Origin of the sequence: Streptomyces narbonensis (assembly GCF_014649015.1) — a bacterium.
Lineage (GTDB): Bacteria > Actinomycetota > Actinomycetes > Streptomycetales > Streptomycetaceae > Streptomyces > Streptomyces narbonensis.
This window is the reverse complement of record NZ_BMSF01000029.1, coordinates 1-42,750: the sequence shown is the minus strand read 5'-3', so window position 1 is coordinate 42,750 and position 42,750 is coordinate 1. Positions and strand designations below refer to the sequence as shown.

40 protein-coding genes and 1 pseudogene are annotated in these 42,750 nt (G+C 71.2%); 38 read left to right on the top strand and 3 right to left on the bottom strand.

The window, feature by feature from the left end:
* Positions 1–81, bottom strand: an 81-nt coding sequence (locus IE124_RS32820) for a biotin carboxylase N-terminal domain-containing protein (RefSeq protein WP_306432456.1), incomplete at its 3' end; no start/stop codon positions are given.
* A 148-nt stretch (positions 82–229) separates the two neighbouring features.
* Positions 230–1,015 (bottom strand): response regulator transcription factor, encoded by a 786-nt coding sequence (locus IE124_RS32815; protein WP_189513462.1) that lies wholly within the window; start codon positions 1,013–1,015, stop codon positions 230–232.
* A gap of 346 nt (positions 1,016–1,361) precedes the next feature.
* Here IE124_RS32815 and IE124_RS32810 point away from each other — a divergent pair, with 346 nt between their 5' ends.
* Both IE124_RS32810 and IE124_RS32805 read left to right on the top strand, forming a co-directional pair.
* The gene (locus tag IE124_RS32810) at positions 1,362–2,042 is read left to right on the top strand and encodes a ScbR family autoregulator-binding transcription factor (RefSeq protein ID WP_189513460.1); all 681 of its coding nucleotides are present in this window, start codon (positions 1,362–1,364) and stop codon (positions 2,040–2,042) included.
* Positions 2,043–2,339: 297 nt separating this feature from the next.
* Positions 2,340–3,512, top strand: coding sequence for a sensor histidine kinase (locus tag IE124_RS32805; protein WP_189513458.1), 1,173 nt, complete (start codon positions 2,340–2,342; stop codon positions 3,510–3,512).
* 9 nt (positions 3,513–3,521) lie between these two features.
* Here the strand turns inward: IE124_RS32805 and IE124_RS32800 are convergent, their stop codons facing one another.
* Complete coding sequence (locus IE124_RS32800; protein WP_189513472.1) at positions 3,522–4,397, bottom strand: helix-turn-helix domain-containing protein; 876 nt, start codon at positions 4,395–4,397, stop codon at positions 3,522–3,524.
* 435 nt (positions 4,398–4,832) lie between these two features.
* On the opposite strand from IE124_RS32800, the gene IE124_RS32795 reads away from it, so the two are divergent.
* The 36 genes and pseudogenes from IE124_RS32795 to IE124_RS35155 form a co-directional block, all read left to right on the top strand.
* The gene (locus IE124_RS32795; RefSeq protein WP_189513456.1) at positions 4,833–6,311 is read left to right on the top strand and encodes an FAD-dependent monooxygenase; all 1,479 of its coding nucleotides are present in this window, start codon (positions 4,833–4,835) and stop codon (positions 6,309–6,311) included.
* 50 nt (positions 6,312–6,361) lie between these two features.
* Positions 6,362–7,021, top strand: a complete 660-nt coding sequence (locus tag IE124_RS32790) for a TetR/AcrR family transcriptional regulator (RefSeq protein ID WP_189513454.1) — start codon at positions 6,362–6,364, stop codon at positions 7,019–7,021.
* 37 nt (positions 7,022–7,058) lie between these two features.
* Positions 7,059–7,388 (top strand): TcmI family type II polyketide cyclase, encoded by a 330-nt coding sequence (locus IE124_RS32785; RefSeq protein ID WP_150265323.1) that lies wholly within the window; start codon positions 7,059–7,061, stop codon positions 7,386–7,388.
* On the top strand, positions 7,345–8,694 hold the full coding sequence (locus IE124_RS32780) for a beta-ketoacyl-[acyl-carrier-protein] synthase family protein (RefSeq protein WP_189513452.1): 1,350 nt from the start codon (positions 7,345–7,347) through the stop codon (positions 8,692–8,694). The genes IE124_RS32785 and IE124_RS32780 overlap by 44 nt, the downstream gene beginning before the upstream one ends.
* Positions 8,691–9,908: a ketosynthase chain-length factor gene (locus IE124_RS32775; RefSeq protein WP_189513450.1), complete on the top strand. Its 1,218-nt coding sequence runs from the start codon at positions 8,691–8,693 to the stop codon at positions 9,906–9,908. Before IE124_RS32780 ends, IE124_RS32775 begins: the two co-directional genes overlap by 4 nt.
* Positions 9,909–10,229: 321 nt before the next feature.
* Positions 10,230–10,502 carry an acyl carrier protein gene (locus IE124_RS32770; protein WP_189513448.1) on the top strand — a complete coding sequence of 91 codons (273 nt, stop codon included), beginning with the start codon at positions 10,230–10,232 and terminating at the stop codon, positions 10,500–10,502.
* 105 nt (positions 10,503–10,607) lie between these two features.
* Positions 10,608–11,393 carry a 3-oxoacyl-ACP reductase FabG gene (gene fabG, locus IE124_RS32765; protein WP_189513446.1) on the top strand — a complete coding sequence of 262 codons (786 nt, stop codon included), beginning with the start codon at positions 10,608–10,610 and terminating at the stop codon, positions 11,391–11,393.
* A 77-nt stretch (positions 11,394–11,470) separates the two neighbouring features.
* The gene (locus tag IE124_RS32760; protein WP_189513443.1) at positions 11,471–12,418 is read left to right on the top strand and encodes an aromatase/cyclase; all 948 of its coding nucleotides are present in this window, start codon (positions 11,471–11,473) and stop codon (positions 12,416–12,418) included.
* A gap of 2 nt (positions 12,419–12,420) precedes the next feature.
* Positions 12,421–14,784 (top strand): SDR family oxidoreductase, encoded by a 2,364-nt coding sequence (locus tag IE124_RS32755; RefSeq protein ID WP_189513470.1) that lies wholly within the window; start codon positions 12,421–12,423, stop codon positions 14,782–14,784.
* Positions 14,785–14,916: 132 nt separating this feature from the next.
* The gene (locus IE124_RS32750; RefSeq protein WP_189513441.1) at positions 14,917–16,383 is read left to right on the top strand and encodes an MFS transporter; all 1,467 of its coding nucleotides are present in this window, start codon (positions 14,917–14,919) and stop codon (positions 16,381–16,383) included.
* A 50-nt stretch (positions 16,384–16,433) separates the two neighbouring features.
* Positions 16,434–16,757 carry an acyl carrier protein gene (locus tag IE124_RS32745; RefSeq protein ID WP_189513439.1) on the top strand — a complete coding sequence of 108 codons (324 nt, stop codon included), beginning with the start codon at positions 16,434–16,436 and terminating at the stop codon, positions 16,755–16,757.
* On the top strand, positions 16,754–17,581 hold the full coding sequence (locus tag IE124_RS35465) for a 4'-phosphopantetheinyl transferase family protein (protein ID WP_189513437.1): 828 nt from the start codon (positions 16,754–16,756) through the stop codon (positions 17,579–17,581). Before IE124_RS32745 ends, IE124_RS35465 begins: the two co-directional genes overlap by 4 nt.
* A 45-nt stretch (positions 17,582–17,626) precedes the next feature.
* Complete coding sequence (gene fabD / locus IE124_RS32735) at positions 17,627–18,586, top strand: ACP S-malonyltransferase (protein ID WP_189513435.1); 960 nt, start codon at positions 17,627–17,629, stop codon at positions 18,584–18,586.
* A 29-nt stretch (positions 18,587–18,615) separates the two neighbouring features.
* Entirely contained in the window at positions 18,616–20,181 is a 1,566-nt protein-coding gene (locus IE124_RS32730; RefSeq protein ID WP_189513433.1) for an acyl-CoA carboxylase subunit beta, read from the top strand.
* A gap of 130 nt (positions 20,182–20,311) precedes the next feature.
* Positions 20,312–21,214: an SCO6745 family protein gene (locus IE124_RS32725; protein WP_381861285.1), complete on the top strand. Its 903-nt coding sequence runs from the start codon at positions 20,312–20,314 to the stop codon at positions 21,212–21,214.
* A gap of 87 nt (positions 21,215–21,301) precedes the next feature.
* On the top strand, positions 21,302–21,961 hold the full coding sequence (locus IE124_RS32720) for an antibiotic biosynthesis monooxygenase (protein WP_189513429.1): 660 nt from the start codon (positions 21,302–21,304) through the stop codon (positions 21,959–21,961).
* Positions 21,962–22,467: 506 nt separating this feature from the next.
* Positions 22,468–22,959: a nuclear transport factor 2 family protein gene (locus IE124_RS32715; protein ID WP_189513427.1), complete on the top strand. Its 492-nt coding sequence runs from the start codon at positions 22,468–22,470 to the stop codon at positions 22,957–22,959.
* A gap of 88 nt (positions 22,960–23,047) precedes the next feature.
* On the top strand, positions 23,048–24,115 hold the full coding sequence (locus IE124_RS32710) for a glucose-1-phosphate thymidylyltransferase (protein WP_189513425.1): 1,068 nt from the start codon (positions 23,048–23,050) through the stop codon (positions 24,113–24,115).
* A complete protein-coding gene (rfbB, locus tag IE124_RS32705; RefSeq protein ID WP_189513423.1) occupies positions 24,112–25,116 on the top strand; it encodes a dTDP-glucose 4,6-dehydratase in 1,005 nt (334 codons plus the stop codon). Before IE124_RS32710 ends, rfbB begins: the two co-directional genes overlap by 4 nt.
* On the top strand, positions 25,113–26,072 hold the full coding sequence (locus IE124_RS32700; protein ID WP_189513421.1) for an NAD-dependent epimerase/dehydratase family protein: 960 nt from the start codon (positions 25,113–25,115) through the stop codon (positions 26,070–26,072). The genes rfbB and IE124_RS32700 overlap by 4 nt, the downstream gene beginning before the upstream one ends.
* Positions 26,069–27,373, top strand: a complete 1,305-nt coding sequence (gene rfbH, locus IE124_RS32695; protein ID WP_189513419.1) for a lipopolysaccharide biosynthesis protein RfbH — start codon at positions 26,069–26,071, stop codon at positions 27,371–27,373. The genes IE124_RS32700 and rfbH overlap by 4 nt, the downstream gene beginning before the upstream one ends.
* Before the next feature lie 309 nt (positions 27,374–27,682).
* On the top strand, positions 27,683–28,954 hold the full coding sequence (locus IE124_RS32690) for a nucleotide disphospho-sugar-binding domain-containing protein (RefSeq protein ID WP_189513417.1): 1,272 nt from the start codon (positions 27,683–27,685) through the stop codon (positions 28,952–28,954).
* A gap of 76 nt (positions 28,955–29,030) precedes the next feature.
* On the top strand, positions 29,031–29,660 hold the full coding sequence (locus tag IE124_RS32685) for a DsbA family oxidoreductase (protein WP_189513415.1): 630 nt from the start codon (positions 29,031–29,033) through the stop codon (positions 29,658–29,660).
* Positions 29,661–29,796: 136 nt separating this feature from the next.
* A complete protein-coding gene (locus IE124_RS32680) occupies positions 29,797–30,384 on the top strand; it encodes a dTDP-4-dehydrorhamnose 3,5-epimerase family protein (protein WP_189513413.1) in 588 nt (195 codons plus the stop codon).
* 41 nt (positions 30,385–30,425) lie between these two features.
* Positions 30,426–31,832, top strand: a complete 1,407-nt coding sequence (locus IE124_RS32675; RefSeq protein WP_189513411.1) for an NDP-hexose 2,3-dehydratase family protein — start codon at positions 30,426–30,428, stop codon at positions 31,830–31,832.
* A complete protein-coding gene (locus IE124_RS32670) occupies positions 31,832–32,791 on the top strand; it encodes a Gfo/Idh/MocA family protein (protein WP_189513409.1) in 960 nt (319 codons plus the stop codon). Before IE124_RS32675 ends, IE124_RS32670 begins: the two co-directional genes overlap by 1 nt.
* Positions 32,792–33,018: 227 nt before the next feature.
* Complete coding sequence (locus tag IE124_RS32665; protein ID WP_229833117.1) at positions 33,019–33,279, top strand: acyl-CoA carboxylase subunit epsilon; 261 nt, start codon at positions 33,019–33,021, stop codon at positions 33,277–33,279.
* 210 nt (positions 33,280–33,489) lie between these two features.
* Positions 33,490–34,461 carry an alpha/beta hydrolase gene (locus IE124_RS32660; protein ID WP_189513407.1) on the top strand — a complete coding sequence of 324 codons (972 nt, stop codon included), beginning with the start codon at positions 33,490–33,492 and terminating at the stop codon, positions 34,459–34,461.
* Positions 34,427–34,600, top strand: coding sequence for a hypothetical protein (locus tag IE124_RS32655; RefSeq protein WP_189513405.1), 174 nt, complete (start codon positions 34,427–34,429; stop codon positions 34,598–34,600). Before IE124_RS32660 ends, IE124_RS32655 begins: the two co-directional genes overlap by 35 nt.
* A gap of 23 nt (positions 34,601–34,623) precedes the next feature.
* The gene (locus tag IE124_RS32650; protein WP_229833116.1) at positions 34,624–35,733 is read left to right on the top strand and encodes a questin oxidase family protein; all 1,110 of its coding nucleotides are present in this window, start codon (positions 34,624–34,626) and stop codon (positions 35,731–35,733) included.
* 311 nt (positions 35,734–36,044) lie between these two features.
* Positions 36,045–36,641 (top strand): NADPH-dependent FMN reductase, encoded by a 597-nt coding sequence (locus IE124_RS32645; RefSeq protein WP_189513403.1) that lies wholly within the window; start codon positions 36,045–36,047, stop codon positions 36,639–36,641.
* 110 nt (positions 36,642–36,751) lie between these two features.
* On the top strand, positions 36,752–37,987 hold the full coding sequence (locus IE124_RS32640) for an MFS transporter (RefSeq protein WP_189513401.1): 1,236 nt from the start codon (positions 36,752–36,754) through the stop codon (positions 37,985–37,987).
* On the top strand, positions 37,984–39,135 hold the full coding sequence (locus IE124_RS32635) for a glycosyltransferase (RefSeq protein WP_189513399.1): 1,152 nt from the start codon (positions 37,984–37,986) through the stop codon (positions 39,133–39,135). The genes IE124_RS32640 and IE124_RS32635 overlap by 4 nt, the downstream gene beginning before the upstream one ends.
* Positions 39,136–39,185: 50 nt before the next feature.
* The gene (locus tag IE124_RS32630) at positions 39,186–40,346 is read left to right on the top strand and encodes a DegT/DnrJ/EryC1/StrS family aminotransferase (RefSeq protein WP_189513397.1); all 1,161 of its coding nucleotides are present in this window, start codon (positions 39,186–39,188) and stop codon (positions 40,344–40,346) included.
* Positions 40,347–40,739: 393 nt separating this feature from the next.
* On the top strand, positions 40,740–42,644 hold the full coding sequence (locus IE124_RS32625) for a 2-oxoacid:acceptor oxidoreductase subunit alpha (protein WP_229833114.1): 1,905 nt from the start codon (positions 40,740–40,742) through the stop codon (positions 42,642–42,644).
* Positions 42,637–42,750, top strand: a pseudogene (locus IE124_RS35155) (2-oxoacid:ferredoxin oxidoreductase subunit beta); the annotation flags it as partial. The gene IE124_RS32625 and the pseudogene IE124_RS35155, both read left to right, overlap by 8 nt.

Sequence of the window (42,750 nt, the reverse complement as noted above, 5' to 3'; positions counted from 1 at the left end):
GCTGCCGATACCGGCGTCCCGGCACGCCCGGGCCACACGGACAGCGATTTCGCCACGGTTGGCTATGAGTACCTTGCGCACGATGGCTCCCTTCTCCGGACGCTCCGGATATCTCGCTCACCCTCACCGGAGCGCGCTTCAGGGATCAACGCCCCTGAGTACAGACCTTGGTCAACTCCCGTGCCGCGCCTGACGGGTGAGCCGGGCCCGGCCGCGATGGACGCTCCGCTCAGGGGTGGCCGAGCCGGAAGCCGACGCCTCGTACGGTGATGACCCAGCTGCTCGCGCCCAGCTTGTTGCGCAGGCTGCTGACGTGCGTGTCGATGGTGCGTCCCGGACGCGACCAGGAGTCGTCCCAGACCTGGGTCATCAACTGCTTGCGCGAGATGACGGTTTCGGGCTGGGAGGCCAGCAGGTGCAGCAGGTCGAACTCCTTGCGGGTGACCTCCACGGACCGGCCGTCGAGCCGGATCTCGCGCGTGCCGGCGTCGATCCTCAGCGGACCGCGCATGATGACCTGTTCGAGCGGCTGCGGCGGCCTGACCCTGCGCATGATCGCTTCCATCCGGGCCATCAGCTCACGGAAGCCGTAGGGCTTGACCATGTAGTCGTCCGCTCCGGCCTGCAGGCCCAGCACCCGGTCGAGTTCGGAGTCGCGCGCGGTGACGGCGATGATCGGGGTTTCGCAAGTGGCCCGGACGCTGCGGCAGACTTCGAGACCGTCGAGGTCGGGCAGATCGAGGTCGAGCAGGATCAGGTCGGCGCTCCGGTGCACCTGCAGCGCCTTGGCGCCGGTCGCGACGCTTTCGGCCTGGTAGCCGTGGCGGCGCAGCCCGAGCACCAAGGAGTCGGCGGCTCGGGCCTCGTTCTCCACCACGAGGATCCGCAGTGCCTCCCGACGGGGACGGGCGGCGGGTTCCGCCGCTGGTCCGTAGGGGTCCTGCCCCGCCAGGGACTCCGGGTCGCGGTGTCCCGATATCCGCGGAGCCAGCAGGTCTGTCGGCTGCCCATCCATTCGTCTCTCCCCCATGTCAGCGCACCGGGCGCATCCTAAGTAGACGTTCGACAAGAGAATACAAACCGCGTTGGCGGTTTGTCAAAGATTCCCAGGCCCCACCCCCCGGTTTCCGGGGGGCATCGGTCGCACTGCTGTCCGAATTGAAACGGTTGGCCACATTTCCTGAGACCCTTGTGCGATCCTTCATGCAAACATGACCCTCGCTTGGTCGACCTGGCGTTCCGTCAAGCGGAATGATCAGTACTCGGCCATTCGGGAGCGACGGTGCCCAACTGGTAGAGATCAAACCGGCATGCTGGTTTGATACATCCGTGAGGTACACGTTCGCGACGGGAGTCATGCAGTGAGCAAACAGGAGCGGGCCGCCCGTACCCGCAACGCGCTGATCCACTCGGCGGCCGATCTCTTCGAGCGGCACGGCTATGTCAAGGCCAGCCTGGACGAGATCAGTTCGGGTGCCGGTGTGAGCCGCGGCGCCCTGCACTTCCACTTCGCGAACAAGGCCGCCGTGGCCGACGCCGTCGAGACGGCCGCCGCCCGCTCGCTGCGCCTGGCGGCGGACGATGCGGGGGCGGCGCACGTGAACGCCTTGCAGGCCCTGGTCGACCTCTCGCACGCGCTGGCGCGCCTGCTGCACAAGGAGGTGGTGGTGCGCGCGGGCTTCCGGCTCAACTGTGAGACGGGGCTGCACACGGAGCTCAGCCTCCGTCGGCAGTGGCAGCGGTGCGTGCAGAGGCTCGTGGCCCAGGCCGCGCGCGAGAAGGTGCTCGCGGCGGGGGTGTCGCAGGAGCGGTTCGTCGCCACCGTGGTGGCCGCGACCACCGGCTTCGAGGTGCTGAGCAGGAGCGACAGGGAGTGGCTGTCCCACTACGCGCTCGCCGGGTTCTGGCAGCTCCTGCTGCCGGCGGTGGCCTCGCCGCGCGTGCTGGGAGGGCTCGATCCGAGCGGTACGGGCTCGGTGTACGACGGCGCCTCGGGTGTTCCCGGGCAGTTCGCGCCCGTCAGGGACACCCGGCCCCACTGACGTACGTGAGGACTTGATGCCTTCAGGGGCTGGGCGGGCGAGATGCCCCCGCAGATGCTGCCCGAGCTAAACCGGTCAACCGGTTTAGCTCGGGCAGTTTGTCTGTGTATAGGCAGGCTGATGGAGGGTGATCCTGGCGCTTCAGGAGTGCGAGTGCTTGACAAACGGGCAGACCGGTTTGTTATTTTTCGTACCTGCCCTACTTCAACCTCAGCCCTCGGAGACCTCCGTCGGCATACTCGAGCGAGGCTGATCATGGAGATACGACCTCTTCCGGCCGGCCGGCCCGGGATCGCCATGCTGGAATCCTTTGTGGGACAGGGGTTCGCGGCCGCCCTGCAGGACGGCCTCAGCCGGTCCGTCTCGCCGTACGCCTCCGCGCCCCGCAGCGGATCCGGCCGACGCTTCGGTCCGCTGGAGCGTCACGACCGCACCCAACAGCACTCCGACAGTGCGGAGTTACCCCAGGGCGTGCTGCTGCCCCACGAGGCCGGCGCGATCCTCCGCCTCTTCGAGCAGCGGCTGCACTCGGCGCTCCAGTCCGACCGCGAGCTCGAACTGGACACCCTCGCGGTACGGGCAGCGCTGACCGCCTGCGCGCACCGGATCCTCGACGACGCCGGGGTGGAGACCGACGGGGCGGCCGCCGAACCCGCACCACACAGTCCCGCCCTGCCGGCCCTGACCCCGGAACTGACCGCCGCGGCGGGCAGCCTGCTGACCGAGTGCGCCCTGCTGCACGTCATGGCCGGCACGCACTCCACCCAGGCCGTCGCCCGCGCGATCTCGCTGATCCAGCCGATCGGCCGGGCCGTCCGCAGGCAGAGCATCGCCCGGCCCGTTACGGCCGACGCGCACCGCGACCTGTGGCACGAACGGCGCAGGCTGGCCCGGGAGATACATGACGGGCTCGGCACCAACCTCTCCGTCGCGCTCCGCCGCCTGGAGCTCCGGGCCGAGCACGACGAGGACCCCGACGGACATCTCGCCGCCGCCGGAACCTGCCTGCGCTCGGCCCTTGGCCATGCGCGCGACCTGGTCACCGGCCTGCGCGAGGAGACCGTGGTGCCACCCCTCCGGGAGGCGGTCGAATCCTTCGCCGCGCAGGCGGCGCCCGACTCGGTCAGCGTCACCTTCTCCGCGACCGGCGCCGAGCGCCAGGTGCCGGACTCCTCCCGGCACCAGATCTTCCTGGCCGTACGTGAATGCCTGCGCAACTGCTTCGAGCACGCGGCGGCCGACCGGGTCACGGTGACCAGCCGCGTCACACGCCGCTGGGCTCACGTCCGCGTGAAGGACGACGGCGTCGGTTTCGACGCCTGCGGCACCGGCCCGGACGCGCGTGACGGCAACGGACTGCGCTGCATGGCGGACCGCATCGCCGAGATCGGCGGGCGCGTCACGATCGACAGCAGGCCCGGAGAGGGCACCAGCGTCGACATCCACCTTCCTCTCCAGGCGCGGCCGTAGGGTCTGCCGTCAGGGCGAGCGGCGCAGGGCGCTGAGCGTCCGCAGCACGTCGGCGTGGTGGTAGTAGGTACGGCCCTGCTTGCTGTGGCGGCGCCATTTCTGCTGGCTCGCGTGGCGGTAGACCGTGCCCGACGGGATGCTCCACAGCCGGGCGACATCGGCCGCGGTGAACCAGGTCACCGGCTGCGCCTCGGGCTCGCCCGTCTCATGCCGGTCGGCCCGGATCCCGCCGGTGTCCTCGCCGGGCGCGGTCAGAGCCGCACGCGCACCGAGCCGACGGCTCAACTGGAGCCACTGGTGACCGAGCCAGTGGTGCTCGGGGGAGGCGTCACAGCTGATCTCGGCCGGCACCGCCGGACGGTCCGGGCGGACCACGGCGGTGAGGCCGCCGGGGCAGCCGTGCTCCACGCAGTCGCCGATGGTCACGCGCCGCTGCGGACCCGGGTCGATCACCCGCCAGGCGCCGCGCGCCAACCGGGCGACCTCCTGGGAGAGCTCGCCGGCCGCCTCATGGGTGACGAGCCAGTCGGCGTGCCGCCGCAGGAACGCGGTGAGCAGCGGGACCGTGCGCCGCGGCCCGGGAACGCGGCGCTGTTCGGCGACCACGGCGGCCCAGGAGGAGAGCACCGCCAGAATGGATGAACGGACCTCCAGCGCGGCGGTGTTGAGCGGCATGCCCGGCAGCGCGCCGCCGGAGGTCTTCTCCCGCACACCGTTCGAGCTGCCGTCGATCCGCCGCGCGCACTCCTCGTACAGGGCGGGCAGCCGGCCGAGCACCTGGACGAGGCGCTCCCGGCAGGTCAGGCACAGCCGGGTGCCGGTGACAGCGAGGCGTCTGGCCTGCCCCGCGGACTCCCGGCGCCGGCATTCCGCGCCCGTGCACACCGTGGTCCCCCTGGCTGTTCGGATCGTTCCGTGGATCACCGTAGCCCCCCACTCGTCATTGTCTGCAGGAATGTCAACGTAATTCCTGTATTCAGTACCGGACAAGCATCAGAGGGCAATCTGTGGAATCTCTGACATGCATTTCAAGGTTCTCTCGCATGGCTTGGGGAAGCTGACGTCGGCCGTCCCCGACGAGTGGAGTTTGCATACCCCTGTAGCTCTTCTGACCAGCTGATTCCCGTCATGTAGCTGCATGACGGAACATCACGGAGACCTGAACAGGCAGGCCTTGTGATTCCTTTCCGAAGCGAAGAAGCTCATTACTAGCTTCCGCAGTTCTGTCTTGAGACGCGAGTGCTTCCGCATTCGTGCGACCGGGGAAGCGTGAATGCGTGAACCCCTGAAGGAAACCCCGAGATGGCCAAGGAGAGGTACATGGACGCAGCAGTGATTGTCGTGGGCGCGGGCCCCGCCGGAATGATGCTGGCGGGCGAACTGCGGCTCGCGGGAGTCGATGTCGTCGTCCTGGAGCGCCTCGCGCAGCGCACCGGGGAATCGCGGGGGCTCGGCTTCACCGCCCGCACCATGGAGGTCTTCGACCAGCGGGGCATCCTGCCGCGCTTCGGCGAGGTCGAGACCAGCAACCAGGGGCACTTCGGCGGTCTGCCGATCGACTTCGGAGTCCTCGAAGGCGCCCTGCAGGCGGCCAAGACGGTCCCGCAGTCCGTCACCGAGACCCACCTCGAGCAGTGGGCCGGCAGCCTCGGCGCCGACATCCGCCGCAGTCACGAGGTGCTCTCGCTGACCGACGACGGCGACGGCGTCACCGTCGAGGTGCGCGGACCCGAGGGCGAACACACCCTGCGCGCCGCCTACCTGGTGGGCTGCGACGGCGGACGCAGCCTGGTGCGCAAGGCCGCCGGCTTCGACTTCCCCGGCACCCCCGCCACGATGGAGATGTACCTCGCCGACATCAAGGGCATCGATCTCGCGCCCCGCATGATCGGCGAGACACTGCCCGGCGGCATGGTCATGGTCGGTCCGCTGCCCGGCGGCATCACCCGCATCATCGTCTGCGAGCGCGGCACCCCGCCGCGGCGCCGCGAGACCCCGCCCTCCTTCGACGAGGTCGCCGACGCCTGGAAGCGGCTCACCGGAGACGACATCTCGCACGCCGAGCCCGTCTGGGTCAGCGCCTTCGGCAACGCCACCCGCCAGGTCACCGAGTACCGGCGCGGCCGCGTCATCCTGGCAGGCGACTCCGCGCACATCCACCTGCCCGCCGGCGGGCAGGGCATGAACACCAGCATCCAGGACGCGGTGAACCTCGGCTGGAAGCTCGCCGCCGTGGTCAACGGCACCGCGTCGCAGGACCTGCTGGACACCTACCACAGCGAGCGCCACGCGGTCGGCAAGCGGCTCCTGATGAACACCCAGGCCCAGGGCCTGCTCTTCCTCAGCGGACCCGAAGTGCAGCCCCTGCGCGACGTACTGGGCGAGCTCATCAAGTACGAGGAGGTCGCCAAGCACCTCGCCGCCATGGTGAGCGGCCTGGAGATCACGTACGACGTCGGCACCGGCAGCCACCCGCTGCTCGGCAAGCGCATGCCCCACCTGGAGCTGCAGACCGCCTCGGGCCGCACGACCTCCAGCACCGAACTGCTCCACTCCGCCCGCGGTGTGCTGCTCGACCTCACGGACAACCCCCGCCTTCGCGCACGGGCCGGGGCCTGGTCCGACCGTCTCGACATCGTCACCGCCACCCCGGGCGCCGGCTCCGCAGCCGCCGAACTCGAAGGCACCACGGCCGTGCTCATACGCCCCGACGGCTACGTCGCCTGGGCCGCCCCCGGCAGCCACCACGACCTGCCGATGGCCGTCGAGCGCTGGTTCGGCAAGCCGTCGGCCGCCTGAACACCGCCGCGCATCCGCTCAGACCAGCACGTCACAGGGAGGAACACCGAATGGCTACGCCGCAGGCAACGATCGCGCGGGTCCAGGCCGGTCCGGCGGAGGAGCGCCAGGCCGTCGTACGGGCGGCGCGCACCGTCTTCGCCCGGGAAGGCTGGACACACACCACCATCGAGGCCGTCGCCGTCGAGGCCGGCCTCGAACAGGCCATGGTCGAGCACTACTTCAAGGACAAGGAGCAGCTGCTGCTCTCCGTCCTGCTGGACAGCGCCGCCTCCGTCGCCGCAGCGCTGACGGTCGTCGCCGAGGAGCACCTCGGCCAGGTCACCGACCTGGAGCGGGACCTCACCACCCTGGGCCGCGCCTGGCTGACCCCGCTGACCACCTACCCCGAGCACTTCGCCATCGTGCGGCACCTCAGCGCCGAGGTGGACCGGCTGCCGGCCGGGGTGCTGGAGATGTGGCAGACCGCCGGACCTCGCCAGGCCCAGCGTGAACTGGCCCGCCGACTGGCGCTCGTCGCCGTCGAGGGACTCCTCGACATCGCCGACGCCGACCACGCCGCCGGCCGCTTCATCCAGCTGGTCGCCGGTCAGGTCGTGCAGCGGTCGTTCCACGGCGCGCTGCCGCTCGCGGACTTCGAAACCGACGCGCTGATCGCCGACGGGGTGGCGGACTTCGTTCGCCTGTTCAGCCCCGCACGCGTCCTCTGAACGGCGAACAGCCGCCCACCCACGGAAGAGAGAAGACATGCACAGCACCCTGATCGTGGCCCGGATGGACGTGGAGTCCAGTGTCGAGGTCGCCAAGCTCTTCGGCGAGTTCGACCGGACCGAGATGCCGCACCGCATGGGCACCCGGCGCCGCCAGCTGTTCTCGTACAAGGGCCTGTACTTCCACCTGCAGGACTTCGACGGCGAGAACGGCGGCGAGCTGATCGAGGACGCCAAGACCGACCCGAGGTTCGTCCAGATCAGCCAGGACCTCAAGCCGTTCATCGAGGCCTACGACCCGGCGACCTGGCGGTCCCCGGCCGATGCCATGGCCACCCGCTTCTACAACTGGACGGCGGCTCAGTGATGCCGGTCCGCGCCAACACGAGGGGAGGCCACCGCTAGTGGGCCGCCGGGTAGTAATCACAGGACTGGGAGTGCTCGCGCCGGGCGGTATCGGCGCCAAGAACTTCTGGAGCCTGCTCAGCGAAGGACGCACAGCGACCCGGGGGATCACCTTCTTCGACCCCTCCTCCTTCCGCTCCAGGGTCGCGGCCGAGGCCGATTTCGACCCCGCGCTGCACGGACTGACCCCGCAGGACATCCGCCGCATGGACCGCGCCGCCCAGTTCGCCGTGGTCACCGCGCGTGAGGCGCTCGCGGACTCCGGTCTCGACCTCGCGGGATTCGACCCGCACCGCACCGGTGTCACCATCGGCAGCGCGGTCGGCGCGACCACCGGGCTCGACGACGAGTACCGCGTGGTCAGCAACGACGGCCGCCTCGACCTGGTCGACCACACCTACGCGCCGCCGCACCTGTACAACCACTTCGTGCCGAGCTCCTTCGCCGCCGAAGTGGCCTGGGCCGTCGGCGCCGAGGGCCCGGCCACCGTGGTCTCCACCGGCTGCACGTCCGGTCTCGACTCGGTCGGCCACGCCGTCGAGCTGATCCGCGAGGGCACCGCCGACGTCATGATCACCGGCGCGACGGACGCCCCGATCTCACCGATCACGATGGCGTGCTTCGACGCGATCAAGGCCACCACGCCGCGCAACGACGACCCAGAGCACGCATCGCGGCCCTTCGACGGCACCCGCAACGGCTTCGTCCTCGGCGAGGGCAGCGCCGTCTTCGTCCTCGAGGAGCTCGAGAGCGCGAAGAAGCGCGGAGCGCACATCTACGCAGAGATCGCCGGCTACGCCTCGCGCTGCAACGCCTTCCACATGACCGGCCTGCGCCCCGACGGCCGGGAGATGTCCGAGGCCATCGACGTGGCCCTCGCCGAGGCGCGGATGAACCCGGACCGGATCGACTACATCAACGCCCACGGCTCCGGCACCAAGCAGAACGACCGGCACGAGACCGCCGCGTTCAAGCTGAGCCTCGGCGAGCACGCGTACCGCACGCCGGTGAGCTCCATCAAGTCGATGGTGGGTCACTCGCTCGGCGCGATCGGCTCGATCGAGATCGCCGCCTCCGTACTGGCGATGGAGAACCACGTGGTGCCGCCCACCGCGAACCTGCACACCCCCGACCCCGAGTGCGACCTCGACTACGTCCCGCTCACCGCGCGTGAGCACCGCACCGACGCGGTGCTGACGGTCGGCAGCGGCTTCGGCGGTTTCCAGAGCGCGATGGTGCTGGCCCGTCCCGAGAGGAGCCAGGCGTGAGCGCCAAGACGATCATCACCGGCATCGGTGTCGCCACCCCCAACGGGCTCGGCGTGGACGACTTCTGGGCCGCGACCCGGGTCGGCAAGAACGCCATCGACCGGATCACCCGCTTCGACGCCTCGTCCTACCCCTCGCAACTGGCGGGCGAGATCAGGGGGTTCGAGGCCAAGGACCACCTGCCCAGCAGGCTGATCCCGCAGACCGACCGGATGACCCGGCTCGCCCTCGTCGCGGCCGACTGCGCCTTCGAGGACGCGGGCGTCAAGCCGGGCGACATCCCCGAGTTCGACATGGGCGTCGTCACCGCGTCCACGTCGGGCGGCTTCGAGTTCGGCCAGAACGAGCTGCAGAAGCTGTGGAGCCAGGGCAGCCAGTACGTCAGCGCGTACCAGTCCTTCGCCTGGTTCTACGCCGTCAACAGCGGCCAGATCTCGATCCGCAACGGGATGCGCGGCCCCAGCGGTGTCGTCGTCAGCGACCACGCCGGCGGCCTCGACGCGATCGCCCAGGCGCGCCGGCAGATCCGCAAGGGCAGCAAGCTGATCTTCTCCGGCGGCTTCGACGCGTCGATCTGCCCCTGGGGCTGGGTCGCGCAGATCGCCGGCGGCCGGCTGTCGACCAGCGACCACCCGGAGCGCGCCTACCTGCCCTTCGACGCGGCGGCGAGCGGCTATGTGCCGGGCGAGGGCGGCGCGCTGCTCATCCTCGAGGACCGGCAGTCGGCCCTCGAGCGCGACGCCGAGAACGTCTACGGCGAGGTCGCCGGCTACGGGTCCACCTTCGACCCGAAGCCCGGCAGCGGCCGTGAGCCCGGGCTGCGCCGCGCCATCGAGGTGGCACTCGCCGATGCGGGCGTCGAGGCCGGCCAGGTCGACGTGGTCTTCGCCGACGCCGCCGGCACCCCGCGGCTCGACCGCGAGGAAGCCGACGCCATCACCGCGGTGTTCGGTCCCGGCGGTGTCCCCGTCACCGCGCCCAAGACGATGATCGGCCGCCTCTACTCCGGCGCGGGCCCGGTCGACGTCGTCTCCGCGGTCCTGGCGATCCGCGAGGGCCTGATCCCGCCGACCACCAACGTGGTGCTGTCGCCCGACTACGACATCGACCTGGTGACCGGCCAGCCGCGCACCGCCTCGGTGCGTACCGCGCTGGTGCTCGCCCGGGGCTACGGCGGCTTCAACTCCGCCGTGGTCGTCCGCGCCGTCGACTAGCTCTCCGTCGACCGGCTCTCCGGCGATCAGAACTCCGTCGACTAGCTCTCCGTCGACTAGCTCTCCGTCGACCGGCTCTCCGTCGACCGGCTCTCCGGCGATCAGAACTCCGTCGACTAGCTCTCCGTCGACCGGCTCTCCGGCGACCAGAACTCCGTCGACCAGCTCTCCGGCGACCAGAACTCCGCCGCCGTCCCTCTCCCTCCGGGGGAGCGGCGGCGGGCGCTCCACCGCACCCCCTCCTTCCCCCACAGGGGCGGCGGGTGCGCCACCCGATCCCGCGCCCGTCCATCTGGCGCGGCAACCGATGAAGGGACCCCCATGTCGAAGCAGGAATTCACCATCGAGGACCTCAAGCGCATCCTCCTGGAGGGCGCCGGCGCCGACGAGGGCGTCGACCTCGACGGCGACATCCTCGACGCCGACTTCGAGGAGCTGGGCTACGAGTCCCTCGCGCTCCTGGAGACCGGCGGCCGCATCGAGCGCGAGTACGGCATCTCCCTCGACGACGAGATATTCACCGAGAACCGCACCCCGCGGTCCCTCGTAGTGGCGATCAACGCCTACCTCGGGGAGCTCGCGTCCGCCGCGTAGCGCACCGCCGGGCCCCCACACCCCCTGGTGGCACCGCCGCGCCGTAGCGCGGCGCGGCGGTGCCCCAAGCCATCGAGTCCCCCCTTTCCCTTGGAGAAGAGAGTCATGTCGCAGCAGGACAAGCGGGTCGCCCTCGTCACCGGCGCCACCAGCGGAATCGGGCTCGCCGTCGCCCGTCTCCTGGCCACCCAGAACCACCGGGTGTTCATCGGCGCACGCAGTGCCGAGAACGTCGCCGAGACCGTCAAGCAGCTCCAGAGCGAGGGCCTCGACGTCGACGGCACCACCCTGGACGTCCGCTCCACGGCCGACGCCCGTGCCTTCGTCCAGGCCGCCGTCGACCGCTTCGGCACCGTCGACGTGCTGGTCAACAACGCCGGACGCAGCGGTGGCGGCGTCACCGCGGACATCGACGACGACCTGTGGAACGACGTCATCGACACCAACCTCAACAGCGTCTTCCGGCTGACCCGCGAGGTGCTCACCACCGGCGGTCTGCGCGACAAGGACCGCGGTCGCATCATCAACATCGCCTCCACCGCCGGCAAGCAGGGCGTCGTGCTCGGCGCCCCCTACTCGGCCTCCAAGCACGGCGTCGTCGGCTTCACCAAGGCCCTCGGCAACGAGCTGGCCCCGACCGGCATCACCGTCAACGCGGTCTGCCCCGGCTACGTCGAGACGCCCATGGCCCAGCGTGTCCGCCAGGGCTACGCGGCCGCGTACGACGCCACCGAGGAAGCCATCCTCGAGAAGTTCCAGTCGAAGATCCCGCTGGGCCGCTACTCCACGCCCGAGGAGGTCGCCGGCCTGGTGGGCTACCTGGCCTCCGACACCGCCGCCTCCATCACCTCGCAGGCGCTCAACGTCTGCGGCGGCCTCGGCAACTTCTGAGCCGACCGTCCGCGCGGGCAGCCCGTCGATCGGGCCGCCCCGATTCGTATCCGATCTTTGAACCGAGGAGCATGAGCATGTCGCAGCCCGGCCTGCGCGAGGTGGAGCACGAGATCACGGTCTCGGCCCCGGCCGCCGCCGTCTACCGCCTGATCGCCGAGGTGCAGAACTGGCCCCGGATCTTCCCGCCGACCATCTACGTCGACCATGTGGAGCAGGGCGAGGGTGAGGAGCGCATCCGGATCTGGGCCACCGCCAACGGCGAGGCCAAGAACTGGACCTCGCGCCGAACCCTGGACGCGGAGCAGCTGCGGATCACCTTCCGCCAGGAGGTCTCCGCGCCCCCGATCGCCTCGATGGGCGGCACCTGGATCATTGAGTCCCTCTCCGCGGACGAGTCCCGCGTCCGGCTCCTGCACGACTACCGGGCCATCGACGACGACGCCGAGAGCCTCGCCTGGATCGACGAGGCCGTCGACCGCAACTCGCGCTCGGAGCTCGCCGCGCTGAAGCAGAACGTCGAGGCGGCGCACGCGGCCGAGGACCTGACGTTCTCCTTCGAGGACACCGTCCAGATCAACGGCTCGGCCAAGGACGTCTTCGACTTCGTCAACGAGGCGGGGGAGTGGCCCGAGCGGCTGCCGCACGTCGCCACCGTCCGCTTCTCGGAGCCCTCCCCGGGCCTGCAGGAGCTCGAGATGGACACCCGCGCCAAGGACGGCTCGGTGCACACCACCAAGTCGTACCGGGTGACCTTCCCGCACGACAAGATCGCCTACAAGCAGGTGACCCTGCCGGCGCTGATGACGCTGCACACCGGCTACTGGACGTTCGCCCCGAACGACCAGGGCGTGGCCGCCTCGTCCCAGCACACGGTGACCATCAACACCGAGAACATCACCAGGATCCTCGGTGCCGACGCGACCGTCGAGGACGCCAAGAAGTACGTCCAGAGCGCCCTGAGCACCAACAGCCGCGCCACCCTGGGCCACGCCAAGGACTACGCCGAGCGCAAGGCGGCATGACCATGGCCGGGGACTGCACCGAAACCCAGGTGATCGTGGTCGGGGCGGGCCCGGTCGGGCTCTTCCTCGCGGGCGAGCTGCGGCTCGCCGGCGCGGACGTGGTGGTCCTCGAGCAGCTCACCGCGCCGACCACCGAGTCGCGCGCGTCCACCCTGCACGCCCGCACCATGGAGATCCTCGACGCCCGCGGCCTGCTCGCCCCGCTCGGTGACGTACCGAACGAGCCGAAGGGCCACTTCGGGGGGATCCCGCTCGACCTCACGCTTCCCAGCCCCTACCCGGGCCAGTGGAAGGTCCCGCAGACCCGCATCGAGGAGCTGCTGGGACAGTGGGCGAAGGACCTCGGCGCGGACATCCGGCGCGGTCACGAGGTGACCGGGCTGACCGTGACCGAGGACCACGCCGAAGCCGAGGTGCGCACGGCCGGGGGAACGACGGAGTTCTTCCGGGCCGCGTTCGTCGTCGGCTGCGACGGGGAGAACAGCGCCGTGCGCCGGCTGGGAGGCTTCGACTTCCCCGGCGCCGACGCGGAACGCGAACTGCTGCGCGCCGACGTGGCGGGCATCGACATCCGCAACCGCCGCTTCGAGCGGCTCGACGGAGGACTCGCCATCGCCGCCCGGCGTCCCGACGGGGTGACCCGGGTGATGGTGCACGAGTTCGGAGCCCGACCACAGGGCACGCAGCCGGGGTTCGCGGACATCGCCGACACCTGGAAGCGCGTCACGGGGGAGGACATCAGCGGCGGCACACCGCTGTGGGTGAACTCCTTCGGTGACGCCTCCCGGCAGGCGGCCACCTACCGCGCCTCCCGGCTCCTCCTGGCGGGCGACGCGGCACACCAGCAGATGCCGATCGGCGGCCAGGCCCTCAACCTCGGGCTGCAGGACGCCGCCAACCTCGGCTGGAAGCTCGCCGCGCAGGTGACCGGGCGCGCCCCGGCCGGCCTGCTCGACAGCTACCACGGCGAACGCCACGCGGTCGGCCAGGAGGTCCTGAGCAACATCAGGACCCAGGCGCTGCTGCTGCTCGGCTCGCAGCAGGTCGACGCCGTCCGGCAGGTCTTCGCCGAGCTGGCCGAGGAGAGCGAGAACGTCCGGGCCCACCTGGCCGGCATGGTCTCCGGCCTCGACATCCGTCACGACATGGGTGCGGGCGACCACCCCCTGCTCGGCGTACGGCTGCCGCACTGGCGGCTCACCACCGACGAGGGGCCGCTCACCAGCACCGAGATCCTGCGCCCCGGGCGCGGCGCCCTGTTCCTGCTGCCCGGCGACCACGCCGGGCGGCAGGAGGTGCGCACCGTCGCCGCCCGCTGGGCCGGTCCGGTGCACACGGTGACCGCCACCTCGCACCCCGAGGCCGTGGCGGGCGCCGACGCCCTGCTGGTCCGCCCCGACGGCTACATCGCCTGGGCCGGCACCGGGGGAGCGGGCCTGGAGCGTGCGATGGACCGCTGGTTCGGCGCGCCGGCGTCCGCGGCGTCGGCCGAGTCCCGGCAGGCCCGGAGGGATCCGGCATCCGCCGGATCCCGGAAGACCCCGGCGACTTCGGTACCGACGAAGTCGTCGGACACAGCAACGGTGAAGAAGTGGAGAACAGATATGGGCAGGCTCACGGGCAAGACCGCGCTCGTCACGGGCTCGAGCCGGGGCATGGGCCGCGCGGCCGCCGTACGCCTCGCGGCGGACGGCGCGCTGGTCGCCGTCCACTACACCTCGCGCAAGGACGCGGCCGACGAGGTCGTCGCCTCGATCGAGAAGGACGGCGGCCGGGCCTTCACGGTCCGTGCCGAGCTCGGCGTCCCCGGTGACGTGCACGAGCTGTTCCTCGGGCTCGAGAGCGGCCTGCGGGAGCGTACCGGCGGCACCGACCTGGACATCCTGGTCAACAACGCCGGTGTGATGGGCGGGGTCAAGCCCGAGGACACCACGCCGGAGAAGTTCGACGAGCTGTTCGCGGTCAACGCCAAGGCGCCGTTCTTCCTCATCCAGCGGGCCCTGAAGAACATGCCCGACGGCGGCCGCATCATCAACATCACCTCCGGCCTGACCCGCTTCGCGAACCCGGACGAGATCGCGTACGCGATGACCAAGGGCGCCGTCGACCAGCTCGCCCTGCACTTCGCGAAGCACCTCGGCTCCCGCAACATCACCGTCAACTCCGTCGCGCCGGGCATCACCCGCAACGACAACCCCATCTTCGGCATCCCCGAAGTGGTGGAGCAGATGGCGAAGATGTCCACCTTCAACCGCGTCGGCGAGCCGGAGGACGTCGCCGACGTGGTGGCCTTCCTCGCCAGTGACGAGGCCCGCTGGATCACCGGCTCCTTCGTCGACGCCACGGGCGGCACGCTGCTCGGTTGAGCAGCCCGTCCCGACAGACCGCCGGCGCGTACTTCCCCCGTCGCGCCGGCCGGGCCGGCCGTGGAACCCCCTCCGCGGCCGGCCCGCCCCCTGACCGAAGACCCTTACTCGACCCCTACGGCGGACGGGACCATGACACGTTCGAGGACACCCCGGGCCCCCGCGCCGGCCGCGGCCGACGGGCGGTGGAGCCCTGCCCTGTGGGGCCTGCTGTTCGTACTCGCCGGAAACATGCTCATCGACGCCCTCGAGGTGTCGGTGGCCCTGGTGGCACTGCCCTCCATCGGCGAGGACCTCGGCCTGGCCACCTCCCAACTCCAGTGGATCGTCTCCGGATTCGCCGTCGGCTTCGGAGCGCTGTTGCTCTTCGGCGGCCGGGTCGTGGCCTTGCTGGGCCGCCGGCCGGTCTATCTGGCCGCGCTGCTCGTCTTCGCCGCGGCATCCCTCGTGAGCGCCCTCGCGGACAGCGCGACGCTGCTCGTGGCCACCCGTTTCGTGAAGGGCTTCTGCGCCGCGCTGACCGCGCCCACCGGGCTCGCGATCATCGCGTCCACCTTCCCCGAGGGCCCGGCGCGCAGCCGCGCGCTCTCGGTCTACACCCTCTTCGGCGCGAGCGGCTTCTCGGTGGGACTGCTCCTGTCCGGGGCGCTCACCGAGGTGAGCTGGCGCTGGACCTTCGCCTTCCCGGCGCCGGTCGCCCTGCTCCTCTTCGTCGCAGGGCTGCGCCTGATCCCCCGGGACAGGCCCGACCCGAAGACCCCGCGGCGGTACGACGCCGCAGGCGCACTCAGCCTCACCGGGGCGATGCTGCTCCTGGTGTACGCGATCGCCTCCGGGCCGGCCGCAGGCTGGAACCACCCCCGCACCATCGGCGCCTTCCTGCTCGCGGCGCTCCTCGCGGTGGCCTTCGTACGCGTGGAACTGCGCACCGAGCAACCGCTGCTGAAGCTGGAGCTGCTCGCCCACGAGCCGCTGGTCCGCTCCGCGCTCGGCGCCGGCGCCCTCAACGGCTCCTATCTGGGGCTGCTCCTGGTGAGCACCCTGCACCTGCAGCAGCAGGCGGGCTTCGGTCCGCTGCGGACCGGGCTCGCCTTCCTGCCGGCCGCCGTACCGCTCGCCCTCACCGCGCTGCACTCCGGGCGGATCGTCACCCGGTTCGGGCCGGCCCGGCTGATCGCGGCGGGAGCCGCGGCCGCACCCCTCGGCTACGCGCTCTACCCGCGCGAGGGCGGCACCGTCCACTACGCCACGGACGTGCTCCCCACCCTGGTGCTCGTCGGCGCCGCGTTCGTCCTCGCCTTCACGGCCTTCCATGTGCAGGCCACCGGGTCGGTTCCGGCTCCGCAGCAGGCGATGGCCGGCGGGCTCTACCAGACCGCCGTCCAGCTGGCGGCGGCGCTCATGACCGTGCTCTGCGCCGCGCTGTACGCGGCGGGCCGGGGGCCGGTCCTCGCGCTGATCACGGCGGTCGGCATCGCCGGCCTGCTCGTCGCGCTCCGCGGCCTCGCGACACGGCGGCTGGGGGACACCGCCGCTCCCCGGGCCCCTTCGGCCGGACCCATGGACGTACCACGCCACCGAGCTCAGGACAGAACATGACAGCGATGCCACAAGCCGGCCGGACACGCCCGTCCGCCGTTGAGGTGAGCGTGCCCGACCGCGCCGCCCTGGCCGCGGCGGACCACAGCGAGCGCAGCAGCATGCTCGACACCTACGTACGCCAGGAGCTCGGCCGGATCCTGGGGATTCCGCCGCAGAGCGTGGACACCACCGGCCGGCCCATGAGCAGCCTGGGCATCGGCTCGATCGCCGGACTCGAACTGCAGCACCGGATGGAGGCCGCCCTCCAGGTCGAACTGAACCTGCAGATGCTGCTGCTGGCCAACAGCGCCGCCGAGCTGGTCGACTGTCTGGCAGGCCAGCTCGGAGGGGCCCGTACCTCGCCCTGGAGCGACTCCGGGGTCATGGCATGACGGCGGCGCACCGAGCGCTGCCCGGCCGGGCCCCGCGTCACCCCCGCCTGGAGGAGCAGGAGTTCACGGTCTCCGAGGGCCGGCTCGACCTGTGGCTGGTGCGCCGCCCCGACGAGACCGACGGGGCGGCGCTCGACACCTCGGAGCTCGACGAGGCGGAGCTGCGCAGGGCCGCCTCGTTCATCCGCCCGGCGGACGGGCTGTTGTACGCCACCGCGCACGTCGCCCTGCGCAGGCTGCTCGGCCGCTACACCGGCACCCCGCCCCAGGACGTCCGTTTCTTCCGTGAGCCCTGCCCGGGGTGCGGGGGAGCGCACGGCCGGCCGGCGGTCGCACCGACGCGGGCCCGGCCGCCCCTGCACTTCTCCCTGTCACACAGCAGCGGAGTCGCGCTGGTGGGCGTGGCGGCCGCCCCGGTCGGGGTGGACGTGGAGAGACTGCCGCGCCCGGAGAGCGTGGAGATCTGCGGCGAGGCCCTGCACCCGGACGAGCAGGGCGAGTTGGCGCAGGCCACGGCGGAGGAGCTGCAGGCTCTCTTCGGCCGGATCTGGACCCGTAAGGAGGCCTTCCTCAAAGGGATCGGCACCGGACTGAGCCGGTCCCCCGCCGAGGACTACCTCGGCGCCGACGAGCGGCGTCACCCGGCCGGATGGACCGTGCTCGACATCCCCTGCACCGCCACGCACTCCGCCGCGGCAGCGGTCCGGGGGGCGGCACCCCGCTCGGTCAACGTCCGCTGGCTGAACGGGGACTGGCTCCGCACCCTCGACACCGTCGGCGGAGCGGAGCCATCCGAGCCGGCCGTACCGGCCCTCGCCTGCTGAGCGCACCGGCGCCCGGCGCCCGACCGATGACAAGGACGTGACTGGATGAACCGCACCGCATTCGTCTTCCCCGGGCAGGGCTCACAGCGCGTGGGCATGGGCAGGCACCTGCTCGCCCAGCGGCCCGATCTGGTGGAGACCTACTACCGCACCGCCGACGACGTGCTCGGCATACCCCTGTCGAGGCTGAGCCGGCACGGTCCCGCCCGCGACCTCGACGACCCGGCGGTCTCGCAGCCGGCCATCCTGCTCACCAGCCTGGTCACCCTGGAGGTGCTGCGCGGGCAGGGTGTCGAGCCCGACGCGGTCGCGGGGCACAGCCTCGGCGAGTACGCGGCGCTGGTCGCCGCGGGCGTCCTGGAGTGGACGGACGCGCTGCGTCTGGTACGGCTGCGCGGCGAGCTCGTCGCGACGGTCGACGACCGGGTGCGGGGCGCCACGGCCGCGGTGCTCGGCCTCGACAGTCCCACGGTGTCCCGCCTGTGCGCCGAGGTCTCCGAGGCCACCGGCCGCACGGTCGAGATCAGCGGTGACAACGGCCCCGGCCAGACCGTGGTCTCGGGCGAGGCCGAGGCCGTGACCCGGCTGACGCGAGCGGCGCACGAGGCCGGCGCCACCCGGGTCGCGGAGCTGCGGGCCGGCGGCCCCTTCCACTCCAGCCTGCTGCGCGGCATCGAGGCGGAGTTCACCGAGGCGCTGATCACCACCGAGTTCCGGGACCCCGAGATCCCGCTGGTCTCCAGCGTCACCGGAACCAGGGTGACCACCGCCGCCGAGGCGATCGTCGCCCTGGCCGGCCAGCTGACCCGCCCGGTGCGCTGGACCGAGGCGGTCGAGGAGCTCGGCGCGGCGGGAGTGGACCGGTTCGTCGAGACCGGGCCGGGCCTGGTGCTCGGCGGCCTGGTCCGGCGCATCGCACCGCACGCCCGCGTCCACGCCACGAACAGCGCGCGTCAACTCGCCCTGACCACCGGTGCTTTCACCGCCACGGACAGCACCGTCTGACCATCGACCCACGGAGAGTGTGGACCCGCATGTCCCCAGTAGACGAGACGATCCACGGCCGCATCACCGAGCTGGCCGACATCAAGGAGACGGCGCGCAGCGGCCCCGACCCGGCCGCCACCGAGCGCCAGCACGCCAAGGGCAAGCTGACCGCCCACGAGCGGATCGGGCTGCTCCTGGACAAGGGCTCCTTCAACGAGGTGGAGCCGCTGCGCCGGCACCGGGCCAGCGGCTTCGGCCTGGAGAACAAGAAGCCGTACAGCGACGGAGTGATCACGGGCTGGGGCAGTGTCCACGGCCGTACGGTCTTCGTGTACGCCCACGACTTCCGGGTCTTCGGCGGCGCACTCGGCGAGGCGCACGCGCAGAAGATCCACAAGATCCAGGACCTGGCCGAATCGGCCGGCGCGCCGCTGGTCTCGCTCAACGACGGTGCGGGAGCCCGTATCCAGGAGGGCGTCACCGCGCTCGCCGGCTACGGCGGCATCTTCCAGCGCAACACCAGGGCCTCGGGTGTCATCCCGCAGATCTCGGTGATGCTCGGCCCGTGCGCCGGCGGCGCGGCCTACAGCCCCGCGCTGACCGACTTCGTCTTCATGGTCCGCGAGACCTCGCAGATGTTCATCACCGGCCCGGACGTCGTCAAGGCGGTCACCGGCGAGGAGATCAGCCAGAACGGCCTCGGCGGCGCCGACGTGCACTCGGCCGTCTCCGGCGTCTCGCACTTCGCGTACGACGACGAGGAGAGCTGCATCGAGGACGTGCGCTACCTGCTCTCGCTGCTGCCCGCCAACAACCGCGAGCTCTCGCCCGTCGAGCGCTCGGGCGACCTGGCCGACCGGCTCAACGAGTCGCTGCTCGACCTGGTCCCGGCCGAGCCGGGGCAGGCGTACGACATCCGCAAGGTCATCGAGGAGGTCGTCGACGACGGCGAGTACTTCGAGGTGCATCCGGCCTGGGCGACCAACATCGTCTGCGCGCTGACCCGGCTCGACGGCCATGTCGTCGGCATCGTCGCCAACCAGCCCGCCTCCATGGCCGGCGTCCTCGACATCGAGGCCTCCGAGAAGGGCGCGCGCTTCGTGCAGTTCTGCGACGCCTTCAACATCCCGCTGGTCACCCTGGTCGACGTGCCCGGCTTCCTGCCCGGCGTGGACCAGGAGCACAACGGCATCATCCGGCGCGGCGCCAAGCTCCTGTACGCGTACTGCAACGCCACCGTGCCGCGGGTCTCGCTGGTGCTGCGCAAGGCCTACGGCGGCGCCTACATCGTCATGGACTCCCGCTCCATCGGCGCCGACCTGGCCCTGGCCTGGCCGACGAACGAGATCGCGGTGATGGGCGCCGAAGGCGCGGCCAACGTCGTCTTCCGCCGGGAGATCAACGCGGCCGAGGATCCCGAGGCCGTACGCCGGCAGCGCATCGCGGAGTACAAGGACGAGCTCATGCACCCCTACTACGCGGCCGAGCGCGGACTGATCGACGACGTCATCGACCCGCGCGAGACCCGCTCGGTGCTGATCCGGTCGCTCGCCATGCTGCGGGCCAAGCACGCGGACCTGCCCTCGCGCAAGCACGGCAACCCGCCGCAGTGACCCGAAAGAACCCTGTCAGCCCGCGTCATTCCTTGGTCAATTCCCTTGCCCGGGCCGCAATTGCCGCAGAAGCTCGATCGTGTCTGCCCCTCGCAGAATTCCCGTCTCTCTTCCAGGTCTTAAGGATGTCATGACTGCAGGACAAAGTGGTGAGCGTTCCTATGAGCAGCGGTGTGCGCAGGCGGTGAATGCGCTGCATTCGATCTCGTATTTCACCCCCGATCTCGGAGTGGAACTCGAGCGCTTCGGCGTCACCGACCCCCTGAGCGTCTACATGGCGTGCCGCTCGGCACCGCTCGGCGCGGTCGACGCCCCGGTCGTGACCGCCGTCTTCCACGGCTTCGCCCCGGCGTTCGTCGCGGAGCGCGTGCCCGCGGTCTGGGAGTCCGTGACGCCGAAGCAGGCGATCCTCGCCCGCCAGAAGGCCATCGGCACGGCGCTCGAGCGGCTGCTCGGCTCCGAGGCCGTCCGGTCGGAGCAGATGGCGGAAGCGGCGAAGCTGGCCACGGCCGCGGCGTGGGGGGCCTCCTTCCCCGGACGCCCGCTGTACGCGGCCAATGCCGCCCTCGAACAGCCCGACGAGCCGCACGTCGCACTGTGGCACGCCGCGACCATGCTCCGGGAGCACCGGGGCGACGGGCACGCCCTCGTGCTCGGCAACCTCGAACTGATCGGGGTCGAGGCGCTCGTCCTCGACTGCGCCAGTGAGCTGGGCATGCCGAAGGAGGTCGTGATGCCCCAGCGGGGCTGGTCCGAGCAGGACTGGTCGGCCGCGCAGGAGCGGCTCGTCGACCGCGGGCTGATCGACGGTGCGGGGACCCTGACCGCCCGCGGGGTCGCGCTGCGGGAGGAGATGGAGCGCGAGACCTGCCGGCTGGACCGGGCGCCGTACACGGCCCTGAGCGACGCCGACGTCGAGAAGCTGGCCCTCTACGTCCGCGAACTGGTCAGCACGGCGGCCGGATCCGGGGCCTTCATGCCGCAGCTGCGGGAGTTCTTCGCCCCGGCCGCCGAGGCCTGGAACCGACTCTGACACACGGGGCCGCGCGCCGTCCCTCCGGGCGGCCGGCCCCGCCGAGTGCGAACCGAAGACCCGACCACACCAGGAGAGACGACGATCATGCCCAGTGCCACCGCCCCGCTCGCCACCGACCCGGACATCACCCGCCCCGACTCCCACGCGGTCTACATCGGCTACTGGTTCGTGGAGGGCGCGGACCAGGGACGCGCGGTGCTCGACGAGATCATGGACGCCTGGGACAGCACGCCCCGGCCCGACGGCATCCTGTCGGTCGCCGGCTACCTCAGCACGGGGAACGACGTCGTCCTGACCTACGCGCAGTGCACGGACGACTCCGTCTACCGGCCCTTCACGCGCGGCCTGAACCTGCCCGCCGGCCCGGCGAGCACGGACCCGATCGAGTACCGCCTGCACCGCGACGTGCTCATCGACCCGACGGAGCCGGCTCCCGGCGCCATGGTCGCCGCCAGCTTCGACGTGGACGGTTCGGAGCGGCAGCGGAGCATCGTGGAGGCGATCGTCGCCAACGTGGAGGGTGCGTCGGCGGAGGAGCAGGCGGGGCTGATCGCCGCGCACTTCCACCTCAGCCTCGACGGCAGCCGCGTGCTCAACTTCGCGGAGTGGACGGACGACGAGGCGCACATCGAATTCCTCGGCGGCGAACTGAGCCGCAGGTCGCTGGAGATCGCCAACGAGATGCCGGGAGTCCGTCCCCTCGGCTTCCGGCGCTACCACCTCTACCGGAGCCTCGCCGTCTGACCGCACCCCGGACCGGCCGGCAGGGCCGGCCGAGCAGGCGTTCGCGGCCCCGACGTCAGGTGTCGGACAGGAGCCGTCAGTTCTACGGCAATTCGATTGCTTCTCCCGGACGGTCCGAAGAGGCTGGTCACCAGAGTCCGACACCCAGGCCGTCCGGCCGGTGAGGACGAGCTGTTCTCCGGCCGTGGACGAGGCCCGAGCCCCTGGAGAACCGGCGCCCGCACCGAGCGCGAGTACGGCCCCGTCACCGACGACCGCAGCGCCGGAAGCCGCGCCCCGCAGGTCCTCGGCACCACCACCCCCTGAACGCGCATCCCCACCCCTCACTCCCCACCCCTCACTCCCCACCCCTCACCCCCCACCCCTCACCCCCCACCCCTCACTCCCCACCCCTCACCCCCCCACCCCTCACGCCTCGATCCCCCCCACGCCTTCCCCCACCGCGGCGGACAGCCCGGCCTTCTCCGTACGCCCATGACGTGTGCAGACACGACAAGGAGACCCGTATGACTTCCCTCCCTTCCGCTCTCGCTCTTGCTCCCGCTCCCGCCGACCTGGAGGAGAGACTGCGCGCCCTGGAGGACCGGAACGAACTGGTCGGCCTGGTCGACCGGTTTGTCCACGGACTCGACGAATCGGACCCCCTGGACGAGGACTGGTACCGCGCGCTCCTCACCGAGGACGTCCGGCTGAACCTCCCCAACGGCAGCCACCGGGGCATCGACGGCCTGCCCGGGTTCATGAGCGCCCCCAAGGCGATGTGGGCGGGCACCCAGCACTACGCCACCAACTGCGTCGTCGACTGCGCGGTCGACGCGAACGGCGACGTCGCCTCGATGCGGGCCAACGTCCACGCGGTGCACGTCCCGCACGACGGATCCGCCCCGCTCTTCACCGGCGGCGCCCACTACGACGTACGGGCCGAGCGGACCCCGCAGGGCTGGCGCATGGCGGAGCTGAACGTGACCGTGCGGTGGACCGAGGGAGGGCGCGGGTGACCCCCGGCCCTCGCGATCTCACTTGTCCGCCCAGCGAAGAGAAATGTCGAGCATGTCCCCGAAACAGGGGCGAGAGGAAGTTTCTGCGATGAAAGCCCTGGTGTTGTCGGGCGGGTCCGGGACCCGTCTGCGGCCTTTCAGCTACTCCATGCCGAAGCAGCTCATACCCATTGCGAACAAGCCGGTTCTCCAGCACGTCCTCGAGAACATCTCCGATCTCGGCGTCACCGAGATCGGCATCATCGTGGGCGACCGGCTGCCGCAGATCAGCGCCGTCCTCGGAGACGGCTCGGAACTGGGCGTGAAGATCACTTACATCCCGCAGGAGAAGCCCCTGGGTCTCGCCCACTGCGTGAGCCTGGCCCGTCCCTTCCTCGGCAACGACGACTTCGTGATGTACCTCGGCGACAACATGCTCACCGGGGGAGTCCAGCGCATCGCCGAGGAGTTCGCCGCCGGCCGACCCGCCGCGCAGATCGTCGTCCAGAAGGTCGCCGACCCCTGCGCCTTCGGAGTCGCCGAACTCGACGCCGAGGGCCGGGTGGAGCGGCTGGTCGAGAAGCCCAAGGAGCCGCGCAGCGACCTCGCGCTGGCCGGCGTCTACTTCTTCACCCCCGCCATCCACGCGGCGGTCGACGCCATCGAGCCCAGCGCACGCGGCGAGCTGGAGATCACCGACGCCATCCAGTGGCTGGTGACCGAGGGGGCCGACGTCCGGGCCAGCGAGTACGACGGCTACTGGAAGGACACCGGCCGCGTCGAGGACGTCCTGGAGTGCAACCGCACCCTGCTGGACGACCTCAAGCCGCACGCGGCCGGCCAGGTCGACGAGAACAGCACCCTGGTCGGACCGGTCGTCGTCGAGGAGGGCGCCCGGGTGGTGCGCTCGCGCATCGTGGGCCCGGCCGTCATCGCCACGGGCACGGTCATCACCGACAGCTACATCGGCCCGTACACCTCCATCGGCAAGGACTGCGTGCTCAGCGACACGCACATCGAGCAGTCCATCGTCCTGGACGGCGCGACCGTCTCCGAGGTGCGCGGCCTGCACCACTCCCTCATCGGACGCTCCGCCGCCGTGGTGCCCGCCGAGAACGACACCGTCCACCACCGGCTGGTCGTCGGCGACCACACCCGAGTCGAGGTAGCGGCATGAAGAAGATCCTCATCACCGGCGGTGCGGGCTTCATCGGCTCGCACTACGTCCGGACCCTCCTGGCCGACGGGTACGAGGACTGGGCGGGCTGCCACGTCACGGTCCTCGACAAGCTGACCTACGCGGGCAACCGCGACAACCTCCCGGCCTCGCACCCCCGCATGACCTTCGTCCAGGGCGACATCTGCGACACCGAGCTGCTGCGCGAGGTGCTGCCCGGCCACGACGCGGTGGTCCACTTCGCCGCCGAGTCACACGTGGACCGCTCCCTCGAATCCGCCGAGGAGTTCGTCCGGACGAACGTGACGGGCACGCAGCGGCTCCTCGACGCGGTCCTGGCCGCCAAGATCCCCCGCGTCGTGCACGTCTCCACCGACGAGGTGTACGGCTCCATCGACGAGGGCTCCTGGACGGAGGAGTGGCCGCTCGAGCCCAACTCCCCCTACTCCGCGTCGAAGGCCTCCTCCGACCTGCTGGCCCGCTCCTACTGGCGCACCCACGGGCTGAACCTCTCGATCACCCGCTGCTCCAACAACTACGGTCCCTACCAGCACCCGGAGAAGCTCATCCCGCTGTTCGTCACCAACCTCATCGAGGGCGAGCAGGTCCCGCTGTACGGCGACGGCGGGAACATCCGCGAGTGGCTGCACGTCGACGACCACTGCCGGGCCATCGACCTGGTGCTCAACCGGGGCCGGGCGGGCGAGATCTACAACGTCGGCGGCGGCAACGAGCAGACCAACCTGGCCATCACCGAGCGGCTCCTGGAGCTGACCGGGAACGACTGGTCCAAGGTCCGCCGCGTCGCCGACCGCAAGGCGCACGACCTGCGCTACTCGCTCGACGAGACGAAGATCGGCGAGGAGCTCGGGTACGCCCCGCGCATCCCCTTCGAGGAGGGCCTCGCCTCCACCGTCGCCTGGTACGGCGACAACCCGAACTGGTGGAAGGGCACCAAGCACGGCACGGACGCGGCCGCCGCGCCCGGGACGGCCGGGTGAACACCGGCGCCCCCACGGTGCTCGTGCTGGGCGGCACGGGATTCCTGGGCCGCCACATCACGGCCGGCTTCGCCGCCAGGGGCGCCCGGGCCGTCCCGTCCGCCCGCCACGGCGCCCACCGGGTCGACCTCACCGCGGCCGACCCGGCCCCGCTGGCCGCGCTGCTGCGCGAGGTCCGCCCCGACGTCGTCGTCAACGCGTCCGGCCGGGCCTGGGCGGCCGGCGCGCAGGCGATGGCCGCGGCCAACTCCGACGCCGTCGCCACCCTGGCCGCAGCCCTCACCGGACTTCCCGTCCCACCCCGCCTGATCCACCTGGGCAGCGTCCACGAGTACGGCCCCGGCACCGTCGGCGCCGGAACCCGCGAGGACCACGAGCCCGCTCCCGTCACCGACTACGGGCGCTCCAAGCTCGGCGGCACCCGGGCGGTGCTCGACGCCGTACGGACCGAGGGGCTGGACGCGATCGTGCTGCGCCTCGCCAACGTCTGCGGACCCGGCACCCATCGCGGCAGCCTGCTCGGTGCGGTGGGGGCCCGGCTGGCCGAGGCCGCCGTCGCGGCCGGGCCGGCGGCGGACCCGGTGGAGCTGCGGCTCGCACCGCTGCGCGCGCACCGCGACTTCGTCGACGTGCGGGACGTGGTGGACGCCGTTCTCGCCGCGGCCGGGGCGCCGCGCCAGGACCACCCGGTCATCAACATCGGCAGCGGGGCGGCCCGGCCGATGCGCCTGATCATCGACCGGCTGGTCGCGCTGAGCGGACTGCCGGTGCGGATCGTCGAGGACGCGGGCGACCCGCTCCGCACGGACGCCGAGTGGCAGCAGCTCGACATCTCCCGGGCCCGCAGGGTCCTGAACTGGTCGCCCGCCCGCGACCTGGACACCTCGCTGAGCGACCTGCTCGGCGCCGCACGCACAGAGCTCACCACGCAGACAGCCATGGAGAGGAAGACATGAGCGTCCACAAGGACATCGCCCTGGACGAGGTCCGCAAGTTCCACCAGGACACCCTGCCCGACGGCAAGTTCGTGCCCGGCACCACGGAGATCTGGCCCGCCGGTGCGGTCCTCGACGAGAGCGACCGCACGGCCCTGGTCGAGGCCGCCCTGGAGATGCGGATCGCCGCCGGACCGAGCTCGCGCAAGTTCGAGTCGCGGTTCGCCCGCAAGATGGGGCGCCGCAAGGCGCACCTGACCAACTCCGGCTCCTCCGCCAACCTCCTCGCCATGACGGCGTTCACCTCGCACCTGCTCGAGGACCGCCGGCTGAGGCCGGGCGACGAGGTGATCACGGTCGCGGCGGGCTTCCCCACCACGGTCAACCCGATCATCCAGAACGGGCTCATCCCGGTCTTCGTCGACGTGGAGCTCGGCACCTACAACACCACCGCCGCCCGGGTCGCCGCGGCGATCGGCCCCCGCACCCGCGCGATCATGATCGCGCATGCTCTGGGCAACCCCTTCGAGGTCGCCGAGATCGCCCAACTCGCCGAAGAGCACGACCTGTTCCTGGTCGAGGACAACTGCGACGCGGTCGGTTCGACCTATGACGGACAGCTGACCGGCACCTTCGGCGACCTCGCGACCGTCAGCTTCTATCCGGCCCACCACCTGACCATGGGGGAGGGCGGCTGCGTACTGACGTCGAACCTGGCCCTCGCCCGGATCGTGGAGTCGCTGCGCGACTGGGGCCGGGACTGCTGGTGCGAGCCGGGCGAGACCAACAAGTGCCTCAAGCGGTTCAAATACCAGATGGGCACGCTGCCCGAGGGCTACGACCACAAGTACATCTTCTCGCACGTCGGTTACAACCTGAAGGCGACCGACATCCAGGCCGCCCTCGGGCTGACCCAGCTCGAGAAGCTGGACACCTTCGTCGACGCCCGCCGCCGCAACTGGCGCCGGCTGCGGGACGGCCTGGAGGGCGTCCCGCACCTGGTCCTGCCCCGTGCCACCGAGCGCAGCGACCCGAGCTGGTTCGGGTTCGCGCTCACCGTGGACCCCGAGGCGCCCTTCAAGCGGGCGGAGCTGGTGGACTTCCTGGAGGACCGGAAGATCGGCACCCGCCGCCTGTTCGCCGGCAACCTGACCCGCCACCCGGCCTACATCGACCAGCCGCACCGCATCGTCGGCGACCTCGCCAACAGCGACATCATCACCGAGCAGACCTTCTGGGTCGGCGTCTACCCGGCACTGACCGAGGAGATGATCGACTACATCGCCTCCTCCGTACGGGAGTTCGTGGCGGCTCGCGGATGACCGCGCAGACCCCTTCCGAGGCGCCGGCAGAAAGACGTGCGCCGGCAGGAAGACGTGCGCCGACCGGAAGACGTGCGCCGGACGGACGACGTGCGCCGACCGGACGACGAGTGCCGGACGGACGACGAGTGCCGGACGGAAGACGTACGCCGGACGGAAGACGAGTCGGGGCCGGGCGGCGAGCGGCGGACGCGGTGTCCCCACCCGCTACCCGTGCCGGCCCGCCCCCGGCCTGACCACGTCGCCGACGCGTCACCGGCGCCCGGACGACCACCGAAGAGCCCCACCACCATTTCCCAGGAGTGCGCGATGCGCGTCATGTTCACGATCCTCCCGGCGACGGCCCACCTCTACCCCGTCGTGCCGCTGGCCTGGGCGCTCAAGAGCGCCGGGCACGATGTCTGCGTGGTCAGCCAGCCGGACCTGGTCGGCCCGATCACGGTGGCCGGACTCACCGCGGTGGGTCTGGGCGAGCCGCTCGACCACACGCCGAAGGCGGAGGGGGAGGACGAGAGCGAGGGCGAGCAGCCGGACCCGTGGGAGACCGTCGTCCCCTCGGAGTCCGAGGCACACCTCTGGGACTTCTTCCACCGCCGGATACTCCCCGCCCTCCCCTTCTACTACCCGGCCGAGCCGGGCCCGGGCGGCGTCACCTTCACGGACGAACTGGTCGCCTTCGCCCGCCGCTGGCAGCCCGACCTGGTGCTCTGGGACCCCGCGTGCATCCCCTCGCCGATCGCCGCGCGGGCCGCCGGTGCGGCGCACGCCCGCCTGCTGTGGGGCCTGGACTACTTCGCCTGGTCGCGGACGCTGTTCGCCCCCGGTGAGGACCCGCTGACCAGTGTGGTCCGCCCCCTCGCCCAGCGACACGGATACGAGGTGGACGAGGAGATGCTCCTCGGCCGGTGGACGGTGGACCCCGTGCCGCCCCGGCTGGCGCTGCCGCTGGGCCTGCCGACCGTGCCGGTGCGCATGGTCCCGTACAACGGCGGTTCGGAGATACCGCAGTGGCTCCTCGAAGAGCCGGAGCGGGCGCGGGTGTGCGTCTCGCTCGGGGTCACCACCCGGGAGCGCTCCAAGGAGGGGCACATCCCCCTCGGCGAACTCCTCGAAGGGCTCGCGGAGCTGGACGCCGAGCTGGTCGTCACGGCCAACGCGCAGCAGCTCGCCTCCCTGGGCACCCTCCCCAAGAACGTCCGGGCAGTCGACTACGTGCCGCTGACCCTGCTGCTGCCGACCTGCGCGGCGATCCTGCACCACGGCGGCGGCGGCACCTTCACGGCCGCCGCGACCCACCGGGTTCCCCAGCTCATCGCCCCCGGCGTGCGCGGAGACTTCCTCGACACCGCGAGGTACGTCGAGGAGCGCGGGGCCGGACTCGTCGTCGACACGCCCAACTTCACCGTGGACGCGGTCCGGGACCAGCTCGCCCGGATCCTCACCGAGCCCGGCTTCCGCGAGGGCGCCGCCGTGCTCCACCAGGACCTCCTCGACCAGCCGGGCCCGGCCGACATCGTGGCCGAACTGGAGCGGCGCACCTTCCCGTCGCGACGTGACGAAGGCGACGGAAACTCCGTCTGACGCCTGACGCCACGGCATGATCGAACCAGCCCGACCCCTCACTCCCCACCGTCGTCCCACGAAGCAGGAGACCCCCATGCCGGCACAACCGCAGCCCGTACGCATCGAGATGGTCCTCGACGTCATCTGCGCCGCGTCCTACATCGGATACACCAGGCTGGCCAAGGCGGTCGCCCGGCACCGCGCGTCCGGCGGCGAGGTCGAGTTCGCCTTCAGGCCCTTCCAGCTGGCACCGGAGGCAACCGGTGAGGGCGAGCCGCTGCTCGACGCACTGCGCGAGGTGTTCGGCGAGGAAGCCGCCGCGCACACCACCCAGGTCGCCGCGGACGCGGTGCACGACGGCCTGGAGCTGAACTACGACCGGGCCATCGCCACCAGCACCTTCGGCGCGCACCACCTCATCGCCGTGGCGAGCGGGCAGGGCAAGGGCGAGGAGGCCGTCGAGCGGCTCTTCCGCGCGCACTTCACCGACGGGCTGAACATCGGCGACCCGGCCGTCCTCGCCTCCCTGGCCGAGGAACTCGGCGTCACCGTCCGGGAGCCGGCCGGCGAAGCGCTCCAGGCGGAACTCGACCGGGTGCGTCGGCTCGGCGTGCGGGGCGTTCCGGTGTTCGCGTTCAGCGCCGGCCCCATCCTCACCGGCGCGCAGAGCGAGGACGTCTTCCGGCAGATCCTCGTCAAATCGAGCAACGCACCCGTCAACTGACGTGAAAACTCCGGTAATTGGCTTGCATCATTACTTCGCCGAGTAGAGCGTAGCGGGCACGTGTGCGCCGCTTCCCCCCTGGCAGACGCCGTGCGGCGCCATCTGAGGATTACCTCGACAGGGATGTGGAACGGCAGTGCACATAGCAGAGTTGGAAATACCCGGGGTGTTCGTCGTCACCCCGGAACTCCGTAAGGACGACCGCGGATCCTTCTTCGAAGGAATGCGGGCGGACGAGTTCGAAAAGGTCATGGGGCGGAGTTTCGTACCGCGCCAGATCAACTACTCGGTGTCGCAGGAGAACACCCTGCGCGGCATCCACAGCGTGACCAGCCCCCCGGGCCAGGCGAAGTTCGTCACCTGCGTCCGGGGGGCACTGCGTGACTTCGTGGTCGACCTGCGGCCCGGCTCGCCCACCTTCGGGCAGTCCGCGAGCAACATCCTGGACCCCGAGTCCGGCCTGTCGGTCTTCGTCCCGGAAGGCGTCGGCCACGGCTTCCTCGCCCTCGCCGACGACTCGTGCATCTCCTACGTCCTGTCCAGTGTGTACGTGCCCGGCACCCAGATCGACATCAACCCGCTCGACCCCGACCTGGCCCTGCCCTGGGGCTGGACCCGGCCGCCCCTGATGTCGCAGAAGGACGCGAACGCCATGTCGCTGCGGGAGGCCGAGGAGGCAGGGCTGCTCCTGCCGTACCAGGCCCCGGACGCCAGGCCCACCTGATCAACCGTCATATCCCTTCATCCCCACCTCAGGAGTACGCCATGTCGGCTACGTTCGTCACGACCGCAGTCGGCCAGACTGCCCTGCAAGCCCGCGAGGACGCCGCGATCGCCGACCGGATAGCCCGGTCCGCGGCCAGCACGGCCGGCGCGCAGCTGAGCACCGAGGCCTTCCCGGACTGGCTCGAGGAGCGCCGCAGGGCGCACCGGTTCCGGGTCGACCGGATCCCCTTCGACGCCCTCGAAGGCTGGTCGTTCGAAGAGGGCACCGGGAACCTGGTGCACCGCAGCGGCCGGTTCTTCTCCGTGGAGGGACTGCACGTCACCCACGAGGGGGGCGTCTTCCCCCAGTGGCACCAGCCGATCATCAAGCAGCCCGAGATCGGCATCCTGGGCATCCTGGTCAAGGAGTTCGACGGGGTCCTGCACTTCCTCATGCAGGCCAAGATGGAGCCGGGCAACCGGAACCTGCTCCAGCTCTCGCCGACCGTGCAGGCCACCCGCAGCAACTACACCAAGGTCCACGAGGGCGCGGACGTCAAGTACATCGAGTACTTCGTCAGGCCCGGCAAGGGCCGCGTCCTGGCCGACGTGCTCCAGTCCGAGCACGGCTCGTGGTTCCTGCACAAGAGCAACCGCAACATGATCGTCGAGGCCGTCGGCGACGTCCCGCTCCACGACGACTTCTGCTGGCTGACCCTCGGGCAGATCGGCGAGCTCCTGCACCGGGACAACGTGGTCAACATGGACTCCCGTACGGTCCTGGCCTGCGCCCCCTTCCCGGACGCGGCCACCGGCGCACTGCACTCCGACACGGAGCTGCTGTCGTGGATCACCGCCGAGCGCTCCCGGCACGACGTGAGCACCCGCCGTGTGCCGCTGGACGGGCTCCCCGGCTGGCAGCGGAGCGAGGATGCCATCGACCGCGAGGACGGCCGGTACTTCCGCGTCGTCGCGGTGTCCGTCCAGGCGGGCAGCCGCGAGGTCTCCGGCTGGACCCAGCCGCTGTTCGAGCCGTACGGCCTCGGCGTCGCCGCCTTCCTGACCCGGTGGATCGACGGGGCGCTCCACGTCCTGGTGCACGCCCGGGTCGAGGGCGGCTTCCTCGACACCATCGAGCTCGGCCCCACCGTCCAGTACACCCCCGACAACTACTCCCACCTGGACGGCGACGGCCGCCCCCGCTACCTCGACGAAGTCCTGGCGGCCGGGCCCGACCGGATCCGCTACGAGGCGCTGCACTCGGAGGAGGGCGGCAGGTTCCTCAACGCGGAGAGCCGCTACCTGCTGGTCGAGGCGGACGAGGAGACCGCTCCGATCGACCCGCCCGCCGGGTACCGCTGGGTCACGCCCGGCCAGCTGACCTCGCTGGTCAGGCACGGCCACTACGTCAACGTCCAGGCCCGCACCCTGCTCGCCTGCCTCCACGCCACCGGGGCCGGTGCCTGATGGACGGCCTGCGGATCGGCGTCCTCGGCTGCGCGGACATCGCACGCCGCCGCATGCTGCCGGCGATGGCGGCGACGCCCGGCGTGCGGGTCGCCGCCGTCGCGGGCCGTGACGCCGACCGGGCGCGCGAGCTCGCCGGACGGTTCGACGCCCGCCCGGTGCACGGCTACGCCGCCCTGCTGGCCCGGGACGACATCGACGCGGTGTACGTCCCGCTGCCCGCGGCCCTGCACGCCGAGTGGGTCGAGGCGGCGCTGCGCGCCGGTAAGCACGTCCTCGCGGAGAAGCCGCTCACGACCGACCTCGGCGCCACGGAGCGGCTGTTCGACCTGGCGACGGAGTCGGGCCTGTTCCTGATGGAGAACGTCATGTTCGTCCATCACTCCCAGCACGCGGCCGTCGAGAAGCTCGTGGCCGACGGCGCCGTCGGTGAACTCCGCGGCTTCCAGGCCTCGTTCGCCGTACCCCGACTGCCCGACGACGACATCCGCTACCGCCCCGAACTCGGCGGCGGCGCCCTGTGGGACACCGGGGTGTACCCGCTGCGGGCCGCCCTGCACTTCCTGGGCGAGCGGCTCGACGTCGTCGGCGCCGCCCTCACACACGGCCCCGCCGACAGGGTGGACACCTCGGGTGCGGTGCTGCTGCGCACCCCGGAGGGGACCGGCGTCCAGCTCTCCTTCGGCCTCGACCACGGATACCGGTCGATGTACGAGCTGTGGGGGAGCGAGGGAAGGGTGACCGTCGAGAGGGCGTTCACCCCGCCCGCCGACCACCGCCCCCGGGTCCGTGTCGAGCGGCGCGGCGGCACCGAGGAACTGGTGCTGCCCGCCGACGACCAGGTGGCGGGCACCGTGGCCGCGTTCGCCCGGGCCGTGCGCTCCGGCGACGCCCCCGATCCGATGGTGCTCACCCAGGCCCGGCTGCTCCAGGCCGTCCGGGCAAGGGCGGCGGAGTGACTGCTGCCCCCGGGTGACCGCGGCCCCCGGGTGATCCCCCCCTCGTACGACCCGACGCAGCGCCGTCCGCCCTTCCGCAGGGCGGGCGGCGTCTTTCCGTCCGGGGCCGGTCCGACGGCCCGCCCGGCCCGCCCGCCCGCCCGCCCGCCCGGCCGGCCCGCCCGGCCGGTCCGACGGCCCGCCCCTCACGGATCCGAAACAGGAGTCGTCCGGAAAGGACACAGAACTTGACCACCCAGACCCCCACTTCCGCCCTCGACGCCGAGCACCTCTTCCGCGTGGAGAGAGGCGTGCCCACCGACGAGGAGATGGCCGCGCTCGCCGTGGTCCTCCTCATGCGCATGTCCGGCACGCAGGACGCCACCGAGGAGCAGGGCCCCGCGCCCGCCCACTGGCGCAGCCCCGACCGCGCTCACGGCCATCGCGCACCCCGCAGCTGGCGCTCCGGAGTGCGCCGCCCCGAGCCGGGCGCCGGTGATCCCGGATGACGACACTCGAGAAAGCCCCGACGATGCCCTCCCACACCGGCCCGGCCACACGGCCGTACACCGTGACACCCCTGCGCACGCTCGTCCGCCGCCGCATCGCGTGGAGCCTCGGCCGCCGCCCGGGGCCGCCGGGCAGGGCCGACTGCCGGCCCCCCGGTCACCCCTCCCCGGGACCTTCCGATCCGTCCGTGCGCGAGGAGTGCTGATCACATGGCCCAGCCACCCCATTCCGGTGCCCCGGAGATCCGCGAGATCACCCTCGACGCCGACGGCGTCCCGATCTCCGCGCTGCTCGCCGAACCGGCCACGCAGCCGCCTCGCGCGGTGGTGGTCGCCATCCACGGCGGCGGCATGCGGGCCGGCTACTTCGACAGCCGCTCCCGCCCCGGCCTCTCGCTCCTGGCCCTGGGGGCCGAACTCGGCTACACCGTGCTGGCCGTCGACCGCCCCGGCTACGGCCTGTCCCTCGCGCGACTGCCCGACGGGCAGGGCGTCATCGACCAGGCGGTCACCCTGCACGCCGCGCTGGCCGACTTCGCCGCCACCCATGACACCGGGGCGGGGTTCTTCCTCGTCGCCCACTCCAACGGCGGCAAGCTCGCGTTGGCCGCCGCCGCGGACGAACGCGGTGGCGACCTGATCGGCCTGGACATCTCCGGACTCGGCAACCGCCTCGCCGTGGCCCCGCACCAGCTGCCCGGCAACGGCCGGCACGGAGACTGGCGACGGCACTGGGGAGCCCTGCGGCTCTATCCGCCGGACGCCTTCCGGCTCGGCCGCGCGCTGATCTGCCCCGTTCCGGCCGCCGAAGCGCAGCAGGGCCCGCTGTGGCCGGAGCTGTATCCCGGCATCGCGGCGCTGGTACGGGTGCCGGTGCGCTTCACCTTCGCCGAGCAGGAGCAGTGGTGGCTGTTCGACGAGGAGGCCATCGCCGCCCTGCGGCGCCCCCTGTCGGGCGCGAAGACGACGGTGGACCTCCAGCCGGACGCCGGCCACAACATCAGCCTCGGCTGGGCGGCCCGCACCTACCACCTCAGGGCGCTCGGGTTCCTGGAGGAGTGCCTGCTGGCGAAGGACGCGGCACCACCCGGGAACCGGCCGCGGAGCAGACAGGCACGACCCGACAGCGGAGGAGCGGACACCCGGCATGCAGACGCCCATCGAGCACACACGTACGCGTGAGAACCGCCCGGCGGGCCGCGCCGGCCGGAGCGAGGACTCGGGAAGGCCGGCCGTCGAGCTCGTGTCCGGGCGGCCCGTCCTCCTGGCCGGCGAGGAGGCGGACTTCCCCGACCGCCACATCTTCCGTGGCATCGACTGACCCGAGACAGCAGGAGGATCCCTTTGACCACCTACTTCGACGCCGTCAACGAAGCGCTGGAACGCCTCGACGACCTGGGCTACGAGCGCGGGGAACGCGGCGAACTGGTCAACCACGGCCCGATGGCGGCCGAAACGCTCGCCGTCCTGGGCCACGGCGACCGGATCGGCATCTGGGTCGAGGTCTACCGGGCCAAACCGCATCACGACAGGCCCGCCCCCTCCTTCCCCCTCGACGCGTCCGAAGAAGCCTCCTGGCGCGCCGCGTTGGGAGACTTCAGCCGGGCCGGCGACTGGGAACGGCTCTTCGTCCAGGAGCTCGCCGAAGCCCCCTGGCGCGAGGTGCTCGTCCGCTGGTGGCCACGGCTCGTCTCCGGCCTCCTCGCGGGCATCACGCACGGCGCGATCCGCACGGCGCACGCCGTGCGCAGCCTGGCCGGCACCCGGGACCCGAGCCGGGCGCAGCTCACCGAGTTCGCGCGCGGGCTCGCCTACTGGGCGGCCCGCCACCGCGGCCTCCCGGGGCAGGCGGACTTCCACGGAACCATCAGCCTGGCGCAGGCCGTCGCGGAGCTCCCCCGCGAGCGGCTGGAGGACTTCCTGCACCCGCCGAAGGCGCGAGTGGCCTCCCGGGAGAGGCTCGGCCGGATCGGCGAACTCCCCGGGTACACCGAGGCGTTGCGGGCCGTCGCCTTGCGGGACCCGCAGTTCCTCCTGAGCGAGATGACGGCCGAATTCGCCGGCCTCTATCTCGTCCACACCGAGATCTATCCCATTCCCCTGCTCCACGGTGTGACACTTCCGGCCGCGGTCCGGATCGTCCTGCCCCATCTGCCGGTGGAAATGCATCTGCCGACGGTGGCATTCGTCTGGCAGCTCCACGTGGCACTCCTTCTCTCTTTCACCGGAAATCGGCGCGGCGAGGAAAAGGCTTTCGAAACCGCACTGAAAACCGAGGTCCCGCCTTTTGTCGAACTCGTCGCCCGGTCGGTGGAGCACCAGGACGAGCACGTCATCAAATTCACCGAGGCGTGCCTGCGTGAGAACGGCCTGCGCCCCGACCCGCGTTACGCCGCCGCGGCCCAGGCGGCTCAGCAGCGCATTCCCGTCCCCGGACTCGGCCTCATCCCGTGACCCCCCAGGGCCGGCCGGCACCCCTGGACGGCCGCCACCTGACATGGATCGGACGTTCCTCTGACATGGAACACAAAGATCTGTAGAACACCACCCGGATATGAACTGCATTCCCTTGACGCCGGATTCCGGGTCGAAGAAGCTAACTAGTGGTTTCGGTTGAGCTGGGAGAATCTGGATTCCAGAGATCGCGCGCGCCTGGCACCACACTCCACGCCGATCCAATGAGCGGAATCCGGCGATTGTCCCCTCGGACCAAAATCTCTCGGCCCCGGCCACGCAGGATGCTACAAGGATTGGAAGATTTCGCTATGCAGGAGAACCCCATCAAGCTCGCCGTGATCATCGGCAGCGTACGCGGCGGCCGATTCGGCCCGACAGTCGCCAACTGGTTTGTCGAGCAGGCGAAGAAGAGCGGCGAATTCACCGTCGACCTCATCGACCTCGTCGACTTCCCGCTCCCCATGGAGATGCCGGCCTTCGGCGAGGAGCCCGACGCCGCGACGAAGGCGGTGTCCGACCGGCTCTCCGCCCGCCTCCACGACGCCGACGCCTTCGCGGTCGTCACCCCCGAGTACAACCACACGGTCGGCCCGTCGCTGAAGAACGCCATCGACTGGTACTTCGAGGAGTGGAGCCTGAAGCCCGTCGGCCTGGTCTCCTACGGCGGCATGGGCGGTGGCCTGCGCGCCGCCGAGCACCTGCGCCAGATCTTCGCCGAGGTCCACGCCACGACCGTGCGCGACATGCTCAGCTTCCACAACGCCTGGGGCGACTTCCAGAAGGACGGTCAGCCCGTCAGCCCCGCGGGCAGCGAGGAAGCGGCCGCGAACCTGCTGAAGCAGGTCGCCTGGTGGGCCGACGCGCTGCGCGAGGCCCGCAGCAAGGGCACGTACAAGCTGCGCTGAGGCCAGGCCCGCTCCGTACGACGTTCCGGGCACCGGTCACCCCGCTGGTGCCCGGCGCTGTTTCCCGTATGCCGTGCCCAAGTCCTTGCGATACCCGGGAGTACCCCGCCATGAAAGCACCGACGAGCACCGGCCGCAGCGGCGTGCTCCCCATCCTCATGCTCGCCTCGACCCTCTCCGTCATGGCGGGGGCCGTCATCTCCCCCGTCCTGGAGATCATCCGGGGCGACCTCGAACTCAGCGCCACGGCCGCCGGCCTGATCCTCACCACCCACGGCCTCTCCATCGCCGTGGCCAGCCCGGTCGTCGGCTGGATGATCGACCGCTGGGGCGTCCGCACCCCGCTCGTCTGGGGACTGCTGGTGTACGGGATCGCCGGCGGCGCCGGGGCGTTCACCAGCTCCTACGCGGCCCTCATCGCCACCCGCGTCGCCTTCGGCGTCGGTGCCGCGGCGGTGTTCGCCGGCACCACCGTCGCTCTCCTGTCGCTGTACACGGGGGAGCAGCGCGACCGCGTCATGGGCTGGCGCTCCACGGCCATCAGCCTCGGCGGCGTCATCTGGCCGCTGCTGGCCGGCGCCATCGGCGGCTTCTCGTGGCACGCCCCCTTCGCGATCTACTTCGTCGGCATCCCGCTGGGCCTGGCCGCGCTGGTGCTGCTGCCGGCCGCCCAGGGCACCGGCGACAGGGCGGGCGCGCCCAAGGAGCGCATCCTTCCGGTGCTCGGCCGGCGCCCCGCACTGCTCGGCTACTACGCACTGTTCGCCGTCGGTTCCGTACTGCTCTACGGCCTGGCCGTGTTCCTTCCCATCCGGCTCGGGGAGATCGGCGTGGAGCAGCCGTTCCTCGTCGCCGCCATCGGCGCCACCGTGTCGGTCGCCATGAGCGCCGTCGGCTTCGCGTACGCCAAACTCCGGGCCTCGATGGGCTACGCCCCCCTGCTGCGGCTGACCGCCGCCTCCTGGGTCCTCGCCTTCGCCTCGCTCGGACTGACCGGCAACGTCCCGATGGTCGTCGTGGGCTCCGGCCTGTTCGGCCTGGGCATGGGCATTCTGATGCCGGCCGTCACCGTACTGATCGGCGACACCGCGCCGCCCTCCCTGCGCGGCCAGGCCATGGCCCTGTCCGGTACCGCCTCCTTCGCCGGGCAGTTCGCCTCCCCGTTCGTCCTCGGCCCGCTGATCGACAGGACCTCCGTGCAGACGGGATACCTGGCGGCGGGCGGCGCGGCCACGCTGCTGCTCCTGATCCTGCTGGCCGTCCGGATCGACGATCCGGCCCTGGCGCGGGAGGGCGAGGCCGAGCAGGCCCCCCGTGAACCCGTTACTTCCGAGGAGAAGTCATGAAGGTCCTGTTCATCCCCGGCGGCAGCGCGGCCACGGTCTTCGGACTGGTCCCGCTCGCCCACGCGCTGCGCGGCGCCGGCCACGAGGTGATCATGGCCTCGAACGAGGAGATGATGCCGGTCGTCACCGGCACCGGCATCCCCGGCACCGCCGTGAGCTCGCGCGACATCTGGCACTACGTCACCACGGACCGCGAGGGGAACCGCAAGGAGGAGACGCCTCTCGACCTGGAGGGGCAGGCCCTCTCCACCGGCCGCTGGTTCGCGCAGATGGGTGCCGACTGGCTCCCCGCCCTCCTCGACATGGCCAAGGGCTGGACACCCGACCTGGTCGTCGGCGGATCCATGTCGTACGTGGCCCCGCTGGTCGCCGCCCACCTGGACATTCCCTACGTGCGCCAGGCCTGGGACATCGACGACTCCAACATCCAGGACCGCGGCGCCGAACTCGAACTCCGCCCGGAGCTTGACGCCCTGGGCCTCGACCGGCTCCCCGAGCCGGACCTGCGCATCGAGCTCTGCCCGCCCAGCCTCACCCCGCCCGAGGTCGCCCCTGCCGAGCTCATGCGCTGGCTCCCCGGCAACGTGCAGAGCGCGCTGGAGCCCTGGATGTTCACCAAGGGCGAGCGGCGCCGGGTCTGCGTCACCTCTGGCAGCCGCGCCAGCAAGGAGCGCGAGCACACCTTCGAGTTCCTGCAGGCCGTCGCGCGGAACATCGCACCGCTGGGCGTCGAGATCGTCATGCCGGCGCCGGAGAAGCTCGCCGTCGAGCTGCGCAAGGTGATCCCCGGCGTCCGTGCCGGCTGGATACCGCTCGACGTCCTCGCGCCGACCTGCGACCTGATCGTCCAGCACTCCGGCGGAGCCACCACCCTGACCGCCCTGAACGCCGGCGTCGCACAGCTCATCATCCCCGAGGCCGTGGTCTTCGAGGCGCCGGCCCGGCGCATCGCCGACCACGGCGCCGCCCTCACGCTGCAGCCGGCCGAGGCCACGCCGGAGCGGGTGGCCTCGGCCGTCGCCGAACTGCTCGCAGACCCCTCCTACACCGAGCGCGCGCAGGAACTGGCCCAGCAGATCGCCGCCCTGCCGCTGCCGTCCGACATGGTCGGGCGACTGGAGAAGCTCGCCGCCCGGAACCAGGGCTGACCGTCTGCCCCCGAGCGGACCGCCCCGACCCACTCATCCAGGAGACAGACGTGATCAATCTCTTCCAGCCGCAAGTGGGCGAGGAGGAACTCGCCGCCGTGGCCGAGATCTTCGAGAGCAGGTGGCTGGGGCACGGCCCGCGCACCAAGGCGTTCGAAGCCGAGTTCGCCGGACACCTCGGCGTCGAGGCGGACCGGCTGGTCTTCCTCAACTCCGGCACGGCCGGGCTGTTCCTCGCCATGGAACTGCTGAACCTGTCCGAGGGCGACGAGGTCGTGCTGCCGTCGACGAGCTTCCTCGCCGCGGCCAACGCCATCGTCGCGCACGGCGGGCGTCCGGTCTTCTGCGATGTGGCCGCGGAGACCCTCAACCCCTCCTGGCAGGACATCGAGGCGGCCGTGACGCCGCGCACCAAGGCCGTGGTCGTCCTGCACTACGGCGGCTACCCCGGCCACATCGTGGAGATCGCGGAGCGCTGCCGCGCCCTCGGCATCCAGCTGATCGAGGACTCCGCCTGCTCCCCGGCGTCCCGCGTGGACGGCAAGGCGGTCGGCACCTTCGGCGACCTGGCCATGTGGAGCTTCGACGCCGCGAAGGTCATGATCACCGGAGACGGCGGCATGCTCTACGTCCGCGACGCCGAACAGGCCGCGCGGGCCAGGCGACTGGCCTACCACGGCCTGATGCAGGCGACCGGTCTCGCCTACGCCAAGGTCTCGCACCGATGGTGGGAGCTGGAGGTGCCCGAGATCGGGCGCCGGGTCATCGGCAACGACCTCACCGCCGCCATCGGCCAGGTACAGCTCCGCCGACTCGGCGAGTTCATCGCCCGCCGGCGCGAGATCGTGGACCTGTACAACACCGAGCTGGCCGACATCGAGGGGCTCCGGCTCCCCCCGGAACTGCCGGCCGGACACGAGTCCTCGTACTACTTCTACTGGGTGCGGATGAGCGCGGCCATCCGCGACCAGGTCGCCTCCGACCTGCTCGCGGCCGACATCTACACCACCTTCCGGTACGCCCCGCTGCACAAGGTGCCCACCTACGGCTCCGACGCCGTGCTCCCGGGCAGCGACCAGGCCGCCGGGGAGACGCTCTGCCTGCCGATCCATCCCGGGCTTTCGGACGCCGACGTCCTGACGGTGGCCGCCACCCTGCGCAAGGCGGTCGAGGCGCACAGCAAGGAAACGGTCCCGGGCGACCACGCCTGAGGCCCGTACGACCGTGCGAGCGGTGCCTGCCCGGCACCCTCGCGGGATCTCCTCCATGACGACACCAGGGGCACACTCGGCAGACCGGGTGTGCCCCTGATCTCGTTCGTCCGGACGCCGCGACGGCACCGGTACGGCTCCGGGTCCGCACCGGTACGGCTCCGGGTCCGCACCGGTACGGCTCCGGGTCCACACGGGTCCGGCTCCTGTCCGCACCGGTCCGCACCGGACTTGACCGCCTTCTGACGCCCGCCGGACCCACTTGGAGCACACCGCAAGAACCTCACCGAAGGCTGATCCGGGACGTATTGAACCGGCGCCCGGGACCGAACAGGGTAGAAGCCGTCGCCTCTGCCCCAGGCGACTCCGGGAAGCATCACGGTGAGGAGAACGGTGAACGTGAAGGAAGTCCGCAGGTTGGACCGGGTGATCATCCGGTTCGCTGGTGACTCCGGTGACGGTATGCAGCTCACGGGCGACCGCTTCACGTCGGAGACGGCCTCGTTCGGCAACGACCTCTCGACGCTGCCCGATTTCCCCGCCGAGATCCGGGCACCGGCCGGCACCCTTCCGGGGGTGTCGTCCTTCCAGCTGCACTTCGCCGACCACGACATCCTCACGCCGGGCGACGCCCCGAACGTGCTCGTGGCGATGAACCCGGCGGCCCTGAAGGCGAACATCGGGGATGTGCCGCGGGGCGCGGAGATCATCGTGAACACGGACGAGTTCACCCCGCGGGCGATGCAGAAGGTCGGCTACGCGACCTCGCCGCTGGAGGACGGCTCGCTCGACGCGTACCACGTGCATCCCGTGCCGCTGAACACGCTGACCGTGGAGGCACTGAAGGACTTCGCGCTGTCGCGCAAGGACGCGGGACGCTCGAAGAACATGTTCGCCCTGGGGCTGCTGTCCTGGATGTACCACCGGCCGACCGAGGGCACCGAGAAGTTCCTGCGGACCAAGTTCGCCAGGAAGCCGGACATCGCCGAGGCGAACGTGGCCGCGTTCCGGGCGGGCTGGAACTTCGGTGAGACGACCGAGGACTTCGCGGTCTCCTATGAGGTGGCGCCGGCGACGAAGGCGTTCCCGCCGGGCACGTACCGCAACGTCTCCGGGAACCTGGCCCTCTCGTACGGTCTGATCGCCGCCGGCCGCCAGGCGGACCTGCCGCTGTATCTCGGCTCGTACCCGATCACGCCGGCCTCGGACATCCTCCACGAGCTCTCCAGGCACAAGAACTTCGGCGTGCGCACCTTCCAGGCCGAGGACGAGATCGCGGCCATCGGCGCCGCGCTCGGCGCGGCCTTCGGCGGCTCGCTCGCGGTGACCACGACCTCCGGGCCCGGCGTGGCGCTCAAGTCGGAGACCATCGGCCTGGCCGTCTCCCTGGAGCTGCCGCTGCTGATCGTGGCGATCCAGCGCGGGGGGCCCTCGACCGGGCTCCCGACCAAGACCGAGCAGGCCGACCTCCTCCAGGCCATGTACGGCCGCAACGGGGAGGCGCCGGTGCCGGTCGTGGCGCCCAGGACGCCGGCCGACTGCTTCGACGCGGCGATCGAGGCCGCACGCATCGCGGTCACCTACCGCACCCCGGTCTTCCTGCTCTCGGACGGCTACCTCGCCAACGGCTCCGAGCCGTGGCGGATCCCCGAGGCCGACGAACTTCCGGACCTGCGCGTGCAGTTCGCCCAGGGCCCCAACCACACCCTGGACGACGGCACCGAGGTCTTCTGGCCGTACAAGCGCAACCCCGAGACCCTGGCCCGCCCCTGGGCCGTGCCCGGCACCCCCGGCCTCGAACACCGCATCGGCGGTATCGAGAAGCAGGACGGCACCGGCAACATCTCGTACGACCCCGCGAACCACGACTTCATGGTCCGCACCCGGCAGGCCAAGATCGACGGCATCCGCGTACCCGACCTCGACGTGGACGACCCGACCCGGAGCGCACGACCCGACACGAGCGGCGACGGCTCCGGGGACGGGGCCCGGCTCCTGGTGCTCGGCTGGGGTTCGACCTACGGACCGATCACCGCGGCGGTGCGCCGGGTCAGGGCCGCCGGCGGCGTCGTCGCCCAGGCGCATCTGAGCCACCTCAACCCCTTCCCCCGCAACCTCGGCGAGGTACTCGCCCGCTACGAGCGCGTCCTGATCCCGGAGATGAACCTGGGCCAGCTCGCCACCCTCATCCGAGCCGAGTACCTGATCGACGCCGAGTCCTTCACCCAGGTCAACGGCATGCCCTTCAAGGCCGAGCAGCTCGCGGTCCGCATCCAGGAGGCCAACGATGCCCGCTGAGGCCCTTTCCCTCGTCCCCCGCTCCGAAGTCGCCCTCGCGGCAAAGGACTTCAAGTCCGACCAGGAGGTGCGGTGGTGCCCCGGCTGCGGTGATTACGCGGTCCTC

Bases quoted from the DNA above. Each gene is read 5' to 3' on its own strand.
- IE124_RS32815 (WP_189513462.1), bottom strand. From the start codon at position 1,015: ATGGATGGGCAGCCGACAGACCTGCTGGCTCCGCGGATATCGGGACAC.
- IE124_RS32805 (WP_189513458.1), top strand. From the start codon at position 2,340: ATGCTGGAATCCTTTGTGGGACAGGGGTTCGCGGCCGCCCTGCAGGAC.
- IE124_RS32795 (WP_189513456.1), top strand. From the start codon at position 4,833: ATGGACGCAGCAGTGATTGTCGTGGGCGCGGGCCCCGCCGGAATGATG.
- IE124_RS32790 (WP_189513454.1), top strand. From the start codon at position 6,362: ATGGCTACGCCGCAGGCAACGATCGCGCGGGTCCAGGCCGGTCCGGCG.
- IE124_RS32785 (WP_150265323.1), top strand. From the start codon at position 7,059: ATGCACAGCACCCTGATCGTGGCCCGGATGGACGTGGAGTCCAGTGTC.
- IE124_RS32780 (WP_189513452.1), top strand. From the start codon at position 7,345: ATGCCATGGCCACCCGCTTCTACAACTGGACGGCGGCTCAGTGATGCC.
- IE124_RS32770 (WP_189513448.1), top strand. From the start codon at position 10,230: ATGTCGAAGCAGGAATTCACCATCGAGGACCTCAAGCGCATCCTCCTG.
- fabG (WP_189513446.1), top strand. From the start codon at position 10,608: ATGTCGCAGCAGGACAAGCGGGTCGCCCTCGTCACCGGCGCCACCAGC.
- IE124_RS32760 (WP_189513443.1), top strand. From the start codon at position 11,471: ATGTCGCAGCCCGGCCTGCGCGAGGTGGAGCACGAGATCACGGTCTCG.
- IE124_RS32755 (WP_189513470.1), top strand. From the start codon at position 12,421: ATGGCCGGGGACTGCACCGAAACCCAGGTGATCGTGGTCGGGGCGGGC.
- IE124_RS32750 (WP_189513441.1), top strand. From the start codon at position 14,917: ATGACACGTTCGAGGACACCCCGGGCCCCCGCGCCGGCCGCGGCCGAC.
- IE124_RS35465 (WP_189513437.1), top strand. From the start codon at position 16,754: ATGACGGCGGCGCACCGAGCGCTGCCCGGCCGGGCCCCGCGTCACCCC.
- fabD (WP_189513435.1), top strand. From the start codon at position 17,627: ATGAACCGCACCGCATTCGTCTTCCCCGGGCAGGGCTCACAGCGCGTG.
- IE124_RS32730 (WP_189513433.1), top strand. From the start codon at position 18,616: ATGTCCCCAGTAGACGAGACGATCCACGGCCGCATCACCGAGCTGGCC.
- IE124_RS32725 (WP_381861285.1), top strand. From the start codon at position 20,312: ATGACTGCAGGACAAAGTGGTGAGCGTTCCTATGAGCAGCGGTGTGCG.
- IE124_RS32720 (WP_189513429.1), top strand. From the start codon at position 21,302: ATGCCCAGTGCCACCGCCCCGCTCGCCACCGACCCGGACATCACCCGC.
- IE124_RS32715 (WP_189513427.1), top strand. From the start codon at position 22,468: ATGACTTCCCTCCCTTCCGCTCTCGCTCTTGCTCCCGCTCCCGCCGAC.
- IE124_RS32710 (WP_189513425.1), top strand. From the start codon at position 23,048: ATGAAAGCCCTGGTGTTGTCGGGCGGGTCCGGGACCCGTCTGCGGCCT.
- rfbB (WP_189513423.1), top strand. From the start codon at position 24,112: ATGAAGAAGATCCTCATCACCGGCGGTGCGGGCTTCATCGGCTCGCAC.
- rfbH (WP_189513419.1), top strand. From the start codon at position 26,069: ATGAGCGTCCACAAGGACATCGCCCTGGACGAGGTCCGCAAGTTCCAC.
- IE124_RS32690 (WP_189513417.1), top strand. From the start codon at position 27,683: ATGCGCGTCATGTTCACGATCCTCCCGGCGACGGCCCACCTCTACCCC.
- IE124_RS32685 (WP_189513415.1), top strand. From the start codon at position 29,031: ATGCCGGCACAACCGCAGCCCGTACGCATCGAGATGGTCCTCGACGTC.
- IE124_RS32675 (WP_189513411.1), top strand. From the start codon at position 30,426: ATGTCGGCTACGTTCGTCACGACCGCAGTCGGCCAGACTGCCCTGCAA.
- IE124_RS32670 (WP_189513409.1), top strand. From the start codon at position 31,832: ATGGACGGCCTGCGGATCGGCGTCCTCGGCTGCGCGGACATCGCACGC.
- IE124_RS32660 (WP_189513407.1), top strand. From the start codon at position 33,490: ATGGCCCAGCCACCCCATTCCGGTGCCCCGGAGATCCGCGAGATCACC.
- IE124_RS32655 (WP_189513405.1), top strand. From the start codon at position 34,427: ATGCAGACGCCCATCGAGCACACACGTACGCGTGAGAACCGCCCGGCG.
- IE124_RS32645 (WP_189513403.1), top strand. From the start codon at position 36,045: ATGCAGGAGAACCCCATCAAGCTCGCCGTGATCATCGGCAGCGTACGC.
- IE124_RS32640 (WP_189513401.1), top strand. From the start codon at position 36,752: ATGAAAGCACCGACGAGCACCGGCCGCAGCGGCGTGCTCCCCATCCTC.
- IE124_RS32635 (WP_189513399.1), top strand. From the start codon at position 37,984: ATGAAGGTCCTGTTCATCCCCGGCGGCAGCGCGGCCACGGTCTTCGGA.